The organism is Bacillus sp. 22475 (assembly GCF_052044835.1).
Lineage (GTDB): Bacteria > Bacillota > Bacilli > Bacillales > Bacillaceae_G > Bacillus_A > Bacillus_A cereus.
The window spans coordinates 1-55615 of record NZ_JBQENW010000008.1; the positions used below are offsets into that span (position 1 = coordinate 1).

Below are 55615 nucleotides of genomic sequence, written 5' to 3' on the forward strand. Positions count from 1 at the left end.
ACAAATGTTAATTTTCTATTTTTACTCGATGGATATTATGTTATCATTCCTAATACATATATTAAGAGGTGAAGCAAATGGGGTTAGCGGCAATATACTTACGTTTATCGAGGAACGAAGAACAATTAAACATAGATGAGATTTTATTGAATCATCGAAACGCCTTAACTAAGCTTGCAAAACAGCAAAAGTTGACTTATGACATCTATCAAGAAATCTCAAGTGGAGTTAATACGGAACGACCGGAATTAAATTTATTGTTAAGCAGATTAGATGATTATGACGCTCTCCTTGTAATGGATATAGACAGAATTTCACGTGATAACGCTCATGCTGAAGAAATTAAGAAGATGTTGATTATCCACGATATTAAGATTTTGACTCCTCAAGGTGCAATTGATTTATCACAGGAAAGTAATGAAATGCTTTTCTCCTTCCAAGCAATGATGGCGAACTTTGAATATAAACAAATTCGTAAAAGATTGGGAAGGGGACGATTAGCAGCAGCCGAGCAAGGGAAATGGACAATGAGCAACAGAGTTCCACTAGGTTATAAAAAGAACGAAGAAAAACGTTTAGAAGTAGTTGAAGAGGAAGCTAAAATAATTCGATTTATTTTTCAAAAGACATTAGAACGAGTTAGTGCAAATGAAATTGCAAAACAGCTAGATATACTAGGATGGAGAAGTAGACAAGGTAAAGTTTTAACTTCGACGCACATTTCAAATATGAGAAGAAATGTTGTTTATTATGGAGTTGTAAAAGCAGGTAGGAAAGTAAATGGTAGAGTCGTTGATGAAGTGTTTGTTGAAGATGCTCATGAACCAATTGTAAGTAAGCAAATGTTTTTAGAAGTCCAAAAAATATTGGAGGAAAATACGACGGGGAATTTCTTTAATAAGTTAAAAGCGACAAGAAAGCTTCAAAATCTAATTTACTGTAATTGCTGTAAAAGGAAAAGATACATACAATGCGACGGAAATGGCGTTGATTATATAAAATCATGTATCTATAAAGTTGATAATAATAAATGTAGAGATCGTGGATACAAATATGAGCCAATTGAGCAATTTGTATTACAAAAGGTTAAAGAGAAGAAACCAGCTTTTGAACAAGAGTTGCGAATGTTGAAATCACTTGATACGACAGAGGTAGAAAAGAAACTATCAATTCAAAGGGAGTCTTTAGAGAAACAAATAAACAGATTTAATAAACGTCAACGGAATCTTAAAGAAATGCGGATGGATGGAGAAATTTCGAAAGCTGAGTTTTATGAAATGCGTGATGAAAACGAAGAACAAATCAAACAAGTTAATCAACAGATGGAGCTCATTGATATTAAACTCGAGAATTTATCTAATACAGATGAGGAACAAGCTAGATTACAAGATGCTATTAAAAAATTAGATAAATTAGAAGAGCTTAAAGCAGAATCATGTAATACGTTTTTGAAGAAATTTATAAAGAAGATATGGTTCAGTAGTAATACAGAAGCGAATCATGACACAACAAGACCAAAAGAAGACGCTACAATAGAAATTGAATGGCTATAAAATAGGGCTTCAGAATGGCTTTTAGAAGGCTTTAAGAGGCTGACTGTTGAATTTTTATGTAGGTTTAATAGGTTAAATATGGAGGTTAGAGCATGAGTGCAGAGGACATTTTAAGGCTCATCGAAGAAATGGAGAACGGTGAACGTTGGAAATTACTTGATAAGATGTATGATTTATATTTCAACAAAAGCGGACATTATGAAACGTTAGATGAAGATTATTGACCTGAATTCATTCAGGTCTTTTTTTATTTGTTCACAAATCTGTCACATTTACCACTTTAAAGAACATATGTTCGAGATATAAGAGTAATGTAAACAAAAACAATATTGGAGGTTTTATAAATGAAGAATAAATTTGAACGTGAAATTGCTGACTTAAAGCGCCGAATCAATGAAATGATTGATAACGATGAATATGATGAAGTAATTAATGCAGAGCTTGAGGATCTTGGTTTATATCAGAATGGAATTGATCCTTATAGCCCCGAGTATATATTAGAGGAAATAAAAAAGGTGCGAGAATATCAAGAGAAAATTAAAAGTATGGAGAGTTTATATGGGACAGAAGTGGTTGATGTTGTGATGGAATATGGTTGCGAACCTGAACAAGCACAGGAGTTCCTCCAATTGGAAAAGAAGTTTGGTGAGGAAATAGCGGAGAGAATGATTGAATCTGATTCTCAAATCCTTATCGACAATCGAGTGTGCTGTAGGCCTATGAATACATCAGTCTTATTAGAATTGATGAGCGATTGGACGTTAAAACCGATTGAAAACAATATGGAGGCACTAACATTTTATCTGCGCCTCGAAGAAAATACGGGTACTGACGCCGATTTTCAAGTTTATTTAAGAGGGAAAATTGATGAATTGAAAGAAAGGAAAAATCTAAGTGAAGGTGAATTTGCTAAGATAAATTTACAATCTTATGATAGATTCTATGATGAAAAAGAAAGCGATAAATATACTGAAATCCTTCTAAGAGAGGTATTTAAACGTGGTACGGAAATTAATCAAAGGCTGTTTGGTATATAAAATCTTTATTTTATAATTAAAAATAAAAGGACCATTTAGGTCCTTTTACTTTATCTTTTTCTATTATTTTGACGAGATTTTCTTGATATTTTCTTTTTATTTTTATTAGAATGTTTTTGGTTTTTAGCTCGATCTTTGTTAATATTTTTTTTCATAGACGAAGGAAAGTAATCCTGAAAAGCTCTAGGTTTAACACCTTGGTTGGCATAAAAAAATTTACGAGTTTGATAAACAATCTCTGCCAGTCCAATGCATGATCGCATTAATTCAAAACATTCAAGAACAAACTCTGTTAAATATATATTTTCAGGAGTTCCCTTTTTTTGATCGCCAGAAGGATAATAGGTTAATTTTTGAGTGATAACATCATAAGTATAACTTCTATGTCCTATTGCATTACGTATTCTATTATCAACTTTAGAAACGAAAATTCTATCGAAGCTTTCTTCACCATTAATAAATTCTAACTTTCGCCCTTTATTGCGCATTTTACTATAAGCTTCAATATCTAAAATATCTTTGTTTACATTTTCTTTCATTTTTTTAAAATCTGCTCGATGCTTTAAATTATTATATGCAACTATTAAATTTAAAATATCGCCTATATCTTCAAAGGTATCTATGTAGAAATCTTTAATATCTTCAAAATCAACAGTTGTTAATCCTAATTTTTTGATTACTTCTTCTTTGTGATTTTTTTCTGAATAAAAGTCTAATCCATAAATAGGAATAAACATGTGGAATTTATCAATAAACTTATTGATAATACCGAATAGCTTACGTTCATAATCAGCTAAATGACTTTCAAAGTGTTGTGCTATCAAAAATAATTGATTTTTTGCACTAATGTTATCCAACTCTTTGAAAATATGGTCAGAAATCCCTTTGAAATAATTGTCTGCAAAATTTTTGGTGAATATTAAATTTAAAAAATGAACTGCTCTTAATAATTCTAGCTCATTATCTGCAGGGAATTTTGTTTTATTTAATAATTTATGAATTTCTTTAGGTAAGTATGTATGATTGCCATTAAACCATAGTTCATTAATTCGTCTCAAAGTGGGCCAAGTATGTTCAATTTTATCTAGAAAATCAATGGTGTTTTGTTTGAAATTATCAATATTTCCTCCCATGGGGAATATACCATTTTTGAAAAAAGGAGAGCAAAAAGTATCCATATCTTCTGTATATGGACGCATTTTTTCAGTCAAGAGCTCTCCAGAAACTTCAATTAGATAATCGGGTTTTCCAATGCTCTCTAAAGGTATTACATTTTTTAATTTTATAGAAAATCCTGCATTTTGTTGATCTAAATATACGTTGCCGAATATTGAAATACCACAATTACCACATTTGATTCTTACTGGATAGCGATTTAACCAACCAAGCTGAACTTGTATACGAGTAATACTATTACAAACATTACATTGAAAATCATTTGTAACTATCATTTGAATCATCCTTTTAAAAACTTATTATTTCATACTACGTTTTATTATAATAGCAAATAATTATAATTTACCAGTTGTATTTCATGAAATGAAATTCTCATTTTATATACAAAGATGTATCATTATAAATTTTTAGCAGCTAGACTATCGTAATGTTCTTTTTGTCCAATCTTCGATTGTCCAAAGTAATTGCATAAAAAGTGTGCAAAAACTCGTTGGAAATGTATCAACCGCAATACTTTCGGGACTTTTTCGTAAAAAAGAATAATATAAAAAATCATTTCTTCGAGAACCTTTTAGGTTCGAGAAAAAAGACATACGTCAGTAGTGATGCTGGGAAAATAACTTTTAAAAAGTCCCTTCATTCCATTTACGTTTTGGTTATAGCAGATAGAAATATAACATAAGGAAATTAACCAAACGGAGGAATGAAAAATGACTGTTAAAGTTATTGATGCTATTTGTGGAGCAGGCAAAACAAGTTATGCAATTCAATATATGAATGAACATATGGATAAGTTGTTTATATATGTTACACCATTTTTGACAGAAGTTGAGAGAATTAAAAATCAGACTATTAAAGAATTCTTTGAACCGAATATTAAATCTGGAAACGGAAAGAAAATAAATCATGTTAAAGCTCTTGTTGAAGAAGCAGTAAATATTGTTATGACTCATGAATTATTTGCTAGGCTTGATGAAGAAACTTTATTCAATATAAAAAAAGAAGGATACGTTCTTATTATGGATGAAGTAGCAAACGTTCTTGATACAGTTAGTGATGTTGATAAAGATGACATTAGAGTAATGATTGATTCGAATCTTATTAAAATTGAGGAAGACGGGCAAATCACCTGGTTAGACCCTCTTTATCAAGGAAAGAAATTCAGTGATATAAAAATACTTAGTCTAAAGAAAAATCTGTTTCTCCATAATAATTCAATCATTTTTTGGACCATGCCTGTAAGTAACTTTAAGTCATTTAAAGATGTATATATACTAACTTATTTATTCGATGGTCAAATTCAGAAGTACTATTACGAAATGAAAAATATTAGTTATGAGAAATATTCTGTTCGAAAAAATGATGAAATGAAATATGAGCTAGTAACATATGATAGAACTCAGGAACCAAGAAGTTTAATTGGCAGTCTGCTAACTATCTATGAAGACTACCAGTCTTCTACTGGAAGAAAGAGCTCGATGAACTCAAATTACTTGAATAAGAGGAACAATCCTGAAAAAGCTTTGTCTAAAAATTGGTATGACAAAGCTGATGTTAAACAGGTTGAACAGATAAAGAAAAACTTAGTTTCTATTTTCAGAACTCAAAATCCTGTTTCTAATGATGAGCTATTTTGGACATCATTTAAAGGGCATGCTGCGTCTTTAAAAAATGTGAAATGTAAGTTAAATAAAAAGGATGATCGTTCAAAAGATAATTTCGTTCCCTTTAATACTAGAGCAACAAATGATTATGCTGATAGAAAAGCAACTGCATTTCTTCTAAATAGATTCATGAATCCAAATGAATATCAATTCTTTTCATACAGAGAAGTTGAAGTCGATGAAGAGTTGTTAGCAATATCAGATTTAATCCAATTCTTATTTAGAGGATGCATCAGAAATAATGAACAAATGTATTGCTATATTCCATCTGCAAGAATGCGACGATTATTGAAAAGGTGGATAAATTTTGAAATCTAGGAGGTATTTAAAATGTTTGTTGAAGTAGATCGTCATGGCTTTGGAGAAAGAGTTCAAATTACTAAGCCTCTTAAAGTTCCAAATCAAGTTAGACATATAACTTTGAAGCCTATTCAAAATGAAGACAATGAAGAAGTGAAAAGAATAAAAGAAAAATGGAAGGAAATGAAGGGAAGTCGTACAAAAAATGTCGGAAACATATATTAATATTAGAGAGATAAAAAGTTTCATAAATGTGAGAAAAACTGTCTAAAAATCGCTACTTGTTTATATTATAAATAGAGAGTCGTATAAGTAATAAAGCTTACTTATACAACTCTTTAATTTCCATATTAACCTCCTTTTTAATGCAAGTTAGGAAGAATCATTGTTACGTATGCAAGTAGTTCAATTAGAGATCCATTAAGCTTTTAAAGTTCCTTAATTCGAATTTTAAAAGTTTGTTGGATCTCGCTTCCTTAAAATTAAATAAAAGATTATTAGATAAAGCATTTGAAAGCATCCTTTTGAGTGTTTTATTTAGTAATTTTAGTTTAAATATTTAGGCGATACTTCGGTATCGTCTATTTTATTTTTTACAATTCACTGCTTTTAAAAGCAGTGTTAAGAACTTGAAAGGAAGTAATAAACAATGAAAATGGAACTTCGTGTTGCAGTCTCTGATTTACATACAAATACAGATGGAACAATGACAGTTTCCGGTTATGTTAATAAAACTGGCCAACTAAGTAATGTATTAGGAGTTACAAAACGATTTGTTGAGAAGATTTCTAAAGGAGCTTTCTCTCGTGCGATTCAATCGGCACAAAAAGATATTGATTTCCTTGCTGAACACAAGGGCGACTTAATTTTAGCTTCGACTCGCAACGGTTCTTTACGATTAACAGAAGATAATCAAGGCCTTTATATGGAAGCTACAATTACTCCTACATCATGGGGAAAAGATTATTACGAATTAATCAATTCTGGCATTCTCAGAAACATGTCATTTGGTTTCCGTACTATTAAAGACAGTTGGAGATCACTTGAATCTAATCTTTATGAACGAACAATTGAAGAAATGGAATTATTTGAGGTATCGGTTGTGAAAAATCCTGCGTATTCTCAATCAACAATCGCAGCTCGAGGCATCGATCTTGTTAAAGATGTTGAAATCCCGAAAGAAGTTAAAACAAACAATCAACTAAAGGAGAAGAGAGAAATGGAAAAGACGATAGTTAAATATGGTATTGAGGAACGAACACAAGAACAATTAGGACTAGAACAATTTGAGTCCTTTGTTTTAGGAAAACAAAATGGACAAGAAATAGCTGAAAATCGAAATAGTGAGGTAAGATTTAATACAACGGGAACAGCTGGTGGGGCCGTAATTCCTGAATCTGTTCACAATCAAGTAATTAAGAAAGTGGAAGAGCGTTCTCCTATTTTTGAAATGGCTCGTAAATTTCCATCAGTTGCAGGTACGTTAACGATTGCAAGGGAAGACAGCTTAGATGATGCAGGTTTTGTTGGTGAAGGAATTAATTTAAAACAATTAGCTATGGATTTTGAAACTGTTAAATTAGAACAGAAGAGAGCTGGGGCGGCTATCCGAGCTTCTAATCAGTTATTAAAGGATACTGCAATTTCAACATCAGATTATATTGCAGACCTATTATCACGTAAATTAATAAAAGCGATTGAAAAATCAATTTTAGTTGGTACCGGTGGAAATGAATTTAATGGTATAGTAAACGATACACTTGTTCCAACTGTGAAGGTAAAGAAAGTTGAAATTGATGAACTAATGGATTTGCATAATAGTATCCCTTACGATTATGCAGATGGAAATGCAGCATTTGTTATGGCACGTAAAACATATAACCAAATTGCTAAATTAAAAGATGCGTTAGGTCACTCTTATGTACAAAATGGAGTAGTAAATGGAAGACCTACAAGAACGTTATTTGGTAAAGCAATTTATATTACTGACGTTTTACCTGAATCGACACCAGTAATTTTCGCAAACTTTTATCATGCTTATGCAATAATGATTAAACAGGCTGCAAGATTACAACGAACAATTGATACTGAAAATGCTCTGGCAGGAACAACTACTTTCGTGTTGGATAGTTATATGGATGGAGCAGTCTATAATCCACAAGCTATCGCTAAATTAGTTGTTGCTTAAATTATTCGAACAACAGTAGATTATTTATTCAAAGGATCGGCATTCGCCGGTCCTTCTTTTTTTATTTTAAGCACTATTGAATGAGAGGTGGAATCATACAAATGAAAGAAATAGAATCAGTAATAAAATTTAGAGGTATACTTCGTGAAAATGATTATAGGCTATTGGTTGCACGTATAGCTACTCACTACTTAAAAGAAAAGGTGGGAAGTAAAACGGATTTACATAAAGCAGTAAACAAAGTACTAATATCACAACAGTTAGAACCAGTATCATTTAGTGTTATTCGTAATAACCTATATCCACAAAATGAAAGTAATACTTAAAGAGGTGAGATAAGCACTATCTTATATATGCGGATAAGGTGCTTATGAGAGGTGCTGTATATACATCTATAGGGTACAGCATTAAATGCGAATGTGAGGGGTTATATATAACGTTATGTATATACATCTCTATCAGAAGGTATTAGCAGATTAATAGCAGATACAAATGCAGATATAAACAGAATATAATCAGCAGTTATAACAGATATGTATGCTGATAGATAAGCAGAATGATATGCAGTGTGAACAGCATTAACAACAGCATACACATACGTAGTTACAACAGTTATAACATCAGTAAGTAAAGCAGTATCAATCAGCATTAATAGAGGATGATGTGAGCAGCAATAAGAAGCAGTAACTACAGTAGATGAAGCAACAACAACAGCAGATGCAACTACGATGATGATGCATTAATGTGTGTTGATTAATGAGGATGAAAAGGTGAGTGAAAATGTTGCTCAAACTAATGAAGGAAATGCAAAAACAAAACTCCGAAAAGTTCTCCGAAAAAAAGTCGATGAAAAAAACAAAAAAGTGTGCGGCTAAAAAAGTTTGGAAGATACCGCCTACCCCTTTAGAAAAAAACGAAAAATATCATGTAATAACGAGGGAGAGTACACTCACACACAAGGTACCAATTGGCCCAAACTCCGTTGAAATAAAAAAGATTATTCTGTACGAATAACCCTTCGAATTATTTTTTATTCTTTATCTTTTTTTTCATCTTCTCCCAACGATTGAGTGTCACGCCATTCAAGTGTAACTTTATCTCCGACTGCCATGCCTGGATAAGGTCTTATGTGAACCGTAACACCTTCACCAAATTCCTCTCGATTGCTTGGCTCATCTAGACTTGGGGTTTCTGGAAGGGCTAATCCTTCTTTTGAATCATTTTGCTTTTTATCAGACATATTCATCTTCTCCCTCTTAGTTCAATTTTAAATAGCCTCACCGATATTATTTCTTTTTTATGAAAGCTTATACCTTCTTTATCATCTAGTAGACGTTAGGTCTCTGACATTAAAGAAAACTCTCAGACTCCGTTGAAATAAAATAAAGCTCATTCTGATGAATGAACTTTATTTTTGAGCAGTCTTAACTGCTTCCATGAACTCGTAAACTTCTTTAATTAGTGGACTCTTTTGTAAATCAAGATGAAGCATAATATTCATGAATACCATAAGTTTTTCATCATCGTTTAATGCTTTGAACTCTCTGAACATCTCCGCATTGCTTTTAAGATCCATAATCTCACCCCTCCTTCTATCATACCACCATTTATTGTAAATAACCTCATATTTGTATTTGATTTCTACAAGTAACATTTTAAATTGTTTATCTCTCTAAGAATGTAATAACGCTTTAGAATGAAAAAGGGTGTTTAGATAATATGTAAAATTATATAAATTTATTGGTTTTTTTTGTATAATAATTATGAGTATATAGATTAAGGGGAATTTTTCTTATGGCAAAGACCATTAATAGAGATGCAGGAGATAAAACAAAAGGATTTAGACTACAAAGATTGAGAGCGATAAGCTTGCTATTCGACCAAATGGAAAAGAATGATGATAGAATTTCTGTATTTGCTTCTACAGAATATCTTGATGATGTTTATATAAAAAAAGTTTCTCCTGATGGAATAATTACATATACAGAAGGGGACAAAAATTACGATAACTCGAAAAAGTTTTCGTTTATGTCTAGAGAGGTAACAAATAGTTTGATAATCTTCTTAGATAATTGGTTGAATTGTGATATGAGTGATACTCTATACTATTGTTTTTATACAAATATCCAGTATACATACGAAAAAGATAATACTCCAACAATAAAAAAATTAGGAATAGAGTTACCAGAAAAGCCGATATTAGACTATTTAATAGCATATGAATTTAATAAGGAAGTAATAGAGTGTATAAAGAAACGACTGTTATATGAATATGAAGAACAATATAAAAATAAAGAGGAAAATGGCTATTTAGGAGTAATTAAAGAGTTCGAATATGCAAAATGGGTCAGTTTTTTTTCGAGAATAAGTTGGCAATTTGGCCAGTATGATGAAAAAGAATTAGAAGTAGCGTTAATAGATAAATTGGAAAAAAGGTCATTTTTAACTAATATTGATGTTTTGGGGAATGAAGATCTTATTATCAATTTACTAGAAAATAAATTTGGAGCTAATGAAAAATTTAATGATGCTATGTCCAAACATGTAACATCAGCTCATGTGGAAAACATCTTACTCAGAATAGCTAAGGATATAGTGAAAAAAGACAGTGATCCGGTTTATAGTGTATGGGAAAATTTAGAACCACCTACCGATAATAGGGGATTAAAAGATAAAATTTTCGATGTAGATAAAGACTATAAAAAAAGGAAAATAGGTTTGAAAGCAAGAGACATTGCATCTATTAAAGAAGAATTCCAGCAGCTATCTGACCAAGAACAAGGATCATATAGATATAGGATTTTTGAGGCGTGTCAAAAAAGATTAAATGAATTACTTGATAAAGAACTTCCGGTTGATGTGGATGGTTGGCTTGAAGAGTTATTTGAGGTATCAAAGAAGCACTTAGAAGATAAATCTAAAGATTATTCATACGTTATTCAGAGTGATGATGCTATACAAAAAGTCATTTTAGAGTTAATAGATAGCTGTTTTTTATCTTTTGATGAGAAAGGTTTTTACGATGGGAACATATAACGAGCAAATAAAGAAAAGAATAATGTTTACTAAGGACAGCGATTATTATTTTATTACGTATAATTCATTGTTAATATTAGATCATTTAAATTGTTATGAAGGTAAATCGAATTTTTATGATTATAGAAAATTAATATACATTTTACCTTTTATAGCCGAAAATACTCTTTTAAAGATCGTTACTAAAGAAGTTTCTTTAAAGGAAGAGGAAATAAAGATGCTAGAGGATATATATATAAATGCTAGATTGCGTGAGCCGATACTAAAATCTATTCTATTCACTCTTGAAAAAAAAGGTTATATAAAAATGGAGAAGAATAAAACTAGAAAAAGCATAGACGTACAGTTAGTTCCAAATTCGATTTCAAGTGATTTTTTGAACTCAGAAATATTTACAGTTGAGTCTAAAAACATCGCTCTTTTTAAATCGTACTATCAAAGACTAACGGTAATAAGCCTAGAAAGTTTAATTGCAAAACTTTTCAAGGAGAAAGGAGTGATTGTATGGGATATTTAAAGGTGGAGCGAGTTTTTTATGAAGGTGATAATTATTATTACGAATCACCATTATTTGAGAATGGTATAAATATTATAGAAGGTGAAAATGGAACTGGAAAGAGTACTTTTTCTAATTTACTAAGTTTCTCTCTTGGTAATTATGTAAGAGAGTTCGATAAAAGAGAAAGCAAGAAACATAATGAAATTGTTAATGATAAAAATAATTATGTCTTAACAACTGTTTCGATTGATGACAAAAAATATAAATTAAAAAGATTTTTTAATGATAATCGAATTTTTGTAGAAGAAGATGGAGAGATACAGGACTATTTAATTCACAGACCGCAAAATGATATTAAAATTTTTTCTGATTGGTTGCTCGAAAAATTAGGTATTCCAGTTGTCGAGTTTTTTCAAGGAACAGCTCAGTCTAAGTTGAATTTTTCTGATTTATTTAGATTAATTTATTATGATCAAAAGACTGTTCCTGAAAAAATTTATAAAGAAGCAAGAAATGATGGTAATTTTGTTTCGGACTCAGAATTTATGAGGAAAGTTATATTTCAAATGCTAATGGGTCATGAGTTTTCTGAGTATTATCGATTAATTGGGAAGCTCAATAAGGATAAAAGAACTAAGAGCAAATTAAAAGCGAGAGAAGACGGATTTGTTGATATTGCTAAGGAATTTGGTTATGGGGAATTACGTAATGAAACTTTAGAAGAAATAAAAAGTTTAATAGATGAAAAAAAATTACAACTCCAAAGATTGGAAATTTATGAAGGGAATTTGCTTAAGGTAGATGAAAATCCTTCTGAAAGTATCTCTAAAGTAAGAAACTACAAAAAGGAATTAATCGAAATAGAACTTAAAATCGAAAATGCCTTAAATAAAATAAATAGGTTGTATAAAGAAATACATAATATAAAAATATTAAAAGAAAATACTATGTTGGAAGTTACACAAATAAAGAAAATTATTCTAACTCATGAAGAACTAAATCTGTTTTCACCAGATACATGCCCTTATTGTGTAAATAAAGTCACAAGAGCAGAGGGACACTGTATATGTGGAAGAGAAGTATCCGAAAATGAATATGAAAAATTTTTTTATTCCACTGATGAATATCTAACTATACTAAAATCAAAGCAAAAATCTGTTGAAACCTTAGATATTGCAATCCAATCATGTGATGATGAATTTTCTATACTTCATGAAGAGCTTGAGAACCTTAAAAAACAAAAACAAAATAAGTTGAAGCTGATTAATGAAAGTAAAAAAGATGCTGAGAGAAATACAAATGTTGCTGTTATAAAAGAGGTACAGCAGAAAAAATTCAAGCTTAAGGAAGAGATTACATCCTTGCAACAAAACTATAAAGTAAAGAAGAATTTTGATGATATTAGTAAGTTGCTTATAGCAGTAAACAATTCGATAGCAGCAACAAGCGCTAAGTTAATAAAGAAAGAAAACGATGCACAAAAGGAAATAAAGATTCAAATCGAAAAATTTAATGAGATTTATAATAGTTTATTAGTAGATATAAAGGAAGATATTTATAAGGCTAGAATAGATGAAGAAAATTACATGCCAATTATAAATGAAGGAGAATATAAAGAGGCAAGTGTTGATGTTCCTATTAGACTAATGTATTTTCTAACATTATTAAAAATGTCAATAAATAATTCAAAGGTTCCTTTTCCAAGGTTTTTATTAATAGATACCCCTGAAAATTTAGGGATAGATAAAGATAATTTAGAAAAATCAATGGAGAAGTTTACAACTGCGGAAGAAGAGCCAGAAAAAAATAATTACCAAATTATTTTAACGACCGGAATTGATAAATATCCTGAGGAATTCTCTGTATTTAAGAGAGGGAGATCTTTATATAGAAGTCAGAAACTCTTGTCAAAAAAACAGTAGTTAATAAAATATCAATTTTATTATTTATTTTTATCACCTCGATATTAGAAAATCGAGGTGATTTTTTTATTACATATAAATGTAAATAAACTCTTATAAAAGTTTGAATGTTGAAGAATACGTACTAATGGTTTGAAAAGGAAATCTAAAATTTAATTTCCATAAAAAGGAATTTTTGATATAATATAATCATAGCGATATATTAAAATTTAAAAGGAGAAGTGAGTATGAAAAAGAAAATATTTATTTGGTTAGGATCAATCGTAGGGTTAGTTGTTCTTACAATTGGCATAACTCTCGGACTAATACATTTTGCAACCAAATCCGCAGACAAGAAAACAAGTGCTGAAGTAGAAACGAGCAAATATAAAGAAGCTCCGAAGGAGGAAGAAGAATCAATCACCGCCCAAATTGATGGTGTTTTCATGAATCTTCCTATTACTGAAAGTTCTAGCGAAGAAGAGGTTCTTACAGCAATGCACCATATGAGTCACCAAAAAGTAATCGCTCAAAAGAAATGGGGAGTTATCCCAATGTCTAGAAAGAATGCAGAGAAAGTACGAGACATCTTAAATAACAGTAACTTTGAAAAGAAAGCAGAGCTTTTAGCAATTGCTGAAAGGTGGGTTAAAGGAGACTACAGCCAAATCGTACTTGATCATAACTACTTCTGGTCTACTCAGGGTGGTACTGTTGGTAAAGCTACTGGAGTTTTAGATTTAGCATCCGAGAAAGAATTCGTTTCAAATAACTTCGGTGAAGAAATCTTAGCACAATTAGTTAAGCAAGGCGATTTAATAAAATAAAGCTACATAATAAAAGGCTATGAAGAAGCTTCCCTTTAGGGAGGCTTTTTTATTTTTTTTAGTTTTTGATTTACACTTTTCATTCTCTCGATAAAAAAACGATAGGGACATAGAACACAGACAAAACGTCTCGCATATCATATCGGCAGAGGTGAGAGGCATCATGAATTTTAAATACAAAGAAATTGGAAAGTTTGATGCTCGTAAAGCAGCAAAAGCCCTCCTTGAATTGGCACAAGAAATAAAACTAGAAGATGAAAAAGAACGTAAAAATGAAGATAAAAATGATAATGAGAAAGCAAGTTAAACCCGTACATATTCAGTGTGTACGGGTTTTTCTTTCTGATTTATAATTATATAAAGGAGTGATACACATGAAGGTGAACGAATATTCCGTTGATTTAGAGGATATAAAGAAGATGTTGGAACTTTACACAAAATTAAAGGATACGGATATTTTCAAGGAGTTTTACGAAGAAGAACTTAAGCCAATAAAAATAGAAAGATTACAAATATGAAGGTTTTAGATGGAGTTTATGTATACGAAGTCAATAATCACGATGGATTTTACGTAGAGCAAACATTGCAGCACGTTACAGAACAAGATATGAAAAAGGGCGATACGGAGTGGATTGAATTAAATTATAATTTCACGTTTGGTGATCTTGTGCAAGTAACTGGATATGATAAAGATGTTTTCCGTGTTGTTGGTTTTCGTACAGAAGTATGGAGATATAAGAATGACGCATGGGAAGATACAATTTATGAATTGTCACGGATTACGGATGGTGAATGGTTAGAAGCGGATGAGTCAGATTTAACGTTACTTGCGAATGCTCAAACGGCAAATGCAATTTTGAAGAAACTGAAACAAGATAAAGCAGGTATGAATAAATTAGATTTAGGTAAGTTAAAGTCAATTAACAACTCGAAAAAAGTGAGTGTTAAGACGAATCGTCAAGAAATCATTGATGGATTACTTGATATTTATAACGATTATCAATTATTGTTCGATACATTTAAAGATGAAGAATATAAAATTGTAATGGATGTTGTTCATAATTATTTAGTTAAATTGACAGAGAAAAAATAGTTAACTAGAAAGAGAGAATAAATTGAACAACAACATATGCAGTATAAGGTATGCCTACAACTATTAAAAAAATAAAAAGCCACTTTATAAGAGAGTCTGCCCATTGATCTTCATGCATGAACTCTTCTTTTGTTTGTCCTACTTCATATTGATTTTCCATTATTATTTCCCCCTTTGAATAGCTTGTACTACAATCGTATGCATCTCGTCCAAAGCTTATGACCTATAAAAAAATAAAATCTATTTTTCTAATCTCATATACATAATTTTGAGATTTTTTCATAAAACAGAAATAAAGGAGTGATGCTCATGAAGGAAATTGAAGTCGTGATTGATACGGAAGAGATTGCGGAGTTTTTTTATGAGCAACTAATTGAAAGAGGGTACGTCCCGAAACGAGAAGAAATTGAAGATCTCGCAGATATTACATTTGAGTATTTATTAGAGAAATGCATGATTGATGAAGTTTTTGATGAAGAGGATGAATGAAAGTAACGACGGGCATAACTCGTCGTTTTTTACTCTTTACAAACCTGTCACAAATATAGTCAATAATTATTGGTATAATGAAAAGGAAATTTTACTCAAGAGGTGAAGGGATGTTCAAAAAAATTATTGATTCTTTATTAGGAAAGAAAAAATATCGTTCGTATTCAAGTAGTGATTATCGTCGTAGAGGGCGCTCGTATTCAAGTAGCGACTATAAACGACGTTCATCTGGTTATGGACATCAACATTATAAAAGAAAACGTAAAAGCCGTAGCTTCTTTTCAAGTAGCTGATGAAATGGCGTCGTGTACTAGCATTATTTGATAGACCACTGCGAAAAAATACAATTGTTGCAGAACGTTATAAAATTGAATCAGTAATTGGAATGGGCAGTTATGGGGTTACATATGTCGTTAATGATTTACAAATAAATAGATATAAAGTCTTAAAACAATTAAGACAAAGTAAACAAAGATATGAGTCTGGTAGAAAATCATTTGAACAAGAGAAAATGATTTTACAAACATTGAATCATCATGCAATTCCTAGTCTATATGATCATTTCATATGGGAGAAAAAGAGCTTCTTTGTAATGGAGTACATGCCTGGTAAAAATTTTGAAGATTATATTTTCATAGATGGGTATGTATATACAGAACGTGAAGTTTTTGAGATTTTATATGAAATATTAGAAATTGTATCGGTGTTTCATAGTGAAGGCATTATTCATCGAGATTTACGCATTCCAAACATACTAATGAAAGAAAATCAAATTAGTATTATTGATTTTGGATTGGCTAAATGGAAAGGTGAGGATGATGAGCGAGCTACAACTTACGAAGGTGAACAAGCTTTGATGCGAGAAGTTCACTTTCGTAGCGACTTTTATGCGCTCGGTCATTTCTCATTATTTTTATTATATGCAGGATATGAATCTAATGAAAAAAAGGAAAAACCATGGTACGAAGAATTAACTTTGGAAAATTATAATCGCGAAATGCTTATGCGAATGTTACAAATAAAAACGCCGTACTATGAGAATGTACAAGATTTAAAACAAGATGTAGCTTCTGCTTTAGAGAGGATGGAGACTCCATGTTTCAAAAGTTTTTAGCAAGCGTTGGTATTGGAAGTGCAAAGGTAGATACTGTTCTTGAAAAAGATGAGTATATTGTTGGGGAAGAAATAGTTGGAAAGGTTCATATAACTGGAGGTTCAGTTAGCCAACAAATTGAAAGCATTTACTTAACATTATCGACGTCGTATGTACGAGAAGTGGATGATAAAAAAGTAACAGCAACATATGATTTAGAGCGAGTACGCTTAACAGAACCTTTTTCTGTAGAACCGAATGAAAAAGTTGAAATTCCATTTTCTTTTCCAATGCCAATTGAAGCACCACTTACACTTGGTATGAAAACGGTTTGGATTCATACAGGTCTTGATATTAAACGTAGTATAGACCCAAGTGACCGCGACTACGTTCAAGTGTTACCCAATGCATTATTAAGTAGTGTTTTAGATAGTGTAAATGAATTAGGGTTTAAAGCACGTCATATAGAATGTGAAGAATTACCGCATCGATTACGTAAGCAAGTTCCATTCGCACAAGAATTTGAGTTTATTCCGGTTTCTGGAGAGCATTATGGGAAATTAGATGAATTAGAATTATTAATCTTGCCACGTGCATACGACCGACTAGAAATTATTATGGAAGTAGATAGAAAATCCCGTGGTTTAGCTGGATTATTCGCTGAGGCGCTTGATCTTGATGAGAAGGTGATTCGTTTTACCGTAACAAGAGAAGATATCCCTGAGATGAAGCAAAAAATTAATAATTATATTTTTTAATAAACTATGCATAAAAAAGAAATGGAGAGGAAAACTAAAACAACCGCTCCATTTTTTTGCATAGTGAGGTTATGTATGTGAAACGATATCGACATTTATACTTGCTAAGTTTTACGTTACTCATTTGTTTTGTCGTATTATCACTTTCGTATCATACCGCTTGTATTGAGAATTTTGACAATATAGTCGCACATTTTATTCAAAGCTTTCGAAACGATTATTTGACGACCTATTTTACTTGGGTGTCTTTTATCGGTTCAAAAAGAATATATTTTCCATTACTCATTATTCTTGTAATGTATTTTCTCGTTAGAAAAAAGTTGCTTAGTGCGTTACTTCTAACAATTAATTACTACGGATCTCGTTATTTAAACAGTATGCTTAAACTATGGTACGAACGAGCAAGACCTGATGTCACGCAGCTTGTTACTGCAACTGGATATAGTTTTCCGAGCGGTCATACGATGAATGCTACTGCTTTTTTAGGATTTATTGCATACGTCACAATTACTGAAGATCGTATTTCATTGCATAAAAAATTATTAATTATTCTTATAGCAAGCTTTGTTGTATTATCTATTTCAGTTAGCCGAATATATCTTGGCGTGCACTATCCATCTGACGTATTAGCAGGATGGGCAGCTGGCGGTAGCTGGCTCGTTTTATGTGTTATATTTCATAAAACGTTCATAAAAAAAGAACCTATGTCATAATAGGTTCTTTTTTCATTGGCTCAACATGAATGTGTGCATGGTAAATTCCAAACTTTTTGCGAAGCATAGCCTCGATATTGTCAGTAATACAGTGACTTTCTCCAACATCCATACGAGCATCTACTTCAATTGTAATATCAACGTACGTTTGATTCCCGTACATACGAGCTCGAATATCTACAATGTTTTCCACACCGCCAATATGCTCAATAGCATCAGCGTATTCCTCCATTTTATCAGGATCAATTCCATCTGTTAGCATATGAGAAGATTCTACGAAAATCTCCCATGCAGTTTTACAAATAATAAGACCGACAATTAAAGCGGCAATAGGGTCTAAAATAGGCATTTGGAACTGAGAACCGACAATACCTACTACAGTACCAATACTTACGAGTGCATCTGATAAATTATCCTTTGCAGCGGCTTCTAATGATTTACTTTTTGTTCGTGCTGCAATTTTTTTCGTATACAAATACACGCAGTACATAACGACAGCAGAAAATAAAGCAACCCATGCAGCGAGTACATTAGGTGCTGCTTGTTTCGGATTTAAGAAAGATTGAATGGCACTAATAACAACTTCTAATCCGACTGTTGCCATAATGAAGGACGCAACAAGTGATGCGATTTGTTCGGCCCGCGAATGCCCATACGGATGATCTGGGTCACGAGGTTTACGAGATATTTTTAGACCAATTAATATCGCTAAAGAAGCACCGATATCCGTTAAGTTATTTAAACCGTCAGCACGTAATGCACTAGAGAGGGTAATATAACTGATGATGATTTTCATAGAGGATAAAAATATGTAGGCCATAATGCTGACAATAGCACCTTTATCAGCTTCTTTATGAGAAAGAGTATCCATTTTAATCACTCACCTTTCTTTAAAGGAATTCTTTCTATAAATAGAGTATCAAACGAAAGTCGTGTGGGTCTATACAAACATTGTTGACGTTTTATAGCTTTTTAAGAAGGGGATAACAAAGTTTCGTGAAGGAAAAATATGTTGAAAAGTACAAAGTCAGGGTGTAAACCGAATTGGAGTTTATTTACTAAAGAGATAGGAGGGTAGATGGATGAAGAAACGAATACTTTTCTTACTATGTATTATTCTTATCATGACAAGGCGTAATTCATTAAACGATGAAAAACGTCAAAAGATAAGTGTGAAAATAGATGAAAGCCCTCTGAAAAATATTTTCCAGAGGGCTTTTATTTTAGTATGCTTCTAAAAACTCAGTAACTTGCTCTTCAGTTTTTGCGTTAGCACTATGTAAGTGGCCTAACTTCTCACCATTTTGGTATACAAGTAAACTTGGAATACCCATTACTTGATACTCTTCAGCGATACTTGGAAACTCATCTTTATTAATAGAATACCATTCAAATTTATTGAACTCTTCCATTACATCTCCGATAAAGTTGTCCATACGTACGCAATCTGGGCACCATGTAGTAAAGAACTTAACAACTACTGGCTCCTCGCTTGCGATGATGTCTTTGAATTCTTGTTCTGTTTTAATTTCTTTCATAAGTAAAACTCCTTTCAATATCACACGAATTCATATGCAAAATTCGTATTTGCAAACATGTTGCAAACTTATTATTTGTTTTTTAGTTTTGTAGTTCGTTCACTCTTATAAAATTGTATGTAATATGACTGCGCTACTAAGTGTGAAAATAACGAAACCTCACTTTTCTTTATAAGCTTTTTCCAGGATTGTGTCAAACTTTTGAATTTTATACAGAAATTAAAGAAGCCCACACTTTGATTGAGTATGGGCAGAGGGACTAAAATTAATCGCTTATTAATTTCGAATAGATATTTAAATCGATAAGCTTTCCAGCTGATTTTTCGCTCTTTCTCAGAGTACCTTCTAGATTAATTAACTTTTATTATACAAGAAAATTACTACATTGAACAAAGGCGTTAATTGGAGGTAACGAAATGACAAACTCATCAATTGAATATTGCGTTCAGTGTGATTAAGAAAGTGGTGTATAAAGATGGGACGAGAGGAGAGTTACTTCCAAACTAAAAAAAGAGTAGATAATTTAAAAACATTTTACATTCATTTAACCATCTACATACTAGTCAATCTGATGCTTTTTTACTTTTTAAGTAGTGAATTAGCTATTTTTTATTCTATAAAGAAATAACTCCGAAGCTCATATCCTTTCATGATAATATAAAGTGAAGAGGAGGGCCTTCCCTTTAATTATTAGTACACACTAATCAGGTTTTACAGGTATTTAATTTTTTATCTAACTTCCCCGTATGTACTGAATTTTAATGTGGAAATGTTCGTTAATGCGAGATAAAAGAAAAAAGAGGATATATGAATGCTTGTATTAGGTTTTATGTTAATTGGTTTAGGTATTTTTATTGTTTGTCTGACTGTAATTGATGGAATCAGAGAGACAAAGGAACATGGTTTCAGTGGGTTTAAAGATTTTATTATTATTATGCTGGTGCATATTATAGAAATAATCAGTGATTTATGGGGATTCCGATTGCTATTCATATTGATAGGATTGGTTTGCATCGGATTTGGCGTTGCTATTTTAATAGTAGAATTGTAGTGGAAGATAAGTAAAGGGCATCTAATTAAGATGCCTTTTTATTTTAATTACAAAAATTGAATAAGGTTAGAAATTATATGGTTGTAATGGGAATTGAGGGATATGAATAAAAAATTTTATCCCGCATTAACGGGCAGTAAGACCCCACTGATTAAAGTTTCACTTTATTAGGGATTTGCCTTAAACATTTATTACAGTCAAGAATATTTATAATAATATGAACTAAAAAAGGTCCAATTTTTGTAATGTTGGAGGGGATTATTGTGGACATAACTCAAAGCGTATCAAGAATAGTGGTTAATGGGAAAGACCTTTCTTTCACTTCAGTTCAAACCTCTGCATGGAATCATGGACCTGTAAATGATTTAATCGTTACGACGAATCAGAGAGTGAATGAGCTTTATCAATTCATGTGGTCGCAAGTGCCGGTTACGATTTCGGTATATTTCCTTCAAGGAGCGGATTTACTGAGGTTCGTTAGGGTTGCGGGAATTAATGAGCGTGTAACAGGAGAATATGTATATCATTTCATTTGGTGATAAGAAGGAGTCAAAGTAGTCTAGCAGCTACTTTTTTATTTTGTCATTTGAATATAAGCGAGCGGACTAGCTTTATAGTACCCACTGAAATAAAGAATCATAATATAATTTGTAATAAATTATACGGGAAGGGAGCTGAAAATCATGTTTTATTCATATTTTAATTCTGAAACTGGTATGCGGCCAGCATATGGTACATCTATAACGTATAGTGGAGCACAAAGTACAGTCCAAGCTATTCAACAAGCATTGCAAATGCAACAACAAATGCAACAACAAATGCAAATGCAGCAGCAAGGAGTACAACCATATTACTCATCCGTAGAATATTTTTACCCAGTACATCATGTTACACCGTACGGAAGTTCTTTTCTTACTATTCCATATGGAACTGTATACAACTTATAACTAGTAAGGAATGAAGTGGTGTATATAAATAAGGGTGCAGATTAATAGCGCCCTTATGAATAATAAAAATAGCTAGTCCAAACCTTATAAATCAATCTTACATAATATGTAGTAATAAGTTTGAAAGGGGAATCAGTATGTCTTGTTATTACTACTGTAAGTATTGTAAGGAGTATAAAAATAAGCATCATGATTGTTGTAAGAACACTAGTAAGTGTCATGATAACAAGGACAATCTTGTTAGAGCATCGGCATTTAGAGCTAGAAATACTGTGAATCAAAATGTTCCTGCTAATACTTTTGTGAAAGTGTTATTTCAAAATGAACAATTTGATTTAGCGAATGAGTATAATCCAGCAACATCTATTTTTATGCCGAAGACTAAAGGTGTATATTCTATTATTGGAACGATTGGTTTCTTTCCAAACGATCCAACTTTAAATTATAGAGCGCGTGTAGAAATTCGTGTGAATGGAAACGCAGCGATAGCTATAGATAATGACTTTTTTGGTCCAATAAGTTTTGGAAATGTCGTAAGTGTTTCGACGATTGTTCAACTGAATGCAGGGGATGAAGTTGAGATTTATGCACAAAGTAGTATAGATGGAGTTTTAAGTCCTTTAGAAGATGGTGCACATTTTGAAGCAGCAAGATTTCCTTCTCCAATTAAATAAAACTGATCATTAAATGTTTTTTAGTAGGTTTAGTTAATCCCCTTACCAAATGGTAGGGGATTATTATTGTTTTTCTAAAATATATAAGTAAATAGGTAAAGCGTAGTTTAATTTGTAGGGGCTTCAACCTTCTTCAGATAATAAACAGAATAATAAGTAACATGCTTGTAAAAACGCATTGTTAGTAAGTTTACTAGTTTTCTTATAGAACAAGAAAGACGGAATACATAAAAGATCGTATCATTATGTTTTTTCTTTACTATATAGAAATTATATATTGAACATAGATTTGTGTAGGGAATGCTAATACACTGAAAAGAATAGCATAAAGGCGATTACACTATATAAAAACAAAATCAATCCTAAGATGAGTAGTATTGGATGCAACTTGAACATATTTGATCTCCTTGAGTATATAAAGAATTTTAATATATTGTTGGTCAATTTAGAAGGGGGACGGTTACATAAAAAAAGAGCATACATAAAAAGTACGCTCCAAAGAAAGATAGGTTTTATGAGTGGATAATCTCCATACGATAATATATGTTCTTTTCATAAAAACGTGTAAAAAATCAATGAATTATCAATGGAATATCATAACATGAGTAATTTTAGTCTAGGAATGCAGTTATTTTCTTTCTCGGTTATTTTAGATAATAAAGTTGTGAAAATCGTGCATTATGCGGACTAACAACGGGATAGCGATCGTACTTCCGTTACATATTTCTTAAAGTCTGGATATTGCGTGATAGTTTGACATTTAGGGGTGCATAGTTGATTAATTATAGACACATTTGTAATTACTTCGTTACAAGGACCGAAAAATGTAATTTTTAGCTTTGAATTTGGTGGGATTTCGAACACGATAGGTTTTTTTTCCATGAAATCAGCTCCTAATATTGAGTATTATAATTTAATGGATATAGAGTCGTATTAGTATAATATGAAATTTCAGTGGATTTGCTTATAATAAAGAATTTCATAGTAGTAAAAGTGCTTAAAGATGTAAAGGGGAAATTGAGAATGGGAAATAAAATGTTTAATTAATATAATCAATAAATACGCAAATGGTTAATATAACTAATGCATTTTTTTGTTTGTTACATATTATGTTAGTAAGAATGGTATAAGGAGGTAGTATAAAATAGTGGAAGAAAATGTACAAGCTCAGCTTTCGCCACCGTGGATCACATATTTTAATGAATTAAAAAATTCAATAGGTGCTGATCCAACTGTTACAGTTGGGCCGCTTATTCCTGTTGGTGGTAATTATATTATTTTAGTGCATGCGTTAAGCAACGAAAAAGCGAGAGCATTAGCAACGCTTTTAAAATCTTTTGTACAATTTGGGAATGTAAGTGTGACAGTTATTGTAACGAATAATGAGAATGAAATTGTAAATCCATTTCCTTGTCCACTAGATGCATTTGAAATAGCTCATTTATTTCAAGTAGCACTAGAAAATAATCCTTATTTTGAACAAGTTGTGGTACAGCCTCAGTTCCCTGGCGGACCGAATGTTGTTTTTCCGGTTTTCGCTGCGGAAGTCATTCAGTTTTTCAATGACGATATTTCTAACTTATGTCAAACGTTTACAGGTGTTGCTGCCAATGTATTTCGTGATGTAATGAATGATGAGGTTTGTGATAGCCCAATATTATTTTCTACAAGTTGTGTTATGAACAGTGAAAATACACAATTACAAAATAAAGATTTAACACCAAAATTGTTTTATTAGACTATAAAAAGACATTTTCATTAATAGAAAATGTCTTTTTTATGCACCAATAGTGTGCAGATTGGACAATTGTAGGTTAACAGGAATAATCTTCAATTAATTAAAAATTTTCTAAATCTCAAATTTCATGGAAAGATAGTAATTTTAACTTAAGAATATATAGAAAATGAGAAATGATTTATATTAGCTGAAAGGGAATTGATATTGAAAGTTTTAATTTAATAATGTAGGGGGATTTTTTCTAATATCCGTAAAAATGATTGATACCTTGATTGATAGGACGAGATTACATAACAAATGAATAGTAGGGTATATTTCAAATATGAGAATGTTTTATATGGTATATATGTTAAAGTTAATAGAAATATTTCTGAAAGAGAATATATTTTGAAAAACAGTAAAGATTCTTTTTATTTATATTATAGATAGCTAGTTTTAGAGAGCTGAGGCTTACAATAAAACTAGCTATGAATAGGACATTCAAAAGGAGCTGGAATATATGGGGTATATTGTAGACATTTCAAAATGGAATGGAACTATCAATTGGGATATTGCAGCATCTCAGCTAGATTTAGTGATTGCTAGAGTTCAAGATGGCTCTAATACGGTGGATTTTATGTATCAAAATTATGTTAGTGAAATGAAAAAGTATAGTATCCCATTCGGTAATTATGCTTTTTGCCGTTTTATATCTATTGCTGATGCAAAGAAAGAGGCACAAGATTTTTGGAATCGTGGTGATCAATCAGCTAAGTTTTGGGTGGCGGACGTAGAAGTTCAAACGATGGCAGATATGCAAGGCGGGACACAGGCATTTATTGATGAATTACGCCGTTTAGGTGCGGAAAAAGTAGGATTATATGTAGGGCATCACATGTATTTATCATTTGGAGCACGTAATATTGAAGCTGATTTCGTATGGATCCCTCGTTATGGGCCAGCATATCCATGTGATATTTGGCAATATACGGATTCAGGGAATGTTCCTGGGATTGGGAAATGTGATCTGAATCGATTAGTAGGAAATAAGTCACTTTCTTGGTTTATAGATTCGAACAAAGCAAATCAATCTAACATAGTGTATAAACAGCAACTGAATGGCATTGGTATTGCAGTTTCGAAATATCCTGATGGATACGGAATAAATTTATATGAAAACCCCATGGATCCTCAATTTACAGGTGCACTCACTCAGAAAATTCCATATTTAATCTTAACAGGTTATTGGGGAGGCGGTGAGCAAGATATGATTTGTTTAGGGAACGATAAGCAGTGGGCATATTTAAAACATTTTAAGGTGAAATGGTTTTATGCAACTTCGAAATATCCTGTCGGCTACAGAGTAAATTATTATGAGGAGCCTGAATGTATGAATTATAAAGGAAATATAGATGGATCGACATCTTTTCGAGTGTGGGGTAGAGTGGGAAATGCGGTAGATATCGGGCAGAATAGTTGGATACCTGAAGAACATGTAAGTATTAAGTAACTATAGCAGCCGTATTGTTTTTGAGGTGTATGTAAAGAGTCTTCTTACTATACATAATAGTAAGAAGACTCTTTATGTTTAAAAATGGAAATGCATGATACATAGTCAACTCATATGAAATGAATTACATGCAGAAAACACACTGTTTTCACAATGCCTGTGTATAGTTAATTTGCATAATGATAAAAGTGAGGTATTTGAATTGAAAAAGAAAAAAATATTTATTGGAACAATTATTTCATGCGTGATGCTAGCATTATCTGCATGTGGTTCCTCAGACAACGTAGTAACATCAAAAGTAGGAAATGTTACAGAGAAAGAATTAAGTAAAGAATTACGACAACAATATGGAGAAAGTACTTTATATCAAATGATGTTAAGTAAGGCATTGTTAGATAAATATAAAGTTTCGGATGAGGAAGCAAAAAAGAAAGTAGAAGAAGCAAAAGATAAAATGGGTGAGAACTTTAAATCAACTTTAGAACAACTTGGATTGAAAAATGAAGATGAATTAAAAGAAAAAATGAAGCCAGAAATTGCATTTGAGAAAGCGATTAAAGCAACAGTCACAGAAAAAGATGTGAAAGATAACTATAAACCAGAAATGAAAGTAAGTCACATTTTAGTGAAAGATGAAAAGACAGCTAAAGAAGTAAAGGAGAAAGTAAATAATGGTGAAGATTTTGCTGCCTTAGCAAAACAGTATTCAGAAGATACTGGTTCAAAGGAACAGGGCGGGGAAATATCTGGTTTTGCTCCTGGACAAACAGTGAAAGAATTTGAAGAAGCTGCGTATAAATTAGATGCAGGCCAAGTAAGTGATCCAGTTAAAACAACTTACGGTTACCATATTATTAAAGTGACGGATAAAAAAGAATTGAAGCCATTTGATGAAGTAAAGGAAAAAATTCGTAAAGATTTAGAACAACAAAGACTACAAGATACGACAGGTAAATGGAAACAACAAGTAGTCAATGATTTATTGAAAGATGCTGATATTAAAGTGAATAATAAAGAATTTAAAGATACATTTAAATTTCTAGAAAAGAAATAATGATTGCAATCATAATTAGAAAAGGGAACTCATATAGAGTTCCCTTTTCTAATTAGTGTGTGAGTTATAAATAGATAGTAAGACAATACAATATTACATTTAAATATTAAGAATTACAATGGAAAATAATGGATGTTAATTAAAGGTGCTATAATTATTTCAACGAAAGTGGATATTATACGGTTTTCATTATGCAAGTTTGTTACATATATTTATTCTTTAATAATGGATATCGAACATAATTTAAAAAATAATACATATAATGTTTTTGAATAAATATTTAATATGGATAATTAGTAAAAAGCTGAGCATTCGAATGGAAAGGATGTTCTTTTTGGTGTGAAAATTTTAGGATAAATAATGAATCGTATTAAACGCGTCATTTACCACATCAATAAATTAAGGTGGGGGGAATATATGAAAGTAATCTTTCAAGGAGAGGGCGGCGCGAAAATTTTTGAGTCATATGATGAAAATGTAAGTGATTTATTAGCTATATTAAAAGAAACAAAAGGGATTAAAATCGGGATTGTTGAGTATAAAGTGTTAAAGTACGAACTTAATTATTTTCGTCATCCGAAAAAATCGGATACAGAGAGAGAGTTACATATAATAGTACAACCTAAGTATATGTAATGAAATATAATAATAAAAATCACTGATTCAGTTTTGTAAAGTTTCATAGAGTATGTAAGAAAAGAGAGTGTTGTAAATGCTCTCTTTTCTTATGCTTTGTGAGTTCGTTCATCATAGTATATGTTTTCAGTTATAGATGGTTAATAAACAAAAAAATTTAAAACTTTTTTGTTTAGGCAGGGATTTTATATTTGAGTAAAAAAATATACTATGAAGTATTTTTTATACGAATATTGGAGGAGTATAAAATGAGTTTAGCAAGTTACATAGGCTGTAATGTAGAAATTCCGTTAACGGATCCAGATTCTAATGATGTAATTGTTTTTGGACCGTGTTTTGCAGATGAAAGTATGCTTGAAATTATACAAGAGTATCAATTCCAAACAAATTACACATATGAGGTTTCAACTAGTTGGGGAATTGAACTTGTCGAGTGGCAAAACGTAAAGGAAAAAAAAGAAGCGAAAGAAAAATTTTTAACTTTATGCAAGATTATGGAAGAATATTTGGAAGGTGGAGACTATTTCGAATTATTTAGTTGTTGGGTTGGTGATGAAGATAAGGAACGAGTAGGGGAATTGAAATTAAAAATAAATCATTTTAATATAGATGAATTATGTATTCCAGAAAGAACATTAGTTAGGATAGAAAAATAAACATTGAAATATTTTTAGGAAAAGGCGATTTCACTTTGTGTGAAGTCGCCTTTTAGTTGTTATATGCATTTTACATAAGAAATGAGAAGTTTATTTGATAAAGGAAAAAAGTATGGAGATAAATAAAATTATGTTTTTTGTTAAAAAATAATAAGTATGGCTCTTCTCAAAAGAACGTAAGTTCGTGTATAATAAGAACGAATGTTCTTTTGAGGGGTAACCTAATTATAGTTTAGAAGTAAATCCGAGTTTAGTGCGTATTAAAAATAACTAAGGGATAGTATGGCTAAATAAATGTATAAATGATCAAGGAGATAAAAAATGAACGATGTAAAGATACAAAAAGAAGAAAGAGAGTGGGTTCCGTTTACAGTAATGTCCGAACAACTTTTAAATATGAGAAAGATTATTGGAGAGAAATTAAAAGTACAAAAACCGCTTTTAACAAACGAAGCAAAAGAGAGAATTTCTGATAAATTATTAACGTCATTACTGTCTGAGAAAGAAATATTGGTAACATATTTTGAAGATGGTTACATACTAACAAGCTACATGACTGTTGTACATATCAATCCGGTAAAACAAATTGTAATTTGTACAGACGCCTTTTATAAAACTTACGTATTTAACGCTATGGATATTATTGAAATAACGTAAAAGAAGCTGAATATTAAATGGCAGCTTCTTTTATTTCTGATTTATGAGACAAATAATACAAGAAAAAGCAGCTAGCTTCGTGCTAGCTGCTGAGCCCCAGGGAAAGGGAGAAAAAGATAGGGTACTCCAAAATCAACAAGAGCTGTCAAACAGCCTGATTATAGTATAGACAAATTAAAATTTTCTATACAAAAAGTTGAACATAAGATTAGGCTGTACCCACTTGGTTTTGATCTGCAAGGTCAGAATCAAATGTATTGGTCGCGCTAACACCGCTAAAAGTATTAACAACAAAACCAACGTTTGATGCGCCGGAGCCATTATAAGCTTTCGTATTTTCTTTCGGAGAAACGTTGTAGAAATCACCCAAGTTAAATGATCCATTACTATTTTGTACAACTAAATTTCCCACAACTGATGGCATAATTTTCACCTGCTTTATAATAAGTTGTTAACATTACTATATGGAGTTATAGTCCAGATGGTTCATATAATAAAAATTGAGGAATAGTAAAACGTTTGGAGCATGGATTTCAATAAAAGTGTGTTAAAATTAATATAATAAAGTTGAGTAATTTTTTTAAAAAATTTGTATAATTGATATATATGAAAATAAAGGAGGCAAAATGTAATGAAAGATATTATGAAAAAAGTTGATTTAACAGATGCCAAATCAAGTAATCTTGTTGCACTAATTTATAGTAATGAAGTTATATTAGTTGAAGACGCATTTTGTCCAAATGAAATAAAATTAAAGTTTAATGAAATTGCAATTTTATCTGCAATTAAAACAGCTCATATTGCGAAAGTGTCTATTAGGAAAGAACTTGAAGCGCTTTTTCATGATACGGGTGTTATATTAGTGAAACAAAATGTTGATTATGGTAGTAGCCAATCTATTACTATGCATTTTGAGCAATTTAAAAAATTGCAATATGAGATTGAATATTTAAATAAAAGTATGTAATAAGGCAGCTAAATAAAGGTGGAATGTGTTGTGTTGAAAAAGTGGTTTGAAAATTATTTGGGTGAATCGCATTGTAAACATAAATATATTTTTATTAAGATGCAGGATAATGAGGATTTTTAAAAAAGTACATTAGGTGTAATTTATATTTAGCAGTGTGAGAAATGTGGAAAAGAGAAGTTGAAGTGTAAAAACAATAATGAAATAAACAATGAATTTTTAGATATATAGCAAAAAGTAACCATGATGGTTACTTTTTTTATTTATGTATGCAATATCAAAACCATTACTAAAGTATGAGTTGAGTTGATACTATAGTAAATGGCTGAATAAAAATGAAGAGAGTAAGATATAGGGAAGGAGGATGAGGGAAATGCAGAGAAAAGAAATTAGTAAATCTGTAATTATTACAGGTGTGACACAAGGGTTAGGACGTGCGATGGTTGATCGATTTCATGAATTAGGGTGGAACATATATGGTTGTGGACGTTCAAAAGATAAAATTGAAGAACTAAAAAAACAGTACAGTAAAATACATGATTTTCAAGTAATTGATGTTTCAGATTCTCAGCAAGTTAACAACTGGGCAAATTATATACTTAATAGACATACGGCTCCCGATATGATAATAAATAATGCATCGATTGTAAATCAAAATGCACAACTTTGGAAAATTACGGCTCAAGAATTCGAAAATGTAATGAATGTAAACGTGAATGGTGTAGTAAATGTAATAAGAGCGTTTGTTCCCGCAATGGTAGCTAGGAAAGAAGGAATTATCATTAATATGAGTTCTAGTTGGGGGAGAGAAGGTGAAGCTGAGCTTGCGCCATATTGTGCCTCGAAATTTGCAATTGAAGGTATCACTAAATCTATGGCACTGGAATTACCTCATGGCATGGCTGTAGTTGCTTTAGATCCTGGAGGGAGTATTAGTACTCCAATGCTGAAGTCATGTGCGCCACAATATATAAATGAATCACCTACAGCTGAAACTTGGTCACATAAAGCAACTCAATATATATTGAATATAACAATAGATAAAAATGGAGATTCATTGACATGCCCAGCATGCATATAAAAAGCACCTTTAAGGTGCTTTTTATATTAGTAGCACATTATATCATTCACAAAATTACATTTGAAAAATAAAATAAAAGATTAAGGGTGGAATTTATTTATTCCGCTATTTGCTAATCAGTAAGACCCCCACCTCAAAATTCAGCGAAAGCAAAGAATTTAGGCGGGGGATGAAGAAAACCCCACTGATTAAAGTTTCACTTTATTTTGAAAGGTTTAGAAAATATTTAAATAGGTGATAAAAATGAATCCAAGCAGTTTAAAAGTTACAGGGGCATGGTTTCAAGTAGGAGGGAACCTTACAGCTGCAATTGGAACGACAAGAGGATTTATTGGAGAAGAGAAAGTTGAATCGGATCTTGTTATTGTAGGAAGCTCATTACAAGCCCTCGGGTATATATTACAAATCATTGCGAGCAATTATGATGATGGGGAAGAAAAAAGAGAAAATCAAAATATAGGCTTAGAGAATCAAAGTAAATTACTTGATCAAATAGGAATTGAGCTATTAGCATTAGGGAATATATCAAATGTAATAGGAACATATTTTAATATAAATGAACAATCGAAAGAAAATGATTATCTTATTATTACAGGGAACAGTTTACAATCGATCGGTGCTTTTTTAGGAGTAGAAGCAGCTTTGATGGATATAAATGTACTACAGAAAATTATTATATTAGGTAACTCCATGCAAAGTTTAGGTGCTGGATTACAAGCGTATCAAGGTGTTTCAAATGTATTGAAAGATGAGAGAGAAAATGAAGATAGTATTTTTGATAAGAAGGATGAGAGAATAATTGCACTCATTGGTATTTGGATACAAGCGATAGGAACGTTAATTTCTGCAATTGGAGTAACTGCAATAGAGGAAGAAAATAGGCTAGAAAACAATGAAAAGGTTGAAATGCTTATATAAATAGAAGGAGATACATGAATTTTATAGGTACGTTAAGATTAAAATAGTAGTAGGTTTTTTTGCCTATAGATAGAATATATAAAGTAAGAGATATTATATATACTTAATGAAAATTTATGTAACAACAACATCATAAGATTTCTTTGCGTATATTTTGAAAAGGGATATATAAAATACAAAATAAGGAGTTTTCAAGGGATGATGTATTTATTAGCAATTTTTCTTCCACCTGTTGCTGTACTATTTTGTGGAAAACCAATTCAGGCAATAATAAATTTCATATTAACATTAATATTTTGGGTTCCAGGAGTTATACATGCAATTCTTGTAGTGCATGATAAAAAAGCTGATCGGCGTTTGAAAAAACAAATTCAAGCATATGATGAAATTAATAAGAGGAATCGAAGATAATTCATCTGTGAAATATTTTTAAAAGAAAGGAGGATTAACCTCCTTTTTTTAGTGGGTGTTAAGTTTAAATTTTTGTGTGGCGGAAAGAATTTTTAATATAAGTTTTATGGTAATAACTTTTAGATTGTGCATGTAATAGGCCAGTATAAATACTTTCTGGTACATTAAAGAAATCGTACATACCATTCTTTAATTGGATTCGCAAAATCATAGAAAAAGGATTATAGCCAACAGCAACTATATTTTTTGAAATCACGGGAGATAGCTTCATCATTACGCAACTCCTCACTTTTCATTTTTAATAATTTCTTGTAGATATTGAGGTTGTGAAGTTGAAATCCTTATAAATTAAGAGGTATTATACTTATATGCAATATATTAAATGTTTGTTATACGTAATTATAAGGAAGTTCACACGAAGTACATATCGTTGTGCTATTTTTATTTCACCTTTGATTTATAAATAAGAAAATATTGACCATTTGAAAAAAAGGTATATTATTTATACGAGGTATTAAAAATTCACTTTTTACATTCTATGCTTAAAGGGGCAGCGTTATTAGGAAAAATAGAAGTGAAAATAGTTTGTATAAGAAGTATTCTAAAATTTATAATCTGTGAATTGGGAAAATATTGAATGCTCCAGGTCAATATACTTTCTTAATTAAATTCATTTTAGAAAGTGACCTCAATATTTTTAAGTAAATCAACGGGAGAATTGAAAGGCAGGAGAAAGTAACATGTCAGAAAATTATCGTTCTCGAGAGGAACGACGACAAGTTAAAAAGAAAAAACAGCCAGCTTCTAAAACACAAAAACCAAAAGGTAAAACATCATTCTTTCGCAAGTTTTTAATTACTTGTTTATTACTTGGTATTGTTGGTTTAGTGGCGGGGGTTGCTACCTTTTTCGTAATGATTAAGGATGCACCAAAACTTGAGAAAGCAAAACTTGTTAATCCGTTATCCTCAAAAATTTATGATAAAAACGGGGATTTGGTATATGAATATGGAAAAGAAAAAAGGACGAATGTTACGTATGAGCAAATACCTAAATTAGTAGAAAATGCATTTTTAGCGACAGAAGATTCACGTTTTTATGAGCATAGCGGAGTAGATTTTAAAGGTACTGCGCGTGCTGTTCTAGTAAGTCTTAAAGGAGATTACGGTTCTCAAGGTGGAAGTACGATAACACAGCAAGTTATTAAAAACTACTTCTTATCAATGGACAAAACACCAAAGCGTAAGGCGCAAGAAATATATTTAGCTTATAAGCTAGAACAACAGTATTCAAAACATGAAATATTAGAGATGTACTTAAATAAAATTAACTTAGGAAACCGTTCATATGGGATCGCAACAGCAGCACAAAACTACTATGGTAAAGAATTGAAGGACTTAACATTACCAGAAGTTGCGATGCTTGCAGGTTTACCGAAAGCACCGAATAACTATGATCCAACGAAAAAAGAAAATGTTCAAAAAGCAACAGAAAGAAGAAATGTTGTACTAAACTTAATGAATCGACATGGATATATAACAAAACAGGAAATGGAAGAAGCATCAAAAGTTGACGTAGAAAAGGGACTCAAGCCTGCAACTCAACTACAAACAATGCCATACCCTGCATTTATGGATGCAGTTGTGAAAGAAGTAGAAAAAGAATTGCCAGATGCTAATATCGGTTCTGATGGTTTAGAAATTTATACAACGTTAGATCCGAAAGCACAGAAACTTGCTGATAATATTTTAAATAATAATATCATTGATTATCCAAACGATAAATTCCAAGGTGCATTCACATTTATGGATACGAAAACAGGAGAAGTTCGTGCTATAGGTAGTGGCCGTGGAGAAAATAAAGCTGTATTTAAAGGGCATAATATGGCAATTGAATTAGATCGTGCAGCTGGTTCAACGATGAAGCCAATTTTCGACTATGCTCCTGCAATTGAATATTTAAAATGGGCTACGTATCATCAAATCGATGACTCTCCATTTAAGTATTCAACGGGTCAAGAAGTTCGAAATGCAGATAGAAGTCATATGGGTCCAATTACGATGCGTGAAGCATTAAAAATGTCGCGTAATATTCCTGCAATTAAAACTGCAAAAGAAGTAGGGATTAGTAAATCAAAAGAATTCTCTGAGAAACTAGGTATTACATTTAATACAGCACCGACAGAATCGACAGCGATTGGTACAAATGAAGTATCGCCAACTGAAATAGCGGGTGCTTATGCGGCATTTGGTAATGAAGGTAAATATACGAAACCGCATTTTGTTAAGAAAGTCGTTTATCCAGACGGTAAGTCACAAAGTTTTGGACAAAAACCAAAACAAGTTATGACAGATTCTACCGCATACATGATTACTGATATGCTTCGTTCTGTAGTTACATCGGGTACTGGTACATCGGCAAATGTAGGCTCTTTAGATGTAGCTGGTAAAACGGGTACGACAAACTATTCATCAAAGCAATTAGCTCAATATAAAATTCCAGAAAGTGCAACTCGTGATAGTTGGTTTGCTGGATATACACCGCAATATACGATGGCAGTATGGACTGGGTATATGAAAGATGGTAAAGACGAGTATATTAGTAGTAAAAATACGAAAATTGCACAGTTAATCTTTAAAGAAATGATGAGCGAAATGGCTACAGATAAATCACGCTTTAAAATGCCAAGTAGCGTTATTCAAGAAGGTAGTGAGCTACGTATAAAAGGTGAAAAACGTGATTCATCGCCAAATACTAGCGTACCGGATACAACGGAGCAACCAAAACAAGATCAACAGCAAAAAACTGAAGAAGAGAAAAATCAAGAAGAATTAAAGAAACAAGAAGAACTGAAAAAACAAGAAGAACAAAAGAAACAAGAGGAACTTAAGAAGCAAGAAGAACAAAAGAAACTAGAAGAGCAAAAGAAACAAGAAGAAGAAAAGAAACAAAATGAACAAAATAACGGAAATGGTCAAGGAACGACACCTCCAGCGAATAACGGAGGAGGCCAAGGAACGACACCTCCAGCAAATAACGGAGGAGGTCAAGGAACGACACCTCCAGCGAATAACGGAAATGGTCAAGGAACGACACCTCCAGCAAATAACGGAGGAGGCCAAGGAACGACACCTCCAGCACATAATGATGGAGGTCAAGGAACTCCAACCCCACCTGCAACAGTACAACCAAATAATGGTGGAAATGCAGGAGAGGTTCCTGCCAATAATGGACAATAAGAAAAATTTATAGAAAAGTTTTCAAAAGAGCACTTAAGATTTGTAGGAATTTACAATCTTAAGTGCTTTTTTCATTTTGCTACAGAAAATGTAATGTTAAGGGCTGGATAGAAGAAAAAGAGTGAATTAACGGAAAGAGAGGAAAGTCTATTTGCAAAAGATGGTATGTGTTGGTTATCCCGCAAAGTGACTAACTGTGATGAATCATATAAAGTATTAAATAAGTAAAAATTATATTCAAATCTTTAATAAATATCTTTCCTTAATGGTTACTTTAGTTGGGAAAATAATTTAAAAAGTCGAATTTCTTATTTAGGAAATTCGACTTTTTATGTTGAAACTGGAGTGAAGTTAATCTTTATTGCAATGTAGGGGGAATACAGTGATGGCTATTAAATGTTAAACGTGCCATAAAAATTTTGAAAATAAATTGATGGGAAATGATAAAAGACTTGAGCCTGAGGTGGTGGAGCGTAGCTAGGGTGATAAAAGGTAGTGCTACTTGGATGGGCACCATGATGCCAAAATGAAGGGGTAGCTTGACCTGGTGATTGGTATTGTTGCCAAATTGCTGGAAGTTCAATGCCGACATCGGAACTTGCTGTATGAACGGCGGGGGCATGTATTTCGGGTATCGAAGGAACCGCGACAGTTACTCTTGATGATAATACCCACATAAAATAATCACTCCTAAGTTGTGATAATAAATTAGTATATTCTTTTCACACGTATAAAGGTACATATATAGGACTTTCGTTTAAAACATGCGTACAAAGTCTTAAGACTAATGTAAGCTAATGGTGGACTATTTAATATGAAAAGATACGTCTATTTGCGGAGGGAAAAGAGATCAATAAAATGTACAATGAGGGTGTTAATCGTAATATTTTACGAGTGTATGGAGGTATTTTTATGGAACGATTATGGACGAAATCATTTATTCAAATGACTTTCGCAATGTTATTTTTATTTACAGGATTTTATTTACTTGTTCCAACGCTCCCGCTCTTTATTAAAGAGATAGGTGGCAATGAATCGCAAGTTGGACTCATGATGGGAATGTTTACAATAGCTGCTGTTGTAATACGACCGATTATTGGAGGAATGTTAGATCAATATGGTAGAAGATCCTTTATTATTTTCGGACTCATCTTTTTTGGATTAACGATGTATTCCTATAATATAGCATCGACTATTGTCCTTTTAGCTGTTTTACGTGTTATTCACGGAGTAACATGGGCTGTTTCTACAACAGCTGTTGGAACAGCAATAACGGATATTATTCCAGATTCACGCCGTGGTGAAGGTATGGGCTGGTACGGGATGGCGATGACAATTGCAATGGCGATCGGACCAATGATTGGATTATGGGTTGTACAAAATTATTCATTTCATGGTCTATTTTTATTAGCGACGTTGTTATCTTTTATGGCAGTCGTATTATCACTAATAACGAAGATGCCATTTACGCCACAAAAAGAAAAAGGGAAAATTCAGCTATTTGAGAAATCCGTATTAACAATCACGATTGTAGTATTCTTTTTATCGTTTGCATATGGAGGAATAACAACCTTTTTACCGTTATTTGCATCATCAATTCATGTGAATCCGGGAACTTTCTTTCTTGTATATGCAATTGCATTAACAATTGTAAGACCAATTTCAGGGAAACTATTAGATAAGTATGGAGAAGTATTCATCATACTCCCAGCATTATGTATTACTATTTTAGCTATAGTTGTTTTAACTATTTCAAATGGTTTGTTAGGTGTAATTATCGCAGCAACATTATACGGTATTGGATTTGGTTCAGCGCAGCCAGCTTTGCAAGCGGCAATGCCTACAATTGTTGATCCGAGTAAAAGAGGAGTTGCAAATGCTTCATTTTTTACAGCGTTTGATTTAGGAATCGGGTTAGGTGCTATTTTACTTGGAGTTGTTTCACAAATGTTTGGTTATCGTATTTTATTTTCAGGGAGTGCAATTTCGGCATTAATAGCCTTAATTATTTTCGTCTTCTTTGTAAAACAACGATTAGAAAAAAAGAGTTTGCGTAAACTGGAGGAATAAAGATGAAAATTTCAATTGATCGTAAAGCTCTGCAATGGTTCCAGGAAGAATTACGTATAAAGCACGGTGAATCTGTACGTTTTACTGTAAGGTACGGAGGGGATAGTTCAATTCAGCCCGGATATTCTTTAGGGGTTGTTGCTGAGAAACCAGATGGGGAAATAGTGTCAGTTGAGAAGGAAGGTATTATATTTTTTGTAGATTCTGATGATCTTTGGTATTTTCAAAACTATGATTTATTTGTAAGTTATCATGAGGAGATGGAAGAAATTCAATTTAATTATGTAAAATAATAACTTTATTAAAAATGAATAAGTTTTATATAAAAATTATATTTAAGAGATAGTGAAATAAATATCATATAGTAACGAGCTGTATTTATGTACAGCTCGTTTTTTTTATTTCTCAAATAAAATTAGAATAATTGTATATTTGGCGGTGTTATATGAAAAATCTTTATATCTTGTTTTTGAAAATACGCAAAGAAGTCTATTCTTTCTTTATAAAATATAAGAATTATTTTCAAAAAATTGTATTGTTACAGTAAGAAAAGTGTAGGAAACTTATCATTATAAAATAAATTGAAATCTTCTAAAAACTCTGATACATTGAAATAGAAATGTAGTTTCACAATATTGTAAAGGCTTACAGTTATGTGCACGAAGATCTATTAGGATTGGAGGAAATAATGATGAAAGCTGAAGAAAACTTTTCCCCGGGATTAGATGGTATAGTGGCAGCGGAGACGAAAATCTCGTTTCTTGACACAGTAAAAGGTGAAATTGTAATTCAAGGGTATGACTTAATCGAACTCTCAAAAACAAAAGAGTATTTAGACATTGTGCACCTTTTATTGGAGGAACACCTACCGAATGAAGATGAAAAAGCAACACTTGAAAAGAAATTAAAAGAAGAATATGCAGTACCAGAAGGTGTATTCAACGTACTAAAGGCATTGCCTAAAGAGACGCATCCCATGGATGGATTACGTACAGGTGTGTCAGCGTTAGCTGGTTACGATAATGATATCGAAAACCGCTCGTTAGAAGTGAATAAAAGCCGAGGGTACAAGCTGTTAAGTAAAGTGCCAAACATTGTAGCGAATAGCTATCATATTTTAAATAATGAGGAGCCAATTGAACCTCTTAAAGAATTATCTTATAGTGCGAATTTCTTCTATATGTTAACTGGTAAAAAACCAACTGAACTTGAGGAAAAGATCTTTGATCGTTCCCTTGTTTTATATAGTGAGCATGAAATGCCAAACTCTACATTTACAGCGCGCGTTATTGCATCAACACAATCAGATTTATACGGTGCTTTAACAGGTGCAGTTGCATCTTTAAAAGGAAGTTTACATGGCGGTGCAAATGAAGCGGTTATGTACATGCTTTTAGAAGCTGGTAATGTTGAGAAATTTGAAGAGTTATTACAGAAGAAACTATATAACAAAGAAAAAATTATGGGCTTTGGACACCGTGTTTATATGAAGAAGATGGATCCAAGAGCACTGATGATGAAGGAAGCTTTAAAACAGTTATGTGATGTAAAAGGTGATTATACACTATATGAAATGTGTGAAGCTGGAGAAAAGATTATGGAAAAGGAAAAAGGAATTTATCCAAATCTTGATTATTATGCAGCTCCAGTATATTGGATGCTAGGTATTCCAATTCAACTTTACACACCTATCTTCTTTAGCTCTAGAACAGTGGGATTATGTGCGCACGTTATTGAGCAACATGCAAATAATCGTTTGTTCCGTCCGCGTGTAAATTATATTGGCGAGCGACATGTACTTAGTAAATAAGAACAACTGGGGAGTTGTTAGCACCGCCCGCCAGATGGGTGTTTGACCGACACCCATCATTAATAATAACGAATTTTCGACAGAAAGGGAAGGATAGCATGATTAAAACAAATGAAATTAAGCAAAAAGATGCATTATTAGAAGAGATTACGGATTATGTATTAAATAAAGAGGTTACTAGTGCAGAAGCATTCAGTACAGCTCGTTACGTATTACTTGATACACTTGGATGTGGAATTTTAGCACTACAATATCCAGAATGTACGAAATTACTAGGACCAGTTGTGCCAGGAACAGTCGTGCCAAATGGTACACGTGTACCAGGTACGTCTTATGTACTAGATCCAGTAAAAGGTGCATTTAATATCGGATGTATGATCCGTTGGTTAGACTATAACGATACTTGGCTTGCAGCAGAGTGGGGACATCCATCTGATAACCTAGGCGGAATTTTAGCGGTCGCAGATTATATTAGCCGTGTTCGTATTTCAGAAGGAAAAGAAGCTTTAAAAGTACGTGAAGTATTAGAAATGATGATTAAAGCACATGAAATTCAAGGCGTGCTGGCTTTAGAAAACAGCTTAAACAGAGTTGGTCTTGACCATGTATTATATGTAAAAGTAGCAACAACTGCAGTAGTTGCGAAAATGCTTGGCGGAACACGTGAAGAAATCTTTAATGCATTATCACATGCGTGGATTGATAATTCTAGTCTTCGTACATATCGTCATGCTCCAAATACGGGCTCACGTAAATCATGGGCTGCAGGTGACGCAACGAGCCGCGGTGTTCATCTTGCAATGACTGCTCTAAAAGGTGAAATGGGTTATCCAACAGCATTATCTGCGCCAGGATGGGGATTCCAAGATGTATTATTCAATAAACAAGAATTAAAATTAGCAAGACCACTAGAGTCATATGTAATGGAAAATGTATTATTTAAAGTGTCATATCCAGCAGAATTCCATGCACAAACAGCTGCAGAATGTGCAGTGAAGTTGCATCCGGAAATTAAAGAGAGATTAGATGAAATTGACCGCATTACAATTACAACTCATGAATCAGCAATTCGTATTATTGATAAAGAAGGTCCATTAAATAACCCAGCTGATCGTGATCATTGCTTACAATACATTACGGCAATTGGTTTATTAAAAGGAGATATCGTTGCAGACGATTATGAAGATGCAGTAGCAAACGATCCACGTGTAGACGAATTACGTAATAAGATGGTTGTTGTTGAAAACAAACAGTACAGTTTAGATTACCTTGACCCGAACAAGCGCTCAATCGCCAACGCTGTTCAAGTTCACTTTAAAGATGGCACAGTAACAGAAAATGTGGAATGTGAATATCCACTTGGTCACCGTTTCCGTAGAGACGAAGCAATTCCAAAAGTTGTTCAAAAATTCACTGCAAATATGGCAGGTCATTATTCTAGTAAGCAACAAGAACAAATTCATGAAGTTTGTTTAAATGAAGAAAAGCTAGAAAATATGAATGTAAATGAATTTGTAGATCTATTCTTAATTTAATAATAGGGGGAATTTAGAATGGCTTGGGTTGTGAAAAAGCAGTCAACACAAGAGGAGCTTGCGAATCGATTCCGAGCTTTAGTAGAAGCAAATGAAATTTTGCAAATTCCAGGTGCTCATGATGCAATGGCGGCTTTAGTTGCAAAAAATACAGGTTTTTCAGCTCTTTATTTATCAGGAGCTGCTTATACTGCAAGTAAAGGCTTACCAGATTTAGGTATCGTGACGTCTACTGAAGTGGCTGAGAGAGCAAGAGATTTAGTAAGAGCTACAGACTTACCTGTTCTTGTTGACATTGATACAGGATTTGGTGGTGTACTAAATGTAGCGAGAACAGCTGTAGAAATGGTGGAAGCGAAAGTAGCAGCTGTCCAAATTGAAGATCAGCAATTACCAAAAAAATGTGGACATTTAAATGGTAAGAAACTTGTTACTACAGAAGAATTGGTTCAAAAAATTAAAGCAATTAAAGAAGTTGCACCGAGCTTATACATTGTAGCACGTACTGATGCTCGCGGCGTTGAAGGATTAGATGAAGCAATTGAAAGAGCAAATGCATATGTAAAAGCAGGTGCAGATGCAATTTTCCCTGAAGCGCTTCAATCAGAGGAAGAATTCCGTCTATTTAATAGCAAGGTAAATGCACCTTTACTTGCGAATATGACTGAATTCGGAAAAACTCCATATTATAGTGCAGAGGAATTTGCGAATATGGGCTTCCAAATGGTTATTTATCCTGTAACTTCACTTCGCGTTGCAGCGAAAGCGTATGAAAATGTGTTTACTTTAATTAAAGAAACAGGTTCTCAAAAAGATGCACTTTCTAATATGCAAACGAGAAGTGAATTATACGAAACAATTTCGTATCATGACTTTGAAGAGTTAGATACTGGTATTGCAAAAACAGTATTATCAGAAGATCAATAGATAAAGCAGCGAAGGCGATGAAAATACATCTTTGGCAAAATAAAATGCTTGATGTGAAAAATCATCGCCTTCTATTTTCAAAAAAGATATTCCACTCATCGTAGACGAGCATAAGCAAAAAGCTATGAAAGCCGAATGATAGGGGGATACATATGGAGAAAACGAAGTTACCATGGGGTGAATTTTTTTCACTCAATAAAGATATAAATCATACTTACTTTACACCAGAAGATTTTTCAAGTGATGAAGATTTAATCGCAAAAACGACAGAACAATTCGTTAAACAAGAAATTGTTCCACAAATGGAGAATATTGAACAACATAACTATAAAGTTTCTCGTCAATTATTTGAGAAGGCTGGGGAACTTGGATTATTAGGCATTGAGGTACCAGAAGATTATGGCGGGTTCGAGTTAGGAAAGGCTGTCTCAGGTCTTGTAGCAGAGAAAATGGGTTACGCTGGTGCATTTAGCGTTTCATTTAATATACACGCTGGTGTCGGTACATTGCCGTACATATATTACGGAACGAAAGAGCAAAAAGAAAAATATTTACCGAAAATCGCATCGGGAGAATGGATTGGGGCTTATGCTTTAACTGAGCCAAATGCCGGCTCTGATGCATTAAGTGCAAAAACGAGCGCCGTATTGAATGAAGAGGGAACAGCTTGGAAGTTAAATGGTGAGAAGCAATGGATTACAAATGCTCATATGGCAGATGTATACGTTGTTTTTGCGAAGACAAATAAAGGAATGACAGCGTTTATTGTCGAAAGAACATGTGAAGGTGTATCCATTGGATTAGAAGAAAAGAAAATGGGTATTAAAGGTTCTTCAACAGCGACTCTTATTTTAGAAGATGTTGTCATCCCTGTTGAAAATGTTTTAGGGGAAGTTGGGAAAGGGCATCACGTAGCCCTTAATATTCTTAACTTTGCTAGACTTAAACTTGCTTTTGGAAATATTGGAACAGCAAAACAAGCAATTGGTTTGTCGGTTCAATATGGAAAAGAGCGAAAACAGTTCCAAACGGAATTAGTAGACTTTACGATGATTCAAGAGAAAATTGCAAATATGATCATTGCTACATATGGAGCAGAAAGTGCAGCTTATCGTACAGCAGGTGTAATCGATGAAGCAATTCATGAGAGCGATGAAGATCTTATGAAGAAAATGTCCCAATTTGCAATTGAATGTGCACTTAATAAAGTGAACGCTTCTGAAACACTTGCTTATATCGTAGATGAAGCTGTACAAATTCATGGTGGTTACGGTTATATGCAAGAGTATGAGGTAGAACGATTATATCGTGATGCTAGAATTAGTCGTATTTTTGAAGGAACGAATGAAATTAATAGATTAACAGTTGCCAAAATGTTAATGAAGCAAATGGAACAATTAGAAGATACTGAAGTAGAAAGTGATGTAGCAAATGTCGAAAGAAACCATCGTTACATTTTATTAGCGAAAAAATTGTTGAAACAATCTTTGAAAACGCTCTCTAAAACTCCAGGTCTAAAAATCGACCAAGAACAAGAATATTCACGTGTAGTTTCAAATATGTTGACGGACGTGTACGTCATGGAATCAGCGTTTTTACGTACGAGAAAAGCGGTAAGTAAAAATGGTGAGGAAAAAGAACGTACGAAGCAACTCATAACGGATGTTATTTGTGAAGAAGGATACCGTAAAGTAGAAGAAGCAGCGATTTCTGTACTTTCGGCGGCTGTCACAGAAGAACAACATAGACATGTGATTTTAGCTGAAATCCGTCAATTATTAGTACCTTTATACACGAACGTATTTACGAAGAAGAGAGAAATTGCGAAAGCTATTATAAATCGCGGGAAATATATTGTGTAAATAGGAGGAAAGCGATATGAAAAAGATTGGTTTTATCGGTTTAGGTAACATGGGTCTTCCGATGTCAAAAAATCTAGCTAAATCAGGTTACACAGTATATGGCGTGGACTTAAATAAAGAGGCAGAAGCGTCCTTTGAAAAAGAAGGCGGAATTATCGGTCTATCAATCTCAAAACTAGCAGAAACATGTGATGTAGTTTTTACAAGTTTACCTTCACCTCGCGCTGTTGAAGCGGTATATTTTGGAGCAGAAGGATTATTTGAAAATGGTCACTCGAATGTAGTTTTCATTGATACAAGTACGGTATCGCCGCAGTTAAACAAACAATTAGAGGAAGCTGCAAAGGAAAAGAAAGTAAACTTTTTAGCAGCACCTGTGAGCGGCGGTGTAATTGGAGCCGAAAATCGTACATTAACGTTTATGGTTGGTGGATCAAAAGAGGTATATGAGAAAACGGAATCTATCATGGGCGTACTAGGCGCGAACATTTTCCATGTTAGTGAGCAGATTGATAGTGGTACAACTGTTAAGTTAATTAATAACTTATTAATTGGTTTTTATACAGCTGGTGTGAGTGAAGCTTTAACATTAGCGAAAAAGAACAATATGGATTTAGATAAAATGTTTGATATTTTAAATGTAAGTTACGGTCAAAGCAGAATTTATGAACGTAATTTTAAAAGTTTTATAGCACCTGAAAACTACGAGCCAGGATTTACTGTAAACTTATTGAAGAAAGATTTAGGGTTTGCAGTTGACTTAGCTAAGGAAAGCGAACTCCATTTACCGGTAAGCGAAATGTTATTAAATGTATATGACGAAGCGAGTCAAGCTGGATATGGTGAAAACGATATGGCTGCTTTATATAAGAAAGTTAGCGAGCAATTAATTTCTAATCAAAAATAAATTATACAAAGGAGAGAATACAATGATTACAACTGAAATTAAACGAGTGAAAAATCACATTAACGGTGAGTGGGTTGAATCGACAGGTACGGAAGTAGAAGCAGTTCCAAATCCAGCGACTGGAAAAATTATCGCTTACGTTCCACTATCTCCAAAAGAGGATGTTGAAAAAGCTGTTGAAGCGGCAAAAGCAGCATTCGAAACATGGTCTAAAGTACCAGTTCCGAATCGTTCAAGAAATTTATATAAATATTTACAGCTATTACAAGAAAACAAAGATGAGCTTGCAAAAATCATTACGCTAGAAAATGGTAAGACGCTAACGGATGCAACAGGTGAAGTACAGCGTGGTATTGAAGCGGTAGAACTTGCAACATCGGCACCTAATTTAATGATGGGGCAAGCGCTTCCGAATATTGCTAGCGGAATTGATGGATCAATTTGGCGCTACCCAATCGGAGTTGTTGCTGGTATTACACCGTTCAACTTCCCAATGATGATTCCATTATGGATGTTCCCACTTGCAATTGCTTGCGGTAATACATTCGTATTAAAAACATCGGAAAGAACGCCACTTTTAGCGGAGCGACTTGTAGAATTATTCTATGAAGCAGGTTTCCCAAAAGGCGTATTAAATTTAGTACAAGGCGGAAAAGATGTTGTAAATAGCATTTTAGAAAATAAAGATATTCAAGCTGTTTCGTTCGTTGGCTCTGAGCCGGTAGCTCGTTACGTATATGAAACAGGTACGAAACACGGAAAACGTGTACAAGCGTTAGCAGGTGCGAAAAACCATGCGATTGTAATGCCAGATTGCAATCTTGAGAAAACAGTACAAGGTGTAATTGGATCTGCATTTGCAAGTAGTGGAGAGCGCTGTATGGCATGCTCAGTAGTAGCAGTAGTGGATGAAATTGCTGATGAATTCATTGATGTATTAGTAGCAGAAACGAAAAAATTAAAAGTAGGCGATGGCTTTAACGAAGATAACTATGTTGGACCATTAATCCGTGAATCTCATAAAGAGCGCGTTTTAGGCTATATTAATAGCGGTGTAGCAGATGGGGCAACTTTATTAGTAGATGGCCGTAAAATTAATGAAGAAGTTGGAGAAGGTTACTTTGTAGGTGCGACAATCTTTGATGGCGTGAATCAAGAAATGAAAATTTGGCAAGATGAAATTTTTGCTCCAGTATTAAGCATTGTACGTGTTAAAGATTTAAAAGAAGGTATTAAACTAACAAATCAATCTAAATTTGCAAACGGTGCGGTTATTTATACGTCAAATGGTAAACATGCACAAACATTCCGTGATAACATCGATGCTGGTATGATCGGTGTAAATGTAAACGTTCCAGCACCAATGGCATTCTTCGCATTTGCAGGAAATAAAGCTTCATTCTTTGGTGATTTAGGTACAAATGGTACAGATGGCGTTCAATTCTATACACGTAAAAAAGTTGTAACTGAGCGCTGGTTTTAATATAGAGTAAACAGCCAAATCAGCTATTAAATGAAAACCACCACCACTATTAATAGTGGTGGTGGTTTTCATCTTGTTAATTATTTTTTTCAAAAGCTAGTTTAATACCAAATCCAATTAGGACGACTCCTGTTAGCCCTTGAATATAACGTTGCGTCTTTGGTTTTTTCATAAAAGCACTAATTTGATCAATTAAAAATATATAAAATGCAAACCAAATGACTGTTAAAACGAGGTAAGTAAGGCCCATTACAAGAAGTTGAATAAATGTATTATGATTTGGATTTAAAAATTGCGGTAAAAAAGTTAAAAAGAAGACTGCAACTTTAGGATTTAATAAATTTGTAAGAAATCCTTGGCGAAAGCAAGAAGTATGTTCGTTTTCATTATTCAAAGATAGAACATTTGTATCTAAGTTTTCTTTGTTTCTTACTGCTAAAAGGGCTTTAATACCGATATATATTAAATAGAGAGCCCCAACGTACTTGAAAATAGAAAATAAAAGAGCTGACTTTACAATAAGTGCAGAAAGCCCAATTACAGCAGCTAAAGTATGAATTAATAGTGCAATACATGTACCAAACACTGTTTTCACTCCACCGACTTTACCAGCAACCAATGTGTTTTTCGTAGCCATTGCTGTATCTGGACCAGGTAAAATGATAAGGCAAATAGACATAATGATGAAAAGAAGATAATTTTCTATCATAGCCGCCCCTCCTTTTTAATTTTAGAATATTCGATTAAAATCAGTGTAGCACAAAAATGGATTTAATAAAATTAAATTTTATTAAAAAATATTAAATAAAAAAGGCTATATAGTAGCTGTAATTTCACTACTATATAGCCTCGATTTTATCCCGCTATTTGCGAGTAGTAAGATTTCCACCGCACAAGATTTAGCTGAAGCAAAGAAGTTAGGTGGGGGATGAACAAAACACCCACTCATTACAGTTTCATTTTATGCATTAAGTAAATTAAAGAAACGATTCACATCTTCTTCTGAAACGTCACTTAACTGTTTATATTTATAATTCGGATTTTGATCTTTATCAACGACAACGGAGCGTACTCCTTCGAAGAAATCTTCATGTCTCATGAAGTTTTTAGCAAGTATAAGGTCCGTAGTGAAACATTCTTCAACGGATTTATCTTGTCCATCAATAAACTGTTTTAATGTTACTTTTAGTGAAATAGGTGATTTTGATAACAGTGTTTCTTTCGTTTTTAGAGCAAAGGAGCTTTCATCTTTCTCCAATGAATGGATGATTTCTTCAATTGTATCGAAAGCAAAATGTGAATTAATTACTTCTAATGAAGGAGTCAGCTCGCTTTCTAAGTTTGGAGCAGTTGCGAATGTACGAATAACTTCTTTTAAATTAGTATGTACATCATCTTCTTTATGCCAATTTACACTTTCAAGTTCAGTAAGAAACTCTGGTAATGAATCAGATGTCATAAAGTAATCAGCAGCATTAATAAATAATACGTCAGAAGCTTTTAAAATAGATGCTGTTAAAGCAACGAAGCGTCCTGTATATCCAGGTGCTTTATTTAAGAAATATGCAGCTCCGACGTCTGGGAAGAAGCCGATATTCATCTCTGGCATTGCCCATTTCGTACGTTCAGTTACAATGCGATACTTCGCACCATTTGTAAGACCGACACCACCGCCCATTACAATTCCATCTAAACAAGCAATAATCGGTTTTGTATATTGATAAATATATGTATCAATTTCATACTCTTCTTCAAAAAAACGTTCTGCATGTTGCAATGCCACTTCATTGGAACGCGCTTCATAAAGAGTTTTAATGTCGCCACCTGCACAAAAACCTTTTGTGCCAGTTCCTTTTAACACGATAAGTGCAATACGCTCATCGTGTTCCCACTCTTTAAGTTTTTGTCCGATAGGTTGTAACATGTCATAAGATAAAGAATTAAGTGCTTTTGGACGGTTTAAAGTAATTGTTGCAACTCCGTTTTCACTAACAGAAAATAAAACGTGTTCAGTCATAATGCATCCTCCCTTACATATCTTCTTATTCTTAATTCTTGATATGTACTGAAATGTCCTTTATAAATTTTGTCAAAAGTTGACGGTAAATATTAATTTGGTCACCGCATATTTTGACGAGTTATCTTTGCAGGATTTCAGAGACTGAGGGGGAATATTACAACATTACTGTAAGTGTAATTATTTGAAGTTATAATGATAAAAGCGCTATTATATAGGTGTGAATTGTTCATTATCAATTCTAAAAAGAGTGTTTGAAGAAAAAATGAATCGTACAATTGTAATAAGAAATTTTGCACTGAATTAGAAATAGAGAAAGGAGAAATCGGAATGCCAGGACCTTTACTATTGTCGGTTATTATTTTGTCTTCTTTAATGATAGGGATAACGCAGTATTTTCATCATACAGATACGACAGAAGAAGTGAAGGATAAAGTACGTCTCGTATTTCCGATTTTTATAATATCTATTTCATTCTGTATTTTATTAAATAAAGATGGGTACATTGTCGCAGTGTTCTCATTTTTCGTCGCAATCGTTTTAATTACCGTTTTATATTATGTAATGAAAGACTTTATACAAAAATAAAGATGTCACAATAGGCATTTTTATTTTGGAGAAAATATAAAATTTCACATACCGTAATTTATATAAAATACATAAAACATATAACAATAGAAAAGTGTGTACTTTGCTGTGTATGTACTTGTCAATCTTGCATAGCCACTATACTATTAAAATGTAGAGATTATAAAAAGGGGTTGTATCTATCATGAAATTTGAGATGCACACAAAAATTATTTCAAATGAAAAAGAAGTAAGATTACATATTGAAGAAAATATATTTCAATTAATATTGGATGGTTATCACTTATTTACAATTCAAGAAATATTGCCTTTATATAAATCAAATGAAGAAAGAATTGGAAGTGCAACGATATTGAAGCTAGAGTGGGAGAACGGAAAAACTACAATAAACTATCAACTCGTTTCACTAAAATCAGTAAATTAAAAGGAGTAGAAAAATATGAAGTTATTTCATACAGCGGATTGGCATTTAGGTAAGCTTGTTCATGGCGTGTATATGACTGAAGACCAAAAGATTGTATTAGATCAGTTTGTACAGGCTGTTGAAGTAGAAAAACCAGATGCTGTAATTATTGCAGGGGATTTATATGACCGAGCAATTCCACCTACAGAAGCAGTAGACTTATTAAATGATGTGCTGCAAAAAATAGTTATTGATTTACAAACACCAGTTATTGCAGTAGCTGGTAATCATGATAGTCCGGATCGTATCCATTTTGGGAGTAGTTTAATGAAAAAACAGGGATTACATATTGCAGGCCAATTTCAATTCCCGTATGAACCTGTTGTACTAAATGATGAATATGGAGAGGTTCACTTCCATCTAATACCGTATGCAGACCCAAGCATAGTTAGACACGTGTTGAAAAATGAAGACGTACGTTCTCATGATGATGCGATGTGCATTTTTATGAATGAGCTCTCTGAAACAATGGATAAAGAAGCTAGACATGTATTTGTTGGACATGCATTTGTAACTTCTTCAGGAGAAGCGGAGGAGAATACAAGTGATGCAGAACGACCACTTTCAATTGGTGGTGCTGAATATGTAAATAGTCATTATTTTGATAAGTTTCATTACACAGCGCTTGGACATTTACATCAAGCGCATTTCGTACGTAATGAGACCATTCGATATTCAGGTTCACCACTTGCCTATTCAATTTCTGAAGAGAAACATAAAAAAGGTTATTACATTGTAGAACTGAATGAAACTGGTGAAGTAGCAATTGAAAAAAGGTTACTTTCACCACGTCGTAAAATGCGAACAGTAGAAGCGAAAATAGATGAATTATTACAGCACCCAGTAAGTGAAGATTACGTATTTGTAAAATTATTAGATGAAAACCCTGTCTTACAGCCAATGGAGAAAATACGATCTGTATATCCAAATGCAATGCACGTTGAAAGAGCGATGCAAAGGCGAGAACTCACAGATACAAATGAAGTAACGGTTTCAAGACATAAAACGGATGATTTATCTCTTTTAAAGGCTTTCTATAAAGAAATGAAAGGGTTAGATTTATCAGAAGAGAAAGAACGCCTATTTATAGATGTATTACAAACAGTGCAAGAACGGGAAGGTGAACGAGGATGAGACCGATTCAGCTTATTATGACAGCATTCGGGCCATATAAACAGAAAGAAGTAATCGATTTTGAAGATCTTGGAGAACATCGTATTTTCGCTATTTCTGGGAATACGGGAGCTGGAAAAACAACGATTTTTGATGCGATTTGTTATGTGTTATATGGTGAGGCTAGTGGAGAAGAACGTAGTGATACGAGCATGCTTCGAAGTCAATTTGCTGATGATGATGTTTATACAAGTGTTGAATTAACCTTTCAGTTAAAAGGGAAACGCTATGAAATAAAACGACAACTTGGACATAAAAAACAAGGGAATAAGACCATTACAGGACATGCAGTAGAATTATATGAAGTTATTGATGGAGAAAACGTTCCAGCAGTCGATCGTTTTCATGTAACAGATGTAAACAAAAAAGTGGAAGATTTAATTGGGTTAAGTAAACATCAATTTAGCCAAATTGTTATGTTACCCCAAGGGGAATTCCGAAAACTATTAACATCTGAGACGGAAAACAAAGAAGAGATTTTACGTCGTATTTTTAAAACGGATCGTTATAAATTAATGCGTGAGTTACTTGATCAAAAGAGAAAACAATGGAAAGACGTCTTGCAAGAAAAACAAAAAGAGAGAGAGCTCTATTTCCGTAATGTTTTTAAATTACCAATCCGTGATGGAGCATTATTAGAGACATTAGTGGCACAAGAACATGTAAATACGCATCAAGTAGTAGAAGCGTTAGAACAAGAAACAACCGTGTATAAGGCAGAGGTTGAGCAATTACAAGTAGAACAAGATGTTCAAGCGAAGCAATTAAAGGACGCAGAAACACGTTTTCATGCAGCAAAATCTGTAAATGAGAAATTTATAGATTTACAACAAAAGAATGAGAAATATAACACTTTACAAGAGAACCGTGCAGCAATTGAAAGGAAAGAAAAATCCTTTAAACGTGCGGAACAAGCAAAGCGCTTATTACCATTTGAACAATGGTATGAAGAAGCGATGGAAAATGAGCAGAAAGCTGAAAGTTTGTTAAAACAGATAAGCGTCAAACAAGAACAGATAATGAATAGCTTTGAACTTGCTCAGGAGAAGTATGAAGTAGTAAAGAATAAAGAAGCTGAGCGAGAAGAGGCTAAAAAACTTGTTCAAAGATTAGAAGAGTTACAAGTGATTATTGAATCATTAGCTGAGAGAAAGCTGAATTTACAAAATGCCGAAATCCAAATAGGGAAATTAAAAGAAAGTATGCAAAAGTTAGATCAACAACTAGAAGAGCATACAAACCAAAAACAGAAAATGTCTGATGAATTGCAGCAATTAGAACAAGCACTTGAGCAATATGTAGCTAAAGTAGAAGAACTAACGAATATGCGAGAAGATGCAAAAGTTTTAAAGCAAGCATATGATGTTTGGCAAGAAAAACAAAAATTCGAGCAAGAAAAAGAAGCGGCAAATAATAAAATGCAAGTGGCAGTTCGTGCATATGAAAACATGGAGCGCCGATGGTTAAGTGAACAAGCTGGTATATTAGCTCTTCATTTACATGACGGTGAATCTTGTCCGGTATGTGGTAGTATGAATCATCCGCAAAAAGCTACAGAGCAAAGTAATGCGATCGATGAAAAAGAGTTAAACGATTTAAGAGATAAGAAGAACATTGCTGAAAAATTACATGTGCAAGTAGAGGAGAAATGGAATTTTTATCGACTACAATATGAACAAGTGATAGAAGAAGTTGTGAAGCGTGGCTATAACTCCGAAAAATTAGTTGAAACATATAGTGCACTTGTTCAAAAAGGAAAACAATTAGCTGCAGACGTTAATACGTTAAAAGCAAGTGAAGAAACACGTAAGCAGATTGCTGCGAACATGAAAAGCGTAGAAGAAAAAATAGAAGAACTTCAGAAACAAAAACGGGAAGTAGAAACAATGCAGCACCGTACAGAAATGGAGTGCATGCAACTTCGTACGTCATATGAACATGATAAACGAAATATTCCAGAAAACTTGCAAACAGTACAAGCTTGGAAAGCACAGTTTGACCAAGCTATGCACGAACTTAGGTTAATGGAGGACGAATGGAAGAAAGTGCAGGAAGCGTATCAACATTGGCAAAATGAAAATATACGTATTCAAGCAGAACAGAAAGGTGCTTCTAATCAATTTGAAAGTGCAAAATTGAAGAAAGAAGAGACTTTCGCACGCTTTATGAAAGAGCTAGAACAAAGCGGATTTACAGATCAATTCACGTATAAAGAAGCCAAATTAAGCGATGCCGAGATGGAGATGTTACAGAAAGAAATTCAAGGTTATTATTCATCTCTTGAAGTGCTTGCAAAACAAATTGAAGAGCTAAACTCAGAATTAAAAGATAAAGAGTATATGGATATTACATCTTTAGGTGAACACATAAAAGAACTAGAAATTAATCTCGATATAATTAAAGAAAAACGTCAACGTGCGCAAAATGCGGTAACATATATTTTTGATTTACATGAAAACATTAGACGTATTGACGAACAAATTCACGAGGAAGAAAAAGCCTTCCAAGAACTTGTTGATTTATATGAAGTAATGAAAGGTGATAACGAAAGTCGTATATCATTTGAACGTTACATTTTAATTGAGTATTTAGAACAAATCGTTCAAATCGCAAACGAACGACTACGTAAATTATCAAATGGACAATTTTATTTAAAACGAAGTGAACGAGTTGAAAAAAGAAACCGTCAAAGTGGATTAGGCTTAGATGTGTACGATGCATACACTGGCCAAACGCGCGATGTAAAAACATTATCCGGCGGAGAGAAATTTAACGCATCACTTTGCTTAGCGCTAGGAATGGCAGATGTCATTCAAGCATATGAAGGTGGTATTTCCATCGAAACGATGTTCATCGATGAAGGGTTCGGTTCATTAGATGAAGAATCATTAACGAAAGCAGTAGACGCCTTAATTGACTTACAAAAATCAGGACGATTTATCGGTGTCATTTCACACGTACAAGAGTTGAAAAACGCAATGCCGGCTGTATTAGAAGTAACGAAGCAGAAGGATGGTTGTAGTCAGACTAGGTTTGTGGTGAAGTAAGCTTAGAAAATGGAGTAGGGAATCTATCGATACTTTTAGTGTTGTATGTGTGAATCATAAAACGTCGTCTCTTAATTGGAGACGACGTTTTATTTTATAAAATATCTATGAATTATCGGAAGGCGGCGTATTCTCCAAACGATTATAAGCTTTAAAAGCTGAAATTGCCGATATAACCCCGCCTACTAAAAATAAAGTCGATCCTCCAACTAAGATGATACGACTGACATATGTTTCCCGTGCTTCTTCGACTTCTTCTTGTAACGCTGTAGGCATATGAATCCCCCTTTATAAAAGTTGTTTTATAAATAGTATATACAAACGCCTAAAATGTGTTAAAATAACTGATGATTTTATGAAGTGGGTAATTAGATGAGTAGGATGCGAGTGGCTAAGTAAATCTTCATCATAAATTTATGTGAACTTCACATAGAGCACATATTAACATTGTATTATGTATATGTACCAAATAAATAAAGTGAATGTAAGTTCTGTTTTCAAAAATTTAAAATCCTTTTATTTCTATATGAAAGTTTTAATCGAGGGTTTTAAAAAATTTGGAAATAGATCTTATGAATATGGAATTCATATAAAAGGGGAATGTCTTATGACAACATATACAAGTGAAATGAGAAAAACTTTAGTTTCAGAAGAAGATGTAGATATTTTAAAAATTATGGCGCATCCAATCCGACTGCAAATTGTAAATGAATTAAGTACGAGAAAAACTTGTAATGTAACACAATTAACAGAGTTACTGAATATTCCGCAATCTACTGTTTCACAACATTTATCAAAAATGAAGGGTAAAGTGTTACGAGCAGAGAGAAGAGGTTTAGAAATTTATTATCATATTAACAATTTAAAAGCGAGTAAGATTGTTAATGTATTAGGATATATAAACTAGTGAAATATTTTTATATAAAATAGCCCCTGCTGTTGAGCAGGGGCTATTTTGTGTTGTTTTATGTATTTGCATTTAAAACTTTATAGTTTTTATGATTTACAATTGTTCGATCAAATTCAAAAGTACCACCGCTTACATTTGTAATTTCAACTAAGACCGATTCAGTATAAAGTTTTAATACAGATCCTGTAATCTTTAAATTGTTTCGTTGAAAAAGTATAGTATCCCCTACGTTTGCTTTCATAGTACCTCCTCATTAAAGACAGAAATATTTTTTTATTATATATATTAAACCACGGATAGATATATTAGTGAATATTTAGTTTTATTTATTGGGAAAAAATTTGTGATTTTATAAAAAATAAGGTGAATCGAAGTATAAAAATTTTTTCTATTGTATTTAATCAGTAGTTTTTTGTATTTCATCCTTCGTTTTTTGTAACTGATTCCATGTTTTTGACGCTCTATCTTGTAAGTGCTTACATAAACAGAAACATCTTATACAATGAAGGTGTCAAATCAAAAGAGGTGACCAAAATGAACATAAAAAAAGTAAATTTAGCGAATAGCATTGAAATAGAAAGAGGAGGCGGAAAGGTATGAAAAAATCAACTGTTAATCCATGGTTTGTTGTCCTTGGCACAGTTATAGTACAAATGGGGCTTGGAACGATATATACATGGAGTTTATTCAATCAGCCTTTAGTTAGTAAATACGGTTGGAGTCTTAACGCTGTTGCGATAACTTTCTCAATTACTAGTCTTTCTTTAGCATTTTCAACTTTATTTGCAAGTAAATTGCAAGAAAAATGGGGACTTCGTAAACTTATTATGATAGCTGGATTAGCATTAGGACTAGGGTTAATACTTAGTTCACAAGCGTCCTCATTAATATTGCTTTATGTACTAGCAGGAGTTGTTGTAGGTTATGCAGATGGTACAGCATATATCACTTCACTATCAAATTTAATAAAGTGGTTTCCAGAGCGTAAAGGTTTAATTGCTGGTATTTCTGTCTCTGCATATGGTTCAGGTAGCTTAATCTTTAAATACGTTAACGCACAGTTGATTGAATCAGTTGGTGTATCGCAAGCATTTATATACTGGGGTTTAATTGTTACAGCTATGATTGTAATTGGTGCTTGTTTAATCCATCAAGCTGCAGATCAAGGAGCAGTTCATGAAACAAAAACTAAGGAATACACAACGAAAGAAATGTTAGGTACAAAACAAGTATACTTATTATTTATCATGTTATTTACATCATGTATGAGTGGCTTATACTTAATTGGTATGGTAAAAGACATTGGTGTTCAACTTGTAGGACTTAGCGCAGCAACAGCAGCTAATGCGGTGGCTATGGTTGCAATCTTCAATACATTAGGTCGTATCATTTTAGGACCGTTATCGGATAAAATTGGGCGTTTAAAAATCGTTACTGGTA

General features: G+C 32.8%; 64 protein-coding genes and 3 pseudogenes (1 of these 67 cut by a window edge). 52 read left to right on the forward strand and 15 right to left on the reverse strand.

Translation table 11 applies throughout. The annotated features are described in order from the left end of the window. The first annotated feature begins 77 nt into the window (after positions 1-77). The 3 genes from ACTJJY_RS14675 to ACTJJY_RS14685 all read left to right on the forward strand — a co-directional run bounded on the left by ACTJJY_RS14675 (position 78) and on the right by ACTJJY_RS14685 (position 2590). Positions 78-1553: a recombinase family protein gene (locus ACTJJY_RS14675; RefSeq protein ID WP_440605813.1), complete on the forward strand. Its 1476-nt coding sequence runs from the start codon at positions 78-80 to the stop codon at positions 1551-1553. Between the two features lie 92 nt (positions 1554-1645). After that, positions 1646-1777 carry a hypothetical protein gene (locus tag ACTJJY_RS14680; RefSeq protein ID WP_440605814.1) on the forward strand — a complete coding sequence of 44 codons (132 nt, stop codon included), beginning with the start codon at positions 1646-1648 and terminating at the stop codon, positions 1775-1777. Positions 1778-1897: 120 nt separating this feature from the next. Beyond that, complete coding sequence (locus ACTJJY_RS14685; RefSeq protein WP_440605815.1) at positions 1898-2590, forward strand: hypothetical protein; 693 nt, start codon at positions 1898-1900, stop codon at positions 2588-2590. A gap of 50 nt (positions 2591-2640) precedes the next feature. Here the strand turns inward: ACTJJY_RS14685 and ACTJJY_RS14690 are convergent, their stop codons facing one another. Next, positions 2641-4041 (reverse strand): metal-binding protein, encoded by a 1401-nt coding sequence (locus tag ACTJJY_RS14690; protein WP_440605816.1) that lies wholly within the window; start codon positions 4039-4041, stop codon positions 2641-2643. A gap of 435 nt (positions 4042-4476) precedes the next feature. On the opposite strand from ACTJJY_RS14690, the gene ACTJJY_RS14695 reads away from it, so the two are divergent. The 5 genes from ACTJJY_RS14695 to ACTJJY_RS14715 all read left to right on the forward strand — a co-directional run bounded on the left by ACTJJY_RS14695 (position 4477) and on the right by ACTJJY_RS14715 (position 8793). After that, a complete protein-coding gene (locus ACTJJY_RS14695) occupies positions 4477-5748 on the forward strand; it encodes a DEAD/DEAH box helicase family protein (protein WP_440605817.1) in 1272 nt (423 codons plus the stop codon). A gap of 12 nt (positions 5749-5760) precedes the next feature. Further along, positions 5761-5955 (forward strand): hypothetical protein, encoded by a 195-nt coding sequence (locus ACTJJY_RS14700; RefSeq protein WP_440605818.1) that lies wholly within the window; start codon positions 5761-5763, stop codon positions 5953-5955. Positions 5956-6379: 424 nt separating this feature from the next. After that, positions 6380-7918, forward strand: a complete 1539-nt coding sequence (locus tag ACTJJY_RS14705) for a phage major capsid protein (RefSeq protein WP_440605819.1) — start codon at positions 6380-6382, stop codon at positions 7916-7918. Positions 7919-8019: 101 nt separating this feature from the next. Further along, entirely contained in the window at positions 8020-8244 is a 225-nt protein-coding gene (locus ACTJJY_RS14710; RefSeq protein ID WP_440605820.1) for a hypothetical protein, read from the forward strand. 423 nt (positions 8245-8667) lie between these two features. Next, the gene (locus tag ACTJJY_RS14715) at positions 8668-8793 is read left to right on the forward strand and encodes a hypothetical protein (protein ID WP_440605821.1); all 126 of its coding nucleotides are present in this window, start codon (positions 8668-8670) and stop codon (positions 8791-8793) included. A gap of 155 nt (positions 8794-8948) precedes the next feature. Here the strand turns inward: ACTJJY_RS14715 and ACTJJY_RS14720 are convergent, their stop codons facing one another. Next, a complete protein-coding gene (locus ACTJJY_RS14720) occupies positions 8949-9158 on the reverse strand; it encodes a hypothetical protein (protein WP_440605822.1) in 210 nt (69 codons plus the stop codon). Positions 9159-9326: 168 nt separating this feature from the next. Beyond that, positions 9327-9494 carry a hypothetical protein gene (locus ACTJJY_RS14725; protein WP_215552357.1) on the reverse strand — a complete coding sequence of 56 codons (168 nt, stop codon included), beginning with the start codon at positions 9492-9494 and terminating at the stop codon, positions 9327-9329. A gap of 218 nt (positions 9495-9712) precedes the next feature. Here ACTJJY_RS14725 and ACTJJY_RS14730 point away from each other — a divergent pair, with 218 nt between their 5' ends. From ACTJJY_RS14730 to ACTJJY_RS14760, 7 genes are all read left to right on the forward strand, one after another. Next, positions 9713-10954, forward strand: coding sequence for a hypothetical protein (locus ACTJJY_RS14730; protein ID WP_440605823.1), 1242 nt, complete (start codon positions 9713-9715; stop codon positions 10952-10954). Then, positions 10941-11471, forward strand: coding sequence for a hypothetical protein (locus tag ACTJJY_RS14735; RefSeq protein WP_440605824.1), 531 nt, complete (start codon positions 10941-10943; stop codon positions 11469-11471). Before ACTJJY_RS14730 ends, ACTJJY_RS14735 begins: the two co-directional genes overlap by 14 nt. Beyond that, a complete protein-coding gene (locus ACTJJY_RS14740; RefSeq protein ID WP_440605825.1) occupies positions 11459-13375 on the forward strand; it encodes a hypothetical protein in 1917 nt (638 codons plus the stop codon). Before ACTJJY_RS14735 ends, ACTJJY_RS14740 begins: the two co-directional genes overlap by 13 nt. Before the next feature lie 227 nt (positions 13376-13602). Then, complete coding sequence (locus ACTJJY_RS14745) at positions 13603-14181, forward strand: PRK06770 family protein (RefSeq protein ID WP_098251731.1); 579 nt, start codon at positions 13603-13605, stop codon at positions 14179-14181. Positions 14182-14344: 163 nt separating this feature from the next. Next, positions 14345-14488, forward strand: a complete 144-nt coding sequence (locus ACTJJY_RS14750; protein ID WP_166704310.1) for a hypothetical protein — start codon at positions 14345-14347, stop codon at positions 14486-14488. 67 nt (positions 14489-14555) lie between these two features. Next, the gene (locus ACTJJY_RS14755) at positions 14556-14699 is read left to right on the forward strand and encodes a hypothetical protein (RefSeq protein ID WP_440605826.1); all 144 of its coding nucleotides are present in this window, start codon (positions 14556-14558) and stop codon (positions 14697-14699) included. Next, the gene (locus ACTJJY_RS14760; RefSeq protein WP_440605827.1) at positions 14696-15274 is read left to right on the forward strand and encodes a hypothetical protein; all 579 of its coding nucleotides are present in this window, start codon (positions 14696-14698) and stop codon (positions 15272-15274) included. Before ACTJJY_RS14755 ends, ACTJJY_RS14760 begins: the two co-directional genes overlap by 4 nt. A 4-nt stretch (positions 15275-15278) precedes the next feature. Here the strand turns inward: ACTJJY_RS14760 and ACTJJY_RS14765 are convergent, their stop codons facing one another. Continuing rightward, positions 15279-15434, reverse strand: coding sequence for a DUF3930 family protein (locus tag ACTJJY_RS14765; protein WP_000431486.1), 156 nt, complete (start codon positions 15432-15434; stop codon positions 15279-15281). A gap of 149 nt (positions 15435-15583) precedes the next feature. Between ACTJJY_RS14765 and ACTJJY_RS14770 the strand changes: the two genes are divergently transcribed. The 5 genes from ACTJJY_RS14770 to ACTJJY_RS14790 all read left to right on the forward strand — a co-directional run bounded on the left by ACTJJY_RS14770 (position 15584) and on the right by ACTJJY_RS14790 (position 18327). Then, on the forward strand, positions 15584-15763 hold the full coding sequence (locus ACTJJY_RS14770) for a YozD family protein (protein ID WP_000658451.1): 180 nt from the start codon (positions 15584-15586) through the stop codon (positions 15761-15763). 110 nt (positions 15764-15873) lie between these two features. Further along, positions 15874-16056, forward strand: a complete 183-nt coding sequence (locus tag ACTJJY_RS14775; RefSeq protein WP_000473371.1) for a hypothetical protein — start codon at positions 15874-15876, stop codon at positions 16054-16056. Next, positions 16056-16877 carry a serine/threonine protein kinase gene (locus ACTJJY_RS14780; protein WP_000872057.1) on the forward strand — a complete coding sequence of 274 codons (822 nt, stop codon included), beginning with the start codon at positions 16056-16058 and terminating at the stop codon, positions 16875-16877. The genes ACTJJY_RS14775 and ACTJJY_RS14780 overlap by 1 nt, the downstream gene beginning before the upstream one ends. Further along, entirely contained in the window at positions 16859-17614 is a 756-nt protein-coding gene (locus ACTJJY_RS14785; RefSeq protein WP_000486625.1) for a sporulation protein, read from the forward strand. Before ACTJJY_RS14780 ends, ACTJJY_RS14785 begins: the two co-directional genes overlap by 19 nt. A 77-nt stretch (positions 17615-17691) precedes the next feature. Beyond that, positions 17692-18327 carry a phosphatase PAP2 family protein gene (locus tag ACTJJY_RS14790; protein WP_000833369.1) on the forward strand — a complete coding sequence of 212 codons (636 nt, stop codon included), beginning with the start codon at positions 17692-17694 and terminating at the stop codon, positions 18325-18327. On the opposite strand, the gene ACTJJY_RS14795 is transcribed toward ACTJJY_RS14790, so the two are convergent. Beyond that, positions 18317-19198, reverse strand: a complete 882-nt coding sequence (locus tag ACTJJY_RS14795; RefSeq protein ID WP_000380385.1) for a cation diffusion facilitator family transporter — start codon at positions 19196-19198, stop codon at positions 18317-18319. The genes ACTJJY_RS14790 and ACTJJY_RS14795 overlap by 11 nt on opposite strands. 211 nt (positions 19199-19409) lie before the next feature. Here ACTJJY_RS14795 and ACTJJY_RS14800 point away from each other — a divergent pair, with 211 nt between their 5' ends. Then, complete coding sequence (locus ACTJJY_RS14800) at positions 19410-19565, forward strand: hypothetical protein (RefSeq protein ID WP_440605828.1); 156 nt, start codon at positions 19410-19412, stop codon at positions 19563-19565. Here the strand turns inward: ACTJJY_RS14800 and ACTJJY_RS14805 are convergent. Then, positions 19551-19865 (reverse strand): thioredoxin family protein, encoded by a 315-nt coding sequence (locus ACTJJY_RS14805; protein ID WP_000658787.1) that lies wholly within the window; start codon positions 19863-19865, stop codon positions 19551-19553. The two genes, ACTJJY_RS14800 and ACTJJY_RS14805, sit on opposite strands and share 15 nt — an antisense overlap. A 265-nt stretch (positions 19866-20130) precedes the next feature. Further along, positions 20131-20211, reverse strand: a pseudogene (locus ACTJJY_RS14810) (GNAT family N-acetyltransferase); the annotation flags it as partial. Positions 20212-20340: 129 nt separating this feature from the next. Between ACTJJY_RS14810 and ACTJJY_RS14815 the strand changes: the two are divergent. The 5 genes and pseudogenes from ACTJJY_RS14815 to ACTJJY_RS14835 all read left to right on the forward strand — a co-directional run. Continuing rightward, a pseudogene (locus ACTJJY_RS14815) lies at positions 20341-20445 on the forward strand (2TM domain-containing protein); the annotation flags it as partial. 231 nt (positions 20446-20676) lie between these two features. Beyond that, complete coding sequence (locus tag ACTJJY_RS14820) at positions 20677-20916, forward strand: hypothetical protein (protein ID WP_098391271.1); 240 nt, start codon at positions 20677-20679, stop codon at positions 20914-20916. A gap of 263 nt (positions 20917-21179) precedes the next feature. After that, the gene (locus ACTJJY_RS14825) at positions 21180-21455 is read left to right on the forward strand and encodes a hypothetical protein (protein WP_000355695.1); all 276 of its coding nucleotides are present in this window, start codon (positions 21180-21182) and stop codon (positions 21453-21455) included. A gap of 144 nt (positions 21456-21599) precedes the next feature. After that, positions 21600-21863, forward strand: coding sequence for a DUF3947 family protein (locus ACTJJY_RS14830; RefSeq protein WP_440605829.1), 264 nt, complete (start codon positions 21600-21602; stop codon positions 21861-21863). 137 nt (positions 21864-22000) lie between these two features. Then, the gene (locus ACTJJY_RS14835) at positions 22001-22537 is read left to right on the forward strand and encodes a C1q-like domain-containing protein (protein ID WP_002182716.1); all 537 of its coding nucleotides are present in this window, start codon (positions 22001-22003) and stop codon (positions 22535-22537) included. Between the two features lie 687 nt (positions 22538-23224). On the opposite strand, the gene ACTJJY_RS14840 is transcribed toward ACTJJY_RS14835, so the two are convergent. Beyond that, positions 23225-23419, reverse strand: coding sequence for a hypothetical protein (locus ACTJJY_RS14840; protein ID WP_440605830.1), 195 nt, complete (start codon positions 23417-23419; stop codon positions 23225-23227). Between the two features lie 265 nt (positions 23420-23684). Here ACTJJY_RS14840 and ACTJJY_RS14845 point away from each other — a divergent pair, with 265 nt between their 5' ends. The 6 genes from ACTJJY_RS14845 (at position 23685) to ACTJJY_RS14870 (ending at position 28767) form a co-directional block, all read left to right on the forward strand. Beyond that, positions 23685-24275, forward strand: a complete 591-nt coding sequence (locus ACTJJY_RS14845) for a hypothetical protein (protein ID WP_023521858.1) — start codon at positions 23685-23687, stop codon at positions 24273-24275. Positions 24276-24774: 499 nt separating this feature from the next. Continuing rightward, positions 24775-25764: a glycoside hydrolase family 25 protein gene (locus ACTJJY_RS14850; RefSeq protein ID WP_440605831.1), complete on the forward strand. Its 990-nt coding sequence runs from the start codon at positions 24775-24777 to the stop codon at positions 25762-25764. 202 nt (positions 25765-25966) lie between these two features. Beyond that, a complete protein-coding gene (locus ACTJJY_RS14855; RefSeq protein WP_000727352.1) occupies positions 25967-26818 on the forward strand; it encodes a peptidylprolyl isomerase PrsA in 852 nt (283 codons plus the stop codon). A gap of 417 nt (positions 26819-27235) precedes the next feature. After that, positions 27236-27454, forward strand: coding sequence for a hypothetical protein (locus ACTJJY_RS14860; RefSeq protein WP_440605832.1), 219 nt, complete (start codon positions 27236-27238; stop codon positions 27452-27454). 248 nt (positions 27455-27702) lie between these two features. Continuing rightward, positions 27703-28110: a hypothetical protein gene (locus tag ACTJJY_RS14865; RefSeq protein ID WP_440605833.1), complete on the forward strand. Its 408-nt coding sequence runs from the start codon at positions 27703-27705 to the stop codon at positions 28108-28110. A gap of 321 nt (positions 28111-28431) precedes the next feature. Further along, positions 28432-28767, forward strand: coding sequence for a YolD-like family protein (locus ACTJJY_RS14870; protein WP_001999741.1), 336 nt, complete (start codon positions 28432-28434; stop codon positions 28765-28767). Between the two features lie 208 nt (positions 28768-28975). On the opposite strand, the gene gerPF is transcribed toward ACTJJY_RS14870, so the two are convergent. Beyond that, positions 28976-29191, reverse strand: coding sequence for a spore germination protein GerPF (gerPF, locus tag ACTJJY_RS14875; RefSeq protein ID WP_001141569.1), 216 nt, complete (start codon positions 29189-29191; stop codon positions 28976-28978). 207 nt (positions 29192-29398) lie between these two features. Between gerPF and ACTJJY_RS14880 the strand changes: the two genes are divergently transcribed. The 5 genes and pseudogenes from ACTJJY_RS14880 (at position 29399) to ACTJJY_RS14900 (ending at position 32144) form a co-directional block, all read left to right on the forward strand. After that, positions 29399-29734: a hypothetical protein gene (locus tag ACTJJY_RS14880; protein WP_000651909.1), complete on the forward strand. Its 336-nt coding sequence runs from the start codon at positions 29399-29401 to the stop codon at positions 29732-29734. A gap of 30 nt (positions 29735-29764) precedes the next feature. Next, a pseudogene (locus ACTJJY_RS14885) lies at positions 29765-29965 on the forward strand (hypothetical protein). 142 nt (positions 29966-30107) lie between these two features. Then, the gene (locus ACTJJY_RS14890) at positions 30108-30815 is read left to right on the forward strand and encodes an SDR family oxidoreductase (protein ID WP_440605834.1); all 708 of its coding nucleotides are present in this window, start codon (positions 30108-30110) and stop codon (positions 30813-30815) included. A 243-nt stretch (positions 30816-31058) separates the two neighbouring features. Then, positions 31059-31733: a DUF6944 family repetitive protein gene (locus tag ACTJJY_RS14895; RefSeq protein ID WP_440605835.1), complete on the forward strand. Its 675-nt coding sequence runs from the start codon at positions 31059-31061 to the stop codon at positions 31731-31733. A 198-nt stretch (positions 31734-31931) separates the two neighbouring features. Further along, positions 31932-32144 carry a YqaE/Pmp3 family membrane protein gene (locus tag ACTJJY_RS14900; RefSeq protein WP_000990219.1) on the forward strand — a complete coding sequence of 71 codons (213 nt, stop codon included), beginning with the start codon at positions 31932-31934 and terminating at the stop codon, positions 32142-32144. 64 nt (positions 32145-32208) lie between these two features. Here the strand turns inward: ACTJJY_RS14900 and ACTJJY_RS14905 are convergent, their stop codons facing one another. After that, on the reverse strand, positions 32209-32418 hold the full coding sequence (locus ACTJJY_RS14905) for a KTSC domain-containing protein (RefSeq protein ID WP_000977080.1): 210 nt from the start codon (positions 32416-32418) through the stop codon (positions 32209-32211). A gap of 466 nt (positions 32419-32884) precedes the next feature. Here ACTJJY_RS14905 and ACTJJY_RS14910 point away from each other — a divergent pair, with 466 nt between their 5' ends. Next, entirely contained in the window at positions 32885-35383 is a 2499-nt protein-coding gene (locus tag ACTJJY_RS14910) for a PBP1A family penicillin-binding protein (protein WP_440605836.1), read from the forward strand. A 392-nt stretch (positions 35384-35775) separates the two neighbouring features. Here the strand turns inward: ACTJJY_RS14910 and ACTJJY_RS14915 are convergent, their stop codons facing one another. After that, positions 35776-36060 carry a hypothetical protein gene (locus ACTJJY_RS14915; protein WP_063547175.1) on the reverse strand — a complete coding sequence of 95 codons (285 nt, stop codon included), beginning with the start codon at positions 36058-36060 and terminating at the stop codon, positions 35776-35778. 235 nt (positions 36061-36295) lie between these two features. Between ACTJJY_RS14915 and ACTJJY_RS14920 the strand changes: the two genes are divergently transcribed. From ACTJJY_RS14920 to ACTJJY_RS14955, 8 genes are all read left to right on the forward strand, one after another. Beyond that, positions 36296-37453, forward strand: a complete 1158-nt coding sequence (locus tag ACTJJY_RS14920) for an MFS transporter (protein WP_440605837.1) — start codon at positions 36296-36298, stop codon at positions 37451-37453. 2 nt (positions 37454-37455) lie between these two features. Further along, positions 37456-37746 (forward strand): HesB/YadR/YfhF family protein, encoded by a 291-nt coding sequence (locus tag ACTJJY_RS14925; RefSeq protein WP_097961578.1) that lies wholly within the window; start codon positions 37456-37458, stop codon positions 37744-37746. Positions 37747-38141: 395 nt separating this feature from the next. Further along, positions 38142-39263: a citrate synthase gene (gene mmgD / locus ACTJJY_RS14930; protein WP_440605838.1), complete on the forward strand. Its 1122-nt coding sequence runs from the start codon at positions 38142-38144 to the stop codon at positions 39261-39263. Between the two features lie 98 nt (positions 39264-39361). Then, on the forward strand, positions 39362-40798 hold the full coding sequence (gene prpD / locus ACTJJY_RS14935) for a 2-methylcitrate dehydratase (protein WP_000598139.1): 1437 nt from the start codon (positions 39362-39364) through the stop codon (positions 40796-40798). Positions 40799-40816: 18 nt separating this feature from the next. Further along, positions 40817-41725, forward strand: a complete 909-nt coding sequence (gene prpB, locus ACTJJY_RS14940; RefSeq protein WP_000312640.1) for a methylisocitrate lyase — start codon at positions 40817-40819, stop codon at positions 41723-41725. 152 nt (positions 41726-41877) lie between these two features. Next, entirely contained in the window at positions 41878-43587 is a 1710-nt protein-coding gene (locus tag ACTJJY_RS14945) for an acyl-CoA dehydrogenase family protein (protein WP_440605839.1), read from the forward strand. A gap of 16 nt (positions 43588-43603) precedes the next feature. Next, positions 43604-44494 carry an NAD(P)-dependent oxidoreductase gene (locus tag ACTJJY_RS14950; RefSeq protein ID WP_000719400.1) on the forward strand — a complete coding sequence of 297 codons (891 nt, stop codon included), beginning with the start codon at positions 43604-43606 and terminating at the stop codon, positions 44492-44494. Between the two features lie 22 nt (positions 44495-44516). Further along, positions 44517-45977: a CoA-acylating methylmalonate-semialdehyde dehydrogenase gene (locus ACTJJY_RS14955; RefSeq protein ID WP_440605840.1), complete on the forward strand. Its 1461-nt coding sequence runs from the start codon at positions 44517-44519 to the stop codon at positions 45975-45977. A 76-nt stretch (positions 45978-46053) separates the two neighbouring features. On the opposite strand, the gene ACTJJY_RS14960 is transcribed toward ACTJJY_RS14955, so the two are convergent. Next, positions 46054-46686, reverse strand: coding sequence for a LysE family translocator (locus tag ACTJJY_RS14960; protein WP_440605841.1), 633 nt, complete (start codon positions 46684-46686; stop codon positions 46054-46056). Positions 46687-46938: 252 nt separating this feature from the next. Beyond that, positions 46939-47994 (reverse strand): enoyl-CoA hydratase/isomerase family protein, encoded by a 1056-nt coding sequence (locus tag ACTJJY_RS14965; protein WP_440605842.1) that lies wholly within the window; start codon positions 47992-47994, stop codon positions 46939-46941. Positions 47995-48324: 330 nt separating this feature from the next. On the opposite strand from ACTJJY_RS14965, the gene ACTJJY_RS14970 reads away from it, so the two are divergent. From ACTJJY_RS14970 to ACTJJY_RS14985, 4 genes are all read left to right on the forward strand, one after another. Further along, the gene (locus ACTJJY_RS14970; protein WP_001119409.1) at positions 48325-48582 is read left to right on the forward strand and encodes a hypothetical protein; all 258 of its coding nucleotides are present in this window, start codon (positions 48325-48327) and stop codon (positions 48580-48582) included. 184 nt (positions 48583-48766) lie between these two features. Next, positions 48767-49006: a DUF2584 family protein gene (locus ACTJJY_RS14975; protein WP_000667344.1), complete on the forward strand. Its 240-nt coding sequence runs from the start codon at positions 48767-48769 to the stop codon at positions 49004-49006. Positions 49007-49021: 15 nt separating this feature from the next. Beyond that, entirely contained in the window at positions 49022-50179 is a 1158-nt protein-coding gene (locus tag ACTJJY_RS14980; RefSeq protein WP_440605843.1) for an exonuclease SbcCD subunit D, read from the forward strand. Beyond that, positions 50176-53265: an AAA family ATPase gene (locus tag ACTJJY_RS14985; protein WP_440605844.1), complete on the forward strand. Its 3090-nt coding sequence runs from the start codon at positions 50176-50178 to the stop codon at positions 53263-53265. Before ACTJJY_RS14980 ends, ACTJJY_RS14985 begins: the two co-directional genes overlap by 4 nt. Positions 53266-53370: 105 nt before the next feature. Here ACTJJY_RS14985 and ACTJJY_RS14990 read toward each other — a convergent pair whose 3' ends face one another. After that, on the reverse strand, positions 53371-53541 hold the full coding sequence (locus ACTJJY_RS14990; RefSeq protein WP_440605845.1) for a hypothetical protein: 171 nt from the start codon (positions 53539-53541) through the stop codon (positions 53371-53373). Between the two features lie 331 nt (positions 53542-53872). Between ACTJJY_RS14990 and ACTJJY_RS14995 the strand changes: the two genes are divergently transcribed. Next, positions 53873-54172: an ArsR/SmtB family transcription factor gene (locus ACTJJY_RS14995; protein ID WP_000214801.1), complete on the forward strand. Its 300-nt coding sequence runs from the start codon at positions 53873-53875 to the stop codon at positions 54170-54172. 58 nt (positions 54173-54230) lie between these two features. On the opposite strand, the gene ACTJJY_RS15000 is transcribed toward ACTJJY_RS14995, so the two are convergent. Further along, positions 54231-54416 carry a YkvS family protein gene (locus tag ACTJJY_RS15000; protein WP_000646792.1) on the reverse strand — a complete coding sequence of 62 codons (186 nt, stop codon included), beginning with the start codon at positions 54414-54416 and terminating at the stop codon, positions 54231-54233. A gap of 355 nt (positions 54417-54771) precedes the next feature. On the opposite strand from ACTJJY_RS15000, the gene ACTJJY_RS15005 reads away from it, so the two are divergent. Next, a protein-coding gene (locus ACTJJY_RS15005) for an L-lactate MFS transporter (protein WP_440605846.1) crosses the window boundary here: on the forward strand, positions 54772-55615 show its 5' portion. 359 nt of this gene lie beyond the right edge of the window; only the first 844 of its 1203 coding nucleotides appear in the window; the start codon lies at positions 54772-54774; the stop codon falls past the right edge of the window.

What these genes read in the sequence shown, in the direction of transcription:
- ACTJJY_RS14710 (WP_440605820.1), top strand. Translation starts at nt 8,020, where the DNA reads ATGAAAGAAATAGAATCAGTAATAAAATTTAGAGGTATACTTCGTGAA.
- ACTJJY_RS14760 (WP_440605827.1), top strand. Translation starts at nt 14,696, where the DNA reads ATGAAGGTTTTAGATGGAGTTTATGTATACGAAGTCAATAATCACGAT.
- ACTJJY_RS14835 (WP_002182716.1), top strand. Translation starts at nt 22,001, where the DNA reads ATGTCTTGTTATTACTACTGTAAGTATTGTAAGGAGTATAAAAATAAG.
- ACTJJY_RS14880 (WP_000651909.1), top strand. Translation starts at nt 29,399, where the DNA reads ATGAAAGATATTATGAAAAAAGTTGATTTAACAGATGCCAAATCAAGT.
- ACTJJY_RS14915 (WP_063547175.1), bottom strand. Translation starts at nt 36,060, where the DNA reads ATGTGGGTATTATCATCAAGAGTAACTGTCGCGGTTCCTTCGATACCC.
- ACTJJY_RS14735 (WP_440605824.1), top strand. Translation starts at nt 10,941, where the DNA reads ATGGGAACATATAACGAGCAAATAAAGAAAAGAATAATGTTTACTAAG.
- ACTJJY_RS14965 (WP_440605842.1), bottom strand. Translation starts at nt 47,994, where the DNA reads ATGACTGAACACGTTTTATTTTCTGTTAGTGAAAACGGAGTTGCAACA.
- ACTJJY_RS14770 (WP_000658451.1), top strand. Translation starts at nt 15,584, where the DNA reads ATGAAGGAAATTGAAGTCGTGATTGATACGGAAGAGATTGCGGAGTTT.
- ACTJJY_RS14785 (WP_000486625.1), top strand. Translation starts at nt 16,859, where the DNA reads ATGTTTCAAAAGTTTTTAGCAAGCGTTGGTATTGGAAGTGCAAAGGTA.
- ACTJJY_RS14685 (WP_440605815.1), top strand. Translation starts at nt 1,898, where the DNA reads ATGAAGAATAAATTTGAACGTGAAATTGCTGACTTAAAGCGCCGAATC.
- ACTJJY_RS14850 (WP_440605831.1), top strand. Translation starts at nt 24,775, where the DNA reads ATGGGGTATATTGTAGACATTTCAAAATGGAATGGAACTATCAATTGG.
- ACTJJY_RS14840 (WP_440605830.1), bottom strand. Translation starts at nt 23,419, where the DNA reads ATGGAAAAAAAACCTATCGTGTTCGAAATCCCACCAAATTCAAAGCTA.
- ACTJJY_RS14765 (WP_000431486.1), bottom strand. Translation starts at nt 15,434, where the DNA reads ATGGAAAATCAATATGAAGTAGGACAAACAAAAGAAGAGTTCATGCAT.
- ACTJJY_RS14985 (WP_440605844.1), top strand. Translation starts at nt 50,176, where the DNA reads ATGAGACCGATTCAGCTTATTATGACAGCATTCGGGCCATATAAACAG.
- ACTJJY_RS14990 (WP_440605845.1), bottom strand. Translation starts at nt 53,541, where the DNA reads ATGCCTACAGCGTTACAAGAAGAAGTCGAAGAAGCACGGGAAACATAT.
- ACTJJY_RS14800 (WP_440605828.1), top strand. Translation starts at nt 19,410, where the DNA reads ATGAAGAAACGAATACTTTTCTTACTATGTATTATTCTTATCATGACA.
- ACTJJY_RS14680 (WP_440605814.1), top strand. Translation starts at nt 1,646, where the DNA reads ATGAGTGCAGAGGACATTTTAAGGCTCATCGAAGAAATGGAGAACGGT.
- ACTJJY_RS14980 (WP_440605843.1), top strand. Translation starts at nt 49,022, where the DNA reads ATGAAGTTATTTCATACAGCGGATTGGCATTTAGGTAAGCTTGTTCAT.
- ACTJJY_RS14720 (WP_440605822.1), bottom strand. Translation starts at nt 9,158, where the DNA reads ATGTCTGATAAAAAGCAAAATGATTCAAAAGAAGGATTAGCCCTTCCA.
- ACTJJY_RS14955 (WP_440605840.1), top strand. Translation starts at nt 44,517, where the DNA reads ATGATTACAACTGAAATTAAACGAGTGAAAAATCACATTAACGGTGAG.
- ACTJJY_RS14960 (WP_440605841.1), bottom strand. Translation starts at nt 46,686, where the DNA reads ATGATAGAAAATTATCTTCTTTTCATCATTATGTCTATTTGCCTTATC.
- ACTJJY_RS14900 (WP_000990219.1), top strand. Translation starts at nt 31,932, where the DNA reads ATGATGTATTTATTAGCAATTTTTCTTCCACCTGTTGCTGTACTATTT.
- ACTJJY_RS14895 (WP_440605835.1), top strand. Translation starts at nt 31,059, where the DNA reads ATGAATCCAAGCAGTTTAAAAGTTACAGGGGCATGGTTTCAAGTAGGA.
- ACTJJY_RS14995 (WP_000214801.1), top strand. Translation starts at nt 53,873, where the DNA reads ATGACAACATATACAAGTGAAATGAGAAAAACTTTAGTTTCAGAAGAA.
- ACTJJY_RS14865 (WP_440605833.1), top strand. Translation starts at nt 27,703, where the DNA reads ATGAGTTTAGCAAGTTACATAGGCTGTAATGTAGAAATTCCGTTAACG.
- ACTJJY_RS14870 (WP_001999741.1), top strand. Translation starts at nt 28,432, where the DNA reads ATGAACGATGTAAAGATACAAAAAGAAGAAAGAGAGTGGGTTCCGTTT.
- ACTJJY_RS14755 (WP_440605826.1), top strand. Translation starts at nt 14,556, where the DNA reads ATGAAGGTGAACGAATATTCCGTTGATTTAGAGGATATAAAGAAGATG.
- ACTJJY_RS14740 (WP_440605825.1), top strand. Translation starts at nt 11,459, where the DNA reads ATGGGATATTTAAAGGTGGAGCGAGTTTTTTATGAAGGTGATAATTAT.
- ACTJJY_RS14970 (WP_001119409.1), top strand. Translation starts at nt 48,325, where the DNA reads ATGCCAGGACCTTTACTATTGTCGGTTATTATTTTGTCTTCTTTAATG.
- ACTJJY_RS14725 (WP_215552357.1), bottom strand. Translation starts at nt 9,494, where the DNA reads ATGGATCTTAAAAGCAATGCGGAGATGTTCAGAGAGTTCAAAGCATTA.
- ACTJJY_RS14690 (WP_440605816.1), bottom strand. Translation starts at nt 4,041, where the DNA reads ATGATAGTTACAAATGATTTTCAATGTAATGTTTGTAATAGTATTACT.
- gerPF (WP_001141569.1), bottom strand. Translation starts at nt 29,191, where the DNA reads ATGCCATCAGTTGTGGGAAATTTAGTTGTACAAAATAGTAATGGATCA.
- ACTJJY_RS14705 (WP_440605819.1), top strand. Translation starts at nt 6,380, where the DNA reads ATGAAAATGGAACTTCGTGTTGCAGTCTCTGATTTACATACAAATACA.
- ACTJJY_RS14920 (WP_440605837.1), top strand. Translation starts at nt 36,296, where the DNA reads ATGGAACGATTATGGACGAAATCATTTATTCAAATGACTTTCGCAATG.
- ACTJJY_RS14700 (WP_440605818.1), top strand. Translation starts at nt 5,761, where the DNA reads ATGTTTGTTGAAGTAGATCGTCATGGCTTTGGAGAAAGAGTTCAAATT.
- ACTJJY_RS14830 (WP_440605829.1), top strand. Translation starts at nt 21,600, where the DNA reads ATGTTTTATTCATATTTTAATTCTGAAACTGGTATGCGGCCAGCATAT.
- ACTJJY_RS14910 (WP_440605836.1), top strand. Translation starts at nt 32,885, where the DNA reads ATGTCAGAAAATTATCGTTCTCGAGAGGAACGACGACAAGTTAAAAAG.
- ACTJJY_RS14805 (WP_000658787.1), bottom strand. Translation starts at nt 19,865, where the DNA reads ATGAAAGAAATTAAAACAGAACAAGAATTCAAAGACATCATCGCAAGC.
- prpB (WP_000312640.1), top strand. Translation starts at nt 40,817, where the DNA reads ATGGCTTGGGTTGTGAAAAAGCAGTCAACACAAGAGGAGCTTGCGAAT.
- ACTJJY_RS14775 (WP_000473371.1), top strand. Translation starts at nt 15,874, where the DNA reads ATGTTCAAAAAAATTATTGATTCTTTATTAGGAAAGAAAAAATATCGT.
- ACTJJY_RS14695 (WP_440605817.1), top strand. Translation starts at nt 4,477, where the DNA reads ATGACTGTTAAAGTTATTGATGCTATTTGTGGAGCAGGCAAAACAAGT.
- ACTJJY_RS14745 (WP_098251731.1), top strand. Translation starts at nt 13,603, where the DNA reads ATGAAAAAGAAAATATTTATTTGGTTAGGATCAATCGTAGGGTTAGTT.
- ACTJJY_RS14780 (WP_000872057.1), top strand. Translation starts at nt 16,056, where the DNA reads ATGAAATGGCGTCGTGTACTAGCATTATTTGATAGACCACTGCGAAAA.
- ACTJJY_RS14860 (WP_440605832.1), top strand. Translation starts at nt 27,236, where the DNA reads ATGAAAGTAATCTTTCAAGGAGAGGGCGGCGCGAAAATTTTTGAGTCA.
- ACTJJY_RS15000 (WP_000646792.1), bottom strand. Translation starts at nt 54,416, where the DNA reads ATGAAAGCAAACGTAGGGGATACTATACTTTTTCAACGAAACAATTTA.
- ACTJJY_RS14925 (WP_097961578.1), top strand. Translation starts at nt 37,456, where the DNA reads ATGAAAATTTCAATTGATCGTAAAGCTCTGCAATGGTTCCAGGAAGAA.
- ACTJJY_RS14950 (WP_000719400.1), top strand. Translation starts at nt 43,604, where the DNA reads ATGAAAAAGATTGGTTTTATCGGTTTAGGTAACATGGGTCTTCCGATG.
- ACTJJY_RS14820 (WP_098391271.1), top strand. Translation starts at nt 20,677, where the DNA reads ATGCTTGTATTAGGTTTTATGTTAATTGGTTTAGGTATTTTTATTGTT.
- ACTJJY_RS14975 (WP_000667344.1), top strand. Translation starts at nt 48,767, where the DNA reads ATGAAATTTGAGATGCACACAAAAATTATTTCAAATGAAAAAGAAGTA.
- ACTJJY_RS14675 (WP_440605813.1), top strand. Translation starts at nt 78, where the DNA reads ATGGGGTTAGCGGCAATATACTTACGTTTATCGAGGAACGAAGAACAA.
- prpD (WP_000598139.1), top strand. Translation starts at nt 39,362, where the DNA reads ATGATTAAAACAAATGAAATTAAGCAAAAAGATGCATTATTAGAAGAG.
- ACTJJY_RS14905 (WP_000977080.1), bottom strand. Translation starts at nt 32,418, where the DNA reads ATGATGAAGCTATCTCCCGTGATTTCAAAAAATATAGTTGCTGTTGGC.
- mmgD (WP_440605838.1), top strand. Translation starts at nt 38,142, where the DNA reads ATGATGAAAGCTGAAGAAAACTTTTCCCCGGGATTAGATGGTATAGTG.
- ACTJJY_RS14890 (WP_440605834.1), top strand. Translation starts at nt 30,108, where the DNA reads ATGCAGAGAAAAGAAATTAGTAAATCTGTAATTATTACAGGTGTGACA.
- ACTJJY_RS14945 (WP_440605839.1), top strand. Translation starts at nt 41,878, where the DNA reads ATGGAGAAAACGAAGTTACCATGGGGTGAATTTTTTTCACTCAATAAA.
- ACTJJY_RS14795 (WP_000380385.1), bottom strand. Translation starts at nt 19,198, where the DNA reads ATGGATACTCTTTCTCATAAAGAAGCTGATAAAGGTGCTATTGTCAGC.
- ACTJJY_RS14730 (WP_440605823.1), top strand. Translation starts at nt 9,713, where the DNA reads ATGGCAAAGACCATTAATAGAGATGCAGGAGATAAAACAAAAGGATTT.
- ACTJJY_RS14750 (WP_166704310.1), top strand. Translation starts at nt 14,345, where the DNA reads ATGAATTTTAAATACAAAGAAATTGGAAAGTTTGATGCTCGTAAAGCA.